Source organism: Marmoricola sp. URHB0036, assembly GCF_000426045.1.
Classification (GTDB): Bacteria; Actinomycetota; Actinomycetes; order Propionibacteriales; family Nocardioidaceae; genus Marmoricola.
In genome coordinates this window covers 112502-169215 of sequence record NZ_AUEP01000006.1, presented here as the reverse complement: position 1 = coordinate 169215, position 56714 = coordinate 112502, and the positions used below count along the sequence as shown (strand labels likewise).

The following is a 56714-nucleotide window of genomic DNA, read 5'->3' as shown; positions in this document are numbered from 1 at the left end:
GTGACGATCAGCCCCACGCCGCCGCGGGCTCGTTCGGCGAAGTACGCCGCCAGCTTGGGCACGTCCCACGCGTAGTCCTCCAGTCCGGTGTGCATGGAGCCCATCACCACCCGGTTGCGCAGCGTGAGGTCGCCGATCGTGATCGGCGCGAGCAGGTGGGGGTAGTTCACGGGGTCGCCTTCCGGTGGGCTGCGGTGTACTCGGTGAGCCACTCGATCCAGAACTGCTCCTGCTTGATGCCACCGCGCAGGACCAGCCAGGTGTCGAGGTCGTGGCCGCTGAGGCCGTCGGTGTGGGGGAACTGCTCGTGCTCGAGCTGCTCGAAGTGCGCCAGCCGGGTGCGGTGCTCCGCGACCAGGTCGTCGAGGTGGCCGAGCAGCTTGCTCCGGTCGCCGTACGACGCCCCACGGAGCTTCACCGCGAGGTCGGAGCGCATCGTCGCGGCCGGGGTGGGGGAGCCGATCCAGTCCGCGAGCACGCGTTCGCCGGCCTTCGTGGCGGCGTACCTCCGCTCGGTGCTGCGCGCGTCGCCGGCGCTCGCCGTGACCCAGCCCTCGCTCTCCATCCGGCGGAGCACCTTGTAGATCTGCTGGTGGGTGGCTCGCCAGAAGAACCCGATCGAGCGGTCGAAGCGCCGGGTCAGCTCGATGCCGGTGGCGGGTCGCTCCCGCAGCGAGACGAGGAGTGCGTGTTCGAGGGCCACGCCAGCAGTCTGCGGGTCGTCGTACGCCTTGTGCAACTAGTTGCACAAGTGAGCCGCCTCACTTGCTGCATACCCCTAGGGGGTATATGGTCCGAGCCATGAACAGCTCCTGGTCCACTGCCGTCAGCGCCACCGTGCACTGCCTCACCGGGTGCGCCATCGGCGAGGTGCTCGGCATGGTGCTCTCGACCTGGTGGGGCTGGGGAAACACGGGCAGCATCCTGCTCTCGGTCGCGCTGGCCTTCTTCTTCGGCTACCTGCTGACCTTCTCCTCCGTACGCCGCCACGGCGCCTCGCCCCGCGAAGGAGTGCGGCTCGCCCTGGCCTCCGACACCGTCTCGATCACCACGATGGAGATCGTCGACAACCTCTTCATCCTGGTCGTCCCCGGAGCCATGGCCGCGGGTCTCGCGACCGGCCTGTTCTGGTGGAGCCTGGCCGTCTCCCTGGTGATCGCCTTCGTGCTCACCGTCCCGGTCAACCGCTGGCTCATCTCGCGCGGCAAGGGTCACGCCGTCGTGCACGAGCTGCACCACCGCTAGCGGCCGCGGTTTGGCCGGGCGCCCGGCCAAACCTCCACTGGAGGGGTGAAACATCCCCCCTCCAGTGACAGTTTGGCCGGTCGCCCGGCCAAACCGGCACGGACAGACGCCCCGCCCCACCGTGACAGCAGTGCTGTCACAATCACCGGCATGACGTATGCACTGGGACAGGGCACCGGCCCCCTCGCGGGGATCAAGGTGGTCGAGATCGCCGGCATCGGCCCGGGCCCGCACGCCTGCATGATCCTGGCCGACCTCGGTGCCGACGTGATCCGCGTCGAGCGGCCCGGGGGACAGGCGCTGACCGGTGGGCCGACCGACGTGCTCAACCGTGGTCGTCCGAGCGTCGCGCTCGACCTGAAGAACCCGGAGGCGATCGCCACCGTGCTCGACCTCGTCGCCGAGGCCGACGTGCTCGTCGAGGGGATGCGACCGGGCACCACCGAACGGCTCGGCCTCGGGCCTGACGTCTGCCTCGAGCGCAACCCACGGCTGGTCTACGGCCGGATGACCGGCTGGGGGCAGCGCGGACCACTCGCCCGGGTGGCCGGGCACGACATGAACTACATCGCGATCACCGGCGCGCTGTTCGGGATGGGCCAGGACAAGTCGCGACCGCACTTCCCGGCCAACCTGGTCGGCGACTTCGGCGGCGGCTCGACGTACCTCGTCATCGGCGTCCTCGCCGCTCTGCTCGAGGCACGCATCTCCGGCCGGGGCCAGGTCGTCGACGCGGCGATCGTGGACGGCACCGCCCACCTGAACGCGATGAGTGCCGGCTTCCTGGCCGCCGGCAACCTGCTGGAGGAGCGGGCCGCCAACATGCTCGATGGCGGCATGCCCTTCTACGCCATCTACGAGACCTCCGACGGTCGGCACATGTCGGTGGGTCCGCTGGAGCCGCAGTTCTACGAGGCGTTCGTGCAGCTGCTCGGCATCGAGGACGCCCCGGACCGCTACGACTTCGAGCAGAGCGAGGAGCTGCGCGGCATCATCGCCGAGCGCTTCGCGAGCCGCACGCAGGCCGAGTGGACGGAGGTGTTCGAGGGCACCGACGCCTGCGTGGCGCCGATCATCCCGCTCACCGAGGCGATGGGGCACCCGCACATGGCGGCCCGGGAGGTGTTCGTCGAGCACGAGGGCATCCGGCAACCTGCACCCGCACCTCGCTTCTCCCGTACGCCGGCCGCCCTCGGCCTGCCTCCGCGTCCGAAGGCGGGCGCCGACACCCGCGAGGCGCTCGCTGCTTGGGGGATCGAGGACGTGGACGCACTGATCGAGAAGGGTGTCGCCGTCCAGGCGTGACGCCGGTGACCGACCGCTCAGCCCTGCGCGCCGACTGCGCGTCCTGCGCCGGCCTGTGCTGCGTCGTACCCGCCTTCTCGGTCTCCTCCGACTTCGCGATCGACAAGCCCAGCGGCGTCCCGTGCCCGAACCTCGCCACCGACGACTTCGGCTGCACCATCCACAGCGAGCTGCCCGAGCGCGGTTTCCCGGGGTGCACGGTCTACGACTGCTTCGGTGCCGGGCAGCGCGTCGTCCAGCAGCACTTCGGGGGCCGCAGCTGGCGCACCACTCCGGGCATCCGCGAGGAGCAGTTCGCGACCTTCGAGGTCGTCGAGCGCTTGCACGAGCTGCTCTGGTACCTCGAGGACGCCGCCGGTCGTCGACTGCCCCGCGACCTGCGCGACGAGCTCGAGGGGCTGCGCTCGGCGGTCGAGCGGGCAGCCTCGGACGCCAGCGAGCGCGACGTCGTACCCCTCCAGCTGCGGGCAGACGCCCTGTTCGGTGAGGTGAGCGGCGCCGTACGACGAGGCGGCCGCAGCTGGCGTGGCCGCGACCTCGCCGGCCGTGACCTGCGCGAGGAGCCCCTCGCCGATGCCGACCTGCGCGGAGCACTGCTCCTGGGAGCGGACCTGCGGGACGTCGACCTCGGCCGGGCCGACCTGCTCGGGGCCGACCCGCGCGGTGCCGACCTCCGTGGCGCGGACCTGAGCCGCGCCCTGTTCATGACGCGCCTGCAGCTGCGGGCGGGGCGCTCCGACGAGACCACCCTGTTGCCGGACTGGGCCGCTCGCTAGCGTCGAGGCCATGGCTGACTCTTCTGACCACCGACTCGACGGAACCGTGGCGCTGGTGACCGGCGCCTCGAGTGGCATCGGACAGGCAACGGCGGCGACACTCGCCGCCCGGGGCGCTGCGGTCGCACTCGTCGCCCGTCGTACCGACCGCCTCGAGGAGCTCGCCTCGTCGATCGAGAAGGACGGCGGGCGTGCCCTGACCATCACCGCCGACGTCACCGACCGGGCGCAGGCCGAGCAGGCGGTGGCGGAGACCGTCGAGCGGCTCGGGCGACTCGACACCGTGATCAACAACGCCGGCGTGATGCTGCTCGGACCGATCGTCGACGCGCCACTCGAGGAGTGGGAGCGGATGGTCGACCTCAACGTGAAGGGGCTGTTGTACGTCGCCCATGCCTCGATCCCGCACCTGCTCGAGGCAGCCGACAGCGAGCCGCGTCGGGTCGCGGACCTGGTGAACATCTCCTCGGTCGCCGGTCGCGTCGCCCGCAACGGGAGCGGTGTCTACAACGCCACCAAGCACGCCGTCGGAGCGTTCAGCGAGTCGCTGCGCCAGGAGGTCACCGGCCGGCACCTGCGGGTCTCGCTCGTCGAGCCCGGTGCCGTCGCCACCGAGCTCGGCTCGCACAACCGGCCGGAGGTGCAGGAGGCGATGAAGCAGCGCTTCGGCGGCATCGAGCGGATGCAGTCAGAGGACATCGCCGAGACCATCGAGTTCATCGTCACCCGGCCACGCCACGTCGCGGTCAACGAGGTGCTGATCCGCCCGACCGAGCAGGAGGGCTGAGGTCGCCCGCTGGTGACTTCTCCCACATCTCGTCCGGATTGACGATGACAGTATTACTGTCATCATGAACAGCGAGCCTCCGCGTGACGCTACGCCCGCGTGAGCCCGTCAGTGCCACCACAGACTCCAGAAGGAGCAGGGAAACCACATGGCAACAGAAGCGTTCGTGTACGACGCGATCCGCACGCCCCGGGGCAAGGGGAAGAAGAACGGCAGCCTCCACGAGGTCAAGCCGGTGGACCTGGTCGTCGGCCTGCTCGACGCCGTCAAGGACCGCAACCCCTCCCTCGACGTGAACCGGGTCGACGACGTCGTGCTCGGTGTCGTCTCGCCGGTCGGTGACCAGGGCGGCGACATCGCCAAGACGGCCGCTCTCGCCGCTGGCTATCCCGACACCGTGGCCGGCGTACAGCTCAACCGCTTCTGCGCCTCCGGCCTCGAGGCGGTCAACCAGGCCGCGTCCCGCGTCCGCGGCGGCTTCGAGGACCTGATCCTCGCCGGCGGTGTCGAGTCGATGAGCCGCGTCGCCATGGGCAGCGACGGTGGCGCCTGGGCCTCCGACCCGGCCACCGCGTTCGGCACCTCGTTCGTGCCGCAGGGCATCGGCGCCGACCTGATCGCCACCATCGAGGGCTGGTCGCGCGAGGACGTCGACACCTTCGCCGTCGAGTCCAACCACCGCGCTGCCAAGGCGTGGGCCGACGGCCGCTTCGCCGGTTCGATCGTGCCGGTCAAGGACATCAACGGCGTGACCGTGCTCGACACCGACGAGTTCATCAAGCCCGAGTCGAGCGTCGAGGGCCTCGCCAGGCTGAAGCCGTCCTTCGCAGGCATCGGTGACCAGGCGGGCTTCGACTCCGTGGCGCTGGAGAAGTACCACTGGATCGAGCGCATCGACCACGTCCACCACGCTGGCAACAGCTCCGGCATCGTCGACGGCGCCGCCATCACGGCCATCGGCAACGAGCAGGTCGGCAAGGACCTCGGCCTCACCCCGCGGGCCCGCATCATCGCGACCGCGGTCTCGGGGGCCGACCCGACGATCATGCTCACCGGCCCGGCGCCGGCCGCCCGCAAGGCACTGGCCAAGGCGGGACTGGAGGTCAAGGACATCGACCTGTTCGAGATCAACGAGGCCTTCGCTGCCGTGGCCATGCGGTTCATGCGCGACCTGGACATCGACCACGAGATCACCAACGTCAACGGCGGCGCCATCGCGATGGGGCACCCCCTCGGTGCGACCGGCGCGATGATCCTCGGCACCCTGATCGACGAGCTCGAGCGTCGTGAGCTCAAGCGCGGCCTGGCCACGCTCTGCGTCGGCGGAGGCATGGGCATCGCCACGATCGTCGAACTGGTCTGACCCTCCCCGATCTCTCACAAGGACTGACAATGACTGACTCTGCAGTGCAGTACGACCGGGGAGACGACGGGATCGTCGTACTCACCCTGGATGACCCGACCGCGGGCGCCAACACCATGAACGACCTCTACAAGGACTCGATGCACGCGGCCGTCGAGCGGCTGTACGCCGAGAAGGAGGACGTGGCCGGTGTGGTGATCACCTCGGCCAAGAAGACCTTCTTCGCCGGCGGCAACCTCAAGGGGATGCTGGCCGCCACGCCCGACGACGCCCAGGCCGTCTTCGAGATGTGCGAGGCCATCAAGGCCGACCTGCGGCGGCTCGAGACGTTCGGCAAGCCGGTCGTGGCCGCCGTCAACGGCGCCGCCCTCGGCGGCGGGCTCGAGATCACGCTCGCCTGTCATCACCGGATCGTCGTCGACGACGACAAGGTCGAGCTCGGCCTGCCCGAGGCGACGCTCGGCCTGCTGCCCGGCGGCGGTGGCGTCACCCGCACCGTGCGCATGTTCGGCATCCAGTCCGCGCTCATGGACATCCTGCTGCAGGGCACCCGGTTCAAGCCGAAGGCGGCCAAGGAGAAGGGCATCGTCGACGAGCTGGTCAAGGACCGCGACGACCTCGTGCCGGCCGCCAAGAAGTGGATCAAGGCCCACCAGGACGACCCGCAGGCCGCGTCCAACCCGTGGGACCGCGAGGGGTTCAAGATCCCCGGCGGCAGCCCGTCGACCCCGTCGCTCGCTGCGTTCCTGCCGGCCTTCCCGGCGATGCTGCGCAAGCAGACCAAGGGCGCCGTCTACCCGGCGCCGCGCGCGATCATGGCCGCGGCGATCGAGGGTGCGCAGGTCGACTTCGACACCGCCAGCCGCATCGAGTCGCGTTACCTCGCGCACCTCATCACCGGGTCGAACAGCAAGAACATGATCCAGGCGTTCTTCTTCGACCTCTCCGCGATCAACTCCGGACTGCTGCGCCCCAAGGACGTGCCGAAGTTCACGGCGACCAAGGTCGGCGTACTCGGTGCCGGGATGATGGGCGCCGGGATCGCGTACTCCTGTGCGCGGGCCGGCATGGAGGTCGTGCTCAAGGACGTCGAGCAGGCCTCGGCCGACAAGGGCAAGGCCTACAGCGACAAGATCCTGAGCAAGGCCGTCGAGCGCGGCAAGATGGACGAGAAGAAGAAGGCCGAGATCCTCGACCGGATCACCGCGACCACCGAGGCCAACGACTTCAAGGGCTGTGATCTCGTCATCGAGGCGGTCTTCGAGGACCCGACGCTCAAGGCGCAGGTCTTCGGCGAGATCCAGGACGTCGTCAACTCCGACGCCCTGCTGTGCTCGAACACCTCGACCCTGCCGATCACCGACCTCGCCGAGGGCGTCAACCGTCCCGACGACTTCATCGGGCTGCACTTCTTCAGTCCGGTGGACAAGATGCCGCTGGTCGAGATCATCCGCGGTGCGAAGACGAACGACGTGGCGGTCGCCAAGGCGCTCGACGTGGTGATGCAGATCCGCAAGACCCCGATCGTGGTCAACGACAGCCGCGGCTTCTACACCAGCCGCGTCATCGGCACGATGGTCATGGAGGGTCTCGCCATGCTCGGCGAGGGCGTCCACCCGATGTCGGTCGAGCGGGCCGCAACTCAGGCCGGCTACCCGGTCGGCACGCTGCAGCTCAGCGACGAGCTGAACATGGAGCTGATGGCCAAGATCCAGAAGGCGACCGCCGACGCGGCGCCGGCCGGCTACCAGCCGCACCCGGGCGAGGCCGTGGTCTCGAAGATGCTCGAGGAGGGCCGTCCCGGCCGACTGCGCGGCAAGGGCTTCTACGAGTACGACGAGAACGGCGGCCGCGGCTCCCTGTGGAGCGGCCTGGCCGAGCTGTTCCCGCCGAACCCCGAGCCGGCCGACATCGAGGACCTCAAGGACCGCTACCTGTTCATCGAGGCGATCGAGACCGCGAAGTGCTTCGAGGAGGGCGTCATCGAGTCCTCCGCCGCCGCCAACATCGGCTCGATCATGGGCATCGGCTACCCGGCGCTGACCGGCGGCACCGTCCAGTTCATGCAGGGCTACGACGGTCGCACCGGCCAGGGCCTGCCCGGCTTCGTCGCCCGGGCCCGTGAGCTGGCCTCGACGTACGGCGACCGCTTCGCCCCCACCGACCGCCTCGTCGAGATGGCCGAGAAGGGCGAGTCCTTCCCGGCCTGACCCTCGCCGTACGCCCCGTCGGACATTTCGGAATGGGCGGGCAGGTGATTCTGGGGGCTGGCGGGCAAAGTACGGCCTGCCATCCCCCGGTTTCCCCGGACGTCCGGGGAAACTCAACAACTTCGCAAATCGGACTCGCATACCCCCGATCGTCAGGAACAATGGCCGGGTGGAGGATGCGAGCGACGGCGCGATCCGGGTCGAGATCAAGGGGCTGTGGGTCAAGTTCGGGGCGGTCGCCGCGGTGCGGGGGATCGACCTGACGGCGTACGCCGGACGCGCGACTGCGTTGCTGGGCCGCAACGGCGCCGGCAAGTCCACCACCATGCGCGTGCTGGCGGGCGTGATCCCGCCGACCGAGGGCGTCGTCCGGGTCGACGGGCTCGACGTGTCCGAGGACCTGCTGGCCGTGAAGCGGCTGACCGGCTACTGCCCCGACGTCGGTGGACTGGTGCCCCGCGCCACCCCGTGGGAGCACCTCCAGCTCGCCGCGCGCCTGCGCCGGATGGAGGGATGGGAGGACCGCGCCCAGGACCTGCTCGAGCGCTTCGAGCTCGGCGACGCCGCCCACCGCGTCACGTCCGGCTTCAGCCACGGCATGGGCCGGCGCCTCTCGGTGATCCTCGCCTGTTTCCACGAGCCCGCGGTGCTGCTGCTCGACGAGCCGTTCGACGGGGTCGACCCGCTCGGCGTCGAGGCGACCCTCGAGGTCATCGCCGACGCGCGCGCTCGTGGTGCCGCCGTACTCGTCTCCACCCACCTGCGTGACCTCGCGATGCAGGCCTGCGAGAACGCCCTGGTGCTGCGCGGCGGCGCCAGCGTCGCCGAGCTGCGGGCCCACGAGCTCGTCGGGGAGGAAGGCGCCGGTGTCTACCGCGCACTCCTGGACTGAGCTCCGCTCCAGCGGCCGAGACCTCGCGTCGCTGCTGGCGTTCCGGCGTGCCGGACTGACCGCCAGCGGGCACCGTCGGCTGCGTCTGATGGGGCTGCTCGTGCTCGCCCTGACAGTGACGGCTGCCGTGGCACCGGCGTACCTCGGCGGCGACTTCCCGCGCAAGAACAGTGGCAACGTCCTCGCCCTGCTCCCCTCGGCGTCGTTGGCCTTCCTGCTGCTGGCGACCTTCACCGCTGTGGCTTCTGCCGGAGGTCGCGAGGTGGTGCCCCGTGACCAGGCCGTGGCGTTCCCGGTCTCGCCGACCACTGACCACCTGGGCGCCCTGCTGCTCGCGCCCCTCAACATCGCCTGGATCATGCAGGCCTGGCTGTTGCTCGGCGCGGCATCGTACGCCCTGGGTCCCTCGCGCGTGTGGGCCTACGAGATTCCCGTCCTGCTCTGGATCGTGGCCGCCACGGCGCTGGCCCAGGTGGCCGGCTGGCTGGCTGAGGGGGTACGCCGAGGCCGGCACGGCATCGGCATCTTCCGTGTGCTGGTCGTCGTGTTCGCCCTCGCTCTCGGATCCCTGATCGTGACCGGCAGGCTTGCTCCCGTCCTGGACCACAGCCCCACCTCGCGGCTCCTGGTGCTGCTCCTCGACACGCAGGCCGGCTACTGGTGGCGGTGGGCGCTCGGTCTCCTCGTGCTCGCAGCGATCGGCCTCGCGGCCGTCGTGGTCGGCGCCATCCCCGCGCGGTGGGCGCTGCAGCGGCCGATGCGCGAGGAGCTGCGGCTGGAGTCGGGTCACTTCCCGGCGCGCCCGACCGCTGCCTCGGACTTCGTGATGATGCTCCGCATCGACCGCGCGGCCGTCTGGCGCTCGGTGCCGCTGCGACGCGGCATGACGGTCCTGGCCGTGATGCCGGGAGCAGTCGCGCTGGCCGGTGACCTGGAGTGGCGGATGCTGACCGTCCTGCCCGGGCTGGTCGCGTCGGGTGGTGCGCTCCTGTTCGGGGTGAACACCTGGTGCCTCGACGGTCGCGGCGCCCTCTGGCGAGACTCCCTCCCGGTGGGACCGCGGACCGCGTTCCTCTCCCGGGTCGTGGTGCTGATGGAGGTGCTGCTCTGCTCGGCCGCCCTGACCCTGGTCCTGGCCGCGCTGCGAGCCGGGCGTCCGACCGTCCCCGAGGCGGTCGCGCTGCTGTGCTCGACGATCGTGGTGGTCGTCCAGGTGATCGCCGCCGGGATGCGCTGGAGCATCGCGCGCCCCTTCGCCGTCGACCTGCGCAGTGCGCGGGCGACCCCGGCCCCGCCGGTCGTGATGGCCGGCTACAGCGCACGGCTCGCAGTGTCCACCACCTTCACCGGCCTGGCCTTCTCCGGACTGGCCGAGCTCCATGACGCGAGATACGCCGTGTGCGCCGCCGTGGTGTTCCTCTGCTGGTCCGGGTGGCGTCTCCTGAGGGCCACTCGACGGTGGGAGGATCCGGCCGTCCGGGCCCGGGTCGTGGCCACCGTGGCCGGCTGAATTACCCCGTCGGAAATGGCAAATTGTGGTGTTCACGCCGTATAGACCAGTCGTCGCGGATATCTCGTTTCGGGCGTGATCGACGTGTACGCATGCTGAGACCTGTGCAACGATTCAGTCGTTTACAGCAATCCATCACAACGGGGGAATTTCCGCATGAACAAGCTAATTGCCGGACTGCTCGTGGCACTCGCTGTCGCGCTCGGGTCCTTGGGCCTGGCCACTCCGGCGCAGGCCTACCCGGACACCCCGCCGACCACCGTGCCGCACGTCAACAGCACCACTCCGGACACCCAGGCCGCGGCGGCCACGACCACCAGCTCGGAGCTGCCGGGCACCGGCGGGCCGAACTCGGTGCTTCTCGGTGGTGGCGTGGCGCTGGTCCTCGTGGGTGGCGCGGTCGTCGTCGTCGCCCGTCGCCGTCAGACCAACTGAGGTCCCCGGGGCAGCGCGCGACTCCGAGCGGAGACCGTAGGTGTCCCGAGTGACGTCCTGGAGACGTCTGCTCCTCGGCCTGGCCGCAGGGCTCATCGTGCTGGTCGTCCTGGTGTTCAGCTACCAGGCGGTCCGGACGGTGCTCGCCCTGCGCGAGGCCAAGAACGAAGCGCACCAGCTCAGCGGTGAGTTGCGTCGCGACGACGTGGCCGCAGTGAAGAAGTCGCTGCGCACGATCGAGGCGAGGAGTGCGACCGCGCGCTCGCACTCCGACAACACCTTGTGGAACGCGCTGGCTCGCGTGCCGGTCCTCGGCGACGACGTCGATGCGGTCCAGGTGATGGCCCGGGCCCTCAACGACGCGTCGTCGAAGGTCTACGAGCCCGCCACGACCCTGCTGGACGCGCTGCAGGCCGACAACCTCAGGAACCAGGACGGCACGGTGAACCTCACCGCCGTCGCGAGTCTCGAGGCGCCCCTCCAAGACGTCGCCACGGCACTCCAGGGTGCTGTCGACCAGGTCGACGGGCTGGAGTCCGACCACCTGCTCGGACCCCTCCGCGATGTCACCACCAACGTGCGCAGCCAGCTCGACGAGACCCTCTCGGTCGCCAAGGGCGGGGTCAGCGTGGCTCGACTGGTGCCGCCGATGATGGGTACCGACGGCCCCCGCCACTACCTGCTCGTCGTGCAGAACAACGCCGAGGTCCGCTCGACGGGCGGCCTGCCGGGCTCCTTCATCATGCTGGACGTCGACCACGGCAAGGTGAGCCTGGGCGCACAGCACGCCGTGGACGACTTCCCCGTGCTGACCCAGCCGGTGCTGCCGTTGACCGCCGAGGAGCGGGCGCTGTACGGCGACAACCTCGGCGAGAACATCCGCGACACCAACCTGACCCCGGACTTCCCGCGCGCTGCCGAGCTGATCAACGCCCTGCAGAAGCGGGCCTTCGGGACCACCATCGACGGTGTCATCTCGGTGGACCCCGTGGTGCTGTCCGCGGTCCTGAGGGCCACCGGTCCCGTCAAGGTCGGGGACGACACCTTCACGGCCCACAACGTGGTGCCGCGACTGCTCAACCAGGTCTACAAGGACCTCGGCACCCGGGCCGAGCAGGACGCGTACTTCGACCGCGCCGCCCGCGGGATCTTCGGCGGCCTGATCACCCGCAACGTCGACCCGCTCAAGCTGATGCGCCAGCTGGGCAAGTCCTCGACCCAACGCCGCTTCCTGGTGTGGAGCGCCCACCCGGAGGAGCAGCGCCTCCTCGCCGGCACGGTGGCGAGCGGCGAGCTGCCGCGCGACACCGGCGCGAGGCCCCATGTCGGGCTCTACCTCAACGACGGCACGGCCGCGAAGATCGAGTACTACCTCGACTACTCGGCCTCGATCCGGGCAGCGTCGTGCACCGTCAGCGGCGGCCAGACGCTCCAGGTGGGCATGGTGCTGGACTCCTCGGCGCCGCGCCGCGGATACCAGCTCAACCACTTCATCACCGGCAACGGGGCCTACGCCCCGCGAGGCATGATGCGGCTGAACCTGCGCGTCTACGCACCGACGGGTGGCGAGCTGACCAGCCTGTCCGCCAACGGCCGGCCGGTGCGGATCGCGACGGCTGACCACGACGGTCGTCAGGTGGCGATCGTGACGATGTTCATCCGAGCGCACCAGGAGGTGCGCCTGTCGGCGGAGTTCCGGACCCGCGACGGCCAGCGGGGCGACCCGGTGCTCGACTGGACGCCCGGCGTACGCACCACCACGAGTCGAGCGACGGCCCAGAGCTCCTGCTGAGCAAGGGGGTGGCTCTCAATCCCATGTCCTGCTACGCGTCGCCCCACGGGCACCTCGCTGCGTTGTCGTCAGTCGTCGATGCTGACGCATCGCCTCCCTCCTCCGCCTTGCGATGCACTCCGTGGGGCGACGCTCGCGACGGACGAGGATTGAGAGACACGCCCCTGCCCTGAGTAGGGTCGGCGGCATGGATTTCTCCCCCTCTCCCCGGGCCGCCGAGCTCCTGGAGCTGGTCACGGCTTTCGTGCGTGACGAGATCGAACCGGTGGCGGCCGAGTACCACCAGCAGGTGAGCCGACCGCTCGGCGAGTGGCAGGAGTCGCCGCTGCTCGACGAGCTGCGAGAGAAGGCGCGCGCCCAAGGACTGTGGAACCTCTTCCTGCCGGCCGAGCACTCCGAGCAGTACGCGAAGCAGTTCGGTACCCATGGTGGTGCCGGGCTCGCGAACGCCGACTACGCGCCGCTGGCCGAGCAGATGGGACGCGTGATCTCCCTGGCGCCGTACGTCTTCAACTGCCACGCGCCGGACACCGGCAACATGGAGGTGCTGCTCAAGTACGGCACCGACGCGCAGCGGGCCGAGTGGCTCGAGCCGCTGCTGGACGGACGCATCCGTTCGGCCTTCACGATGACCGAGCCGGGCGTGGCCTCCTCCGACGCCACCAACATGGGGGCCACCGCGGTGGTCGACGGCGACGAGGTGGTCGTCAACGGGCGCAAGTGGTGGTCGAGCGGCATCGGTCACCCCGACTGCCAGGTCCTGATCTTCATGGGCCTCTCGGACCCCGACGCCGACCGCCACCACCGCCACACCATGGTGCTGATCCCGCGTGACACCCCCGGCGTCAAGGTCGAGCGGCTGCTCTCCACCATGAACGACCACGACGCACCGATCGGCCACGGCGAGATCAGCTTCGACGACGTGCGCGTGCCCAGGGACAACATCCTGCTCGGCGAGGGACGCGCCTTCGAGATCGCGCAGGGACGGCTCGGGCCGGGCCGGGTGCACCACTGCATGCGCCTGATCGGCCAGGCCGAGGTCGCACTCGAGCTGGCGATCAAGCGCGGTCTCTCGCGTACGGCGTTCGGCAAGCCGATCGTCAACCTCGGCGGCAACCGCGAGCGGATCGCCGATGCCCGGATCGCCATCGACCAGGCGCGGTTGCTCGTGCTCAACGCGGCGTGGAAGCTCGATGTCGGCGGCCCGCTCAACGCCCTCAGCGAGGTCAGCCAGATCAAGGTGATCGTCCCCAACGTCGCCCAGCAGGTCATCGACATGGCGATGCAGCTGCACGGCGGCGGCGGGCTCTCCGATGACTTCCCGCTGGCCGGGATGTGGACCAACGCCCGGGCCCTGCGACTCGCGGACGGACCCGACGAGGTGCACCGCGGTGTGGTCGCCCGCCTCGAGATCGAGAAGCACCGATGAACCACCCCTTGAGAGTGCTCGTGACCGGCGGTGCAGGTGGCCTCGGCGGCGCGCTGGTTGCCGCGTTCCGTGCGCGGGGTGACGAGGTGCTCGCCGCCGACATCGTCGAGGGGGCCGACCTGACCCTCGACGTCCGGTCCGACGACGACTGGGCGGCCGCGCGTGACTGGGTCGCGGAGCACTGGGGCGGGCTCGACGTCCTCGTCAACAACGCCGGCGTTGCCGGAGGTGGTCGCGTCGACGTCGCCGGCATGGACGAGTGGCAGTGGATCACCGAGATCAACCTGTTCGGCGTGGTCCGCGGCACGCGCACCTTCGTACCGATGCTCAAGCAGCAACGCTCCGGCCACATCGTCAACATCGCCTCGCTCGCCGGGCTGGTGCACCCGGCCGGGATGGGCTCCTACAACGCGGTCAAGGCGGGTGTGGTCGCGTTCACCGAGACCTGCGCGCACGAGCTCGCGGAGTGGGACATCCGGTGCTCGGCGGTGTGCCCGTCCTACTTCCGCACCCGGCTGATCGAGAACATGCAGGGCGACGACACAGCCGTCGGCCAGGTGATCGGTGGGCTGGTCTCGCGGGCACCGCTCGGCCCGGAGGACATCGCAGCGGCCGTGATCGAGGGGATGGACCGTGGTGAGGAGCTGATCCTGCCCGACCCGGCGGCACGGGCGGCCTACGAGCTCAAGCTGACCGACCGGGCGGCGTACGACCAGGTGATGCGCAAGCAGGCGGCGCGACTGAACGCACTGGGAGAACAGTGAGCGAGATAGACGGCGCGTCCGCCGTACGCGAGGAGGACCGGTTCGACGTCGACGCGGTGCGGACGTGGCTGGCCGAGCGTGGCACCGAGCTGGCCGAGGACGTGGAGGTGGCGCAGTTCGGCGGCGGTGCCTCCAACCTGACGTACTCGCTGCGCGACGGCTTGCACGACCTGATCCTGCGGCGCCCGCCGAGCGGCCAGAAGGCCAGGGGCGCGCACGACATGGGTCGGGAGTTCCGCATCCAGGACGGGCTGCGCGACGTGTTCCCGTTGGTGCCGGAGATGGTGGCGCTGTGCGACGACGAGTCGGTCATCGGCTCGGAGTTCTACGTGATGAAGCGTGTCGAGGGCATCATCCCGCGGCGCGACTTCCCGCCTGGCGTACAGCTCGACGAGAAGCAGACCCGCGAGCTGTGCACCAACGCCCTCGACGTGCTGATCGACCTGCACGGGGTCGACGTCGACGCCACCCCGCTGGCGTCGATGAACAAGGGGACCGGGTACGTCGAGCGGCAGATCTCCGGCTGGTCGACCCGGTTCCGCAACGCGCACACCGAGGACATCGGCGACTACGAAACCGTGATGGCCTGGCTGGCCGAGCACCAGCCCGACGACGTCGCGAGCTGCATGATCCACAACGACTTCCGCTTCGACAACCTCGTGCTCGACGCTGACGATCCCACCCGGCCGGTGGGCGTGCTCGACTGGGAGATGGCCACCGTCGGCGACCCGCTGATGGACCTCGGCGGGACGATGGCCTACTGGGTGCAGGACGACGACGACGAGTTCTTCCGCCAGTTCCGCCGCCAGCCGACCAACCTGCCCGGGATGCTGTCGCGGCCCGAGGTCGTCGACTACTACTGCGAGCGCACCGGCTACACGGTGACGCCGGAGCAGTGGCGGTTCTACGAGGTCTACGGCCTGTTCCGGCTCGGCGTGATCGCCCAGCAGATCTACTACCGCTACTTCCACCGGCAGACCTCCAACGAGGCCTACGCCATCTTCGGTCCGGCTGCGCAGCACCTCGAGCAGCGCTGCAACGCGATCATCGGAGCGTCCTAGTGGGGCAGATCCTCCTGGTCCGCCACGGGCAGGCCTCGTTCGGCGCCGATGACTACGACGTGCTGTCACCAGTGGGTGAGCAACAGGCCGCGGTGCTGGGCGAGTTCCTCGTGGGACTGAAGCCTGACGTCGTCGTACACGGCACCCTGAAGCGGCAACAGCGCACCGCCGAGATCGCCGCGCAGTCGGCGGGGTGGCAGGCCGAGCTGCGCACCGACGAGCGCTGGAACGAGATCGACCACCTGGCGATCACGGCCACGCACCCCAAGCACTTCGACGGCGAACCGGACGCACGCCAGTTCCAGGAGTGGTTCGAGAGGGCGACGGCGCGGTGGGCCTCAGGGGAGTACGACGAGGACTACACCGAGTCGTTCGTGGAGTTCCGGGAACGGAGTGCGGCGGCACTCGACGACCTCCTGGACGCGGGTACGGCGGTGGTGTTCACCTCCGGAGGGCCGATCGCCGCCCTGACCACCCAGCTGCTGGAGGCCGGCACCCCGACGTACCACCGCCTCGCCGCCGTCGTCGTGAACGCCTCCATCACCAAGGTCGTCACGGGGCGGCGCGGCACCACGCTGGTCTCCTTCAACGCGCACGGCCACTTCGAGGGTCGGGACGGGCTGCTGACCTACCGCTGACCCGGATGGTTGGGACCGATCCGCAGGTGGTTGTCCGCGTGCTGGCTGCCGCATGGTCCGAACTACCCGGGTTGGCAGGATGGCTCCATGGCTGACCCGAAGCGCAAGACCGTCCTGATCACCGGTGCGAGCAGTGGGCTCGGGGCCGAGATGGCCCGGCAGCTCGCCGCCCTGGGGCACGACCTGGCGCTTTGCGCGCGCCGGATCGAGAAGCTCGACGCCCTCAAGGGCGAGATCGCGGCGGCCCACCCGGAGCGCAGGGTCGAGGTCCGCACCCTCGACGTGAACGACGACGAGGAGGTGTTCGAGGTGTTCCGCGGTTTCAAGAAGGACTTCGGCACCATCGACCGGGTGATCATCAACGCCGGCATCGGCAAGGGCGCGCCGCTCGGCACCGGCCGGTGGGACGCCAACAAGGAGACCGCGATGACCAACTTCGTCGCGGCGCTCGCCCAGTCCGAGGCGGCCATGGAGATCTTCCGTGAGCAGGACGCCGGTCACTTCGTGATGATCAGCTCGATGTCGGCGATGCGGGGGATGCCCAAGACGATGACGACGTACGCCGCCACCAAGGCCGGTGTCGCCCACATCGCGGAGGGACTGCGCAACGAGCTCTACGGCAAGCCGATCAAGGTGACCGTGCTCTACCCGGGCTACATCTCCTCGGAGATGAACGAGCGGGTCGACCCGAAGAAGGCCAAAGGCATGGTCTCCACCGAGAAGGGCGTGCGCTCGATGGTGGCAGCCATCGAGAAGGAGGTCGACTCGGCCTGCGTCCCGCCGCTCCCGTGGGCCCCGATGAGCCTGGTCATGAAGCACGCCCCGCTCGGCGTGCTCAAGAAGATCATCTAGCGCAGCGAGCGCGGCTCGCCCCACGACGTCGAGCCGGTGGGTACCTGAGGGCAGGATCTGAGTACGAGTGCTCTGTCGGTGCCCGTGGCCGACGGGCACGCTGGGCAGATGACTAGATCGAGCACGATCCCGACGACCGGTCGTTTGTGGCTCACCGCCCTTGCGCTGGCACTCTTCGCGGCAGCCATGTGGTTCGCGTGGTTGGGATGGGACCACGAGTACTACCTCGTCGACGGAGTGGCGCAAGGTCCCTACCGTGCCTGGCAGGTCATCGGGTGCGGGGTCGCGATCGTGGCCGCCACGGTGGCCGCCTACCTGTGGGTGCCACGTGCCGGAGCGGTCTTCGTGCTCGCTGGTGCGGCGGCCATCGGATTCGCGGTGCCGTGGGCGTACGACGCCTCCAGTGACGACACCGGCCTGTGGCTGGTGGGCCTGATCATGCTGGCAATCGGCGGAGGCCTGGGCCTGACCGTCGTGCTGCTGGTGACCGACGTGCTCGTCAAGTCCGAGCGCACACCCACCCGCGACCTCGTCGTGTGCGGTTCGCTGACCGTGCTGGCCCTGCTCGTGTACGCACCGGCGGCAGTCGTCCCGCTGGCAGTGACGGTCTGGGTGTTCTTCCGCAGGTGGCTCCCGGACCGTCGCCACGCGTAGCGCTGGATGCGCAAGTCCAAGGGGGAGCGCGCTACGCCCCCTTGGACTTGCCCCTCTAGTCCGCGATGTAGAACATCCGCTTGTTGACGAACTCGTCCATGCCCAGCGGGCCGAGCTCGCGACCGAAGCCGCTGCGCTTGACGCCACCGAAGGGGACCTCGGCGCCCTCTCCGGCCGGGGTGTTGACGTTGGACATGCCCACCTCGAGGCGTTCGGCCAGCTTGCGCGCACGCTCGGTGTCCTTGCTGAACACCGCACCGCCGAGGCCGTAGTCGCTGTCGTTGGCGAGGGCGAGCGCCTCCTCGTCGCTGGAGACCGGGTAGACGACGGCCACCGGGCCGAACAGCTCCTCGCGGTAGGCGCGCATCTCCTTGGTGATGCCGGTCAGCACGGCGGGGGAGTAGTACGCCGCCGGCCCCTCGCCCAGGACACCCCCGGCGTGCAAGGTGGCGCCCTTGCTGACGGCGTCCTCGACCTGCTCGGCCAACCGCTCGGCCGCGGCCCGCGACGACAACGGAGCGAACGTGCCGTCCGCGCCCTGGGCCGGATCACCCGGCCGCAGGTCCCTGGCCAGTTCGGTGAGCCGGTTGACGAAGCCGTCGTAGACGTCGTCCATCACGATCATCCGCTTGTTGGAGTTGCAGGCCTGACCGGTGTTGCTGATCCGGGTCTCCCAGGCCAGGTCAGCGGCCGCGGCCGCGTCGTCGGTGTCCAGGATGACGTAGGGGTCCGAGCCGCCGAGCTCGAGCACGCACTTCTTGAGGTTCTTGCCGGCGATGGCGGCGACGACGGAGCCTGCCCGCTCCGAGCCGGTCAGGGAGACACCGGCGATCCGGGGGTCGCCGATGATCTGCTCGACCTGGTCGTGGGTGGCGAACACGTTCACGTAGGCGCCCTCCGGCAGACCCGCGTTCTTCATGATCTGCTCGACCGCGAGCGCACACCTCGGCACCGACTCCGCGTGCTTGAGCACGATGGTGTTGCCCAGCATCAGGTTGGGCGCCGCGAAGCGGGCGATCTGGTAGAAGGGGTAGTTCCACGGCATGATCCCCAGCAACGGCCCGATGGGCAGCTTCTGCACCATCGCCTTGCCGCCCGAGAACGTCTTGATCGGCTGGTCGGCCGCGAGCTCCGGCCCCTCGGTCGCGAAGTAGTCGAAGATCTCGCCGCAGAACTCCGCCTCGCCCTTCGACTCCTCCAGCGGCTTGCCCATCTCCTCGGTCGCGATCGCCCCCAGCTCGGCCTGTCGCTCGTTGAACAGCTCGCCGATCCTCTTGACGACCTTCGCCCGCTCCGCGATCGGCACGTCGCGCCAGGCGGCGTACGCCGTGTGCACGGCCGCGAGCGCCGACTCGATCTCCTTGTCGGTCGCGTAGTCGAAGGTCTCGACCACCTGGCCGGTGGCCGGGTTGACCACCTGGTAGGCCGGTCCGGATGTCTGGGTGTCGCTCATGGGATGCCTCGCTTCGGGTGGCGGCTGTGCTCTGGGTCGAACCTAGCCCCGCCCCCCACGTGGCACGCAAGCGGTCAGACCGGCGTGATCGGCAACGACCTGCGCGGCTCGAAGGCGAAGTCAGTCCCCGAGCTGAACCTCGTCACCGCGACCTCTCCCAGCTCCTCGGCGGCGTCGGGACGGGAGACGACCGACACCGTCCACGGTGAGCCGGAGACGACCACGTCGAGGTGCGGGTCGACCGCCTGCACGATCGCCTGCAAGGGGCGGACCTCCGCGGGGCCGACCAGCGAGACCCAGGCGCCGTCGAGATGGGCCGGGGAGTCGGCCGTCGCGACGTAGGCGACCGGGTTGAACAAGGGGTGCAACGCCAGCACGCGCTCGGCGCCTTCGCGCGAGGAAGGGAGGGACAGGGCTGCCCGGAGCCGGGAGGCCGCGACTCCGGCGATCCCGGTCAGCTGCTTCACGCAGATCTCGGTGGCCTCGGCGTCGGGCAGCCGCGAACTCACCGCACGCCGGAAGCCGAGGAACAGCAGGTGCATCTGCAGGCAGACCTCGTCGGCGATCCGGACCAGGGCCGGGTGGGAGAACTCCGCGAAGTCCAGGTCCGAGAGAAGCGGCCCCGAGTAGTCAGCCCGACCGGGCGAGGAAGGGTCGATCGGATCGAGCGCCAGGGTGGCGGCGCGCGAGTCCTGGAGCGCCAGGCACCCCGCTGAGAAGTCGACTGGCGGGTGGTCGTCGGAGATGGTGACGGTCCACTCGCAGTGCGGGGTACGGCCGGCCGGCGTGCGCGGCGGACGATGCACCGGGCGCACCTGGGCCCGGGGGTTGGTAGCGACAGCGGTCGCATCGAAGGTCGGGTCCTCGATGTCGTGGCACATCGAGCGCACGTAGTCGGGTCCCATCGGCTCGACGTCCATCAGGGCGCCGCAGTGGGCCAGCTCGAAGCGGCCGTGCCACGGGTCCTCGACGCTGTAGCGGAAGTCCATGAACTGTGGCGGAGCCCCGATGTCGAGCTGGAGTCCCTTGAAGATCGTGACCACGTCGTCGCCCTCGAACCGCAGGGCTCGCTGCATCCGGCGGGTGTAGATCGGCGAGGCCGCCATCCACTCCTCGATCGCGATCTGCGCCATCTTCTCGCGGCCGAGCGCGCTGATGCACCACGCCATCCCCGACCGGTCGATCAGCTGGCCGATCAGCAGCAGCTCCGGTACGACGACCGCGAGCTCCTGCTGCGAGAGCGACGAGTACTCGCTCATGTCGCGAGGATCTTCTCCACCACGTTGTTGAGCCGGGCGGCCACCGGCCAGCCCGCGTAGTGGGCCAGGAACACCACGATCTCGCGCAGCCCCTCGTCGTCGAGCTCGCCATTACGGTGCGCGGCGCCGAGCTGGATCTCGAGCACGTCGGTGGCGCCCTGTGCCGCGAGCATGCCGACCAGGAGCAGCCGCCGCTCCTTGGTGTCCAGCCCCGGCCGGCTCCAGATGTCGGCGAACAGGTGGTCGGCGGTGTAGCCGAAGAAGTCACCCGGCCCGTCCTGGAACTCCCAGCCGTAGACCTCGGACATCTTCTCGAGGCCGCGCTGTCGTCGCTCGTCGATCATGTCTGCTCTCCTTGACTGAGCCCGAGCCCGAGCCCGAGTCCGAGCCCGAGTCCGGGGGCGAGGTGGGTCCTCGCGTGCTGGGCGAGGGGTACGTCGATCCCGAGCTGGTCGGCCAGCGCGATCGCGAAGCCGAGGTCCTTCTCGCCGAGGGCCGCGACATGGGTGAAGACGCCGTGCCAGAAGTCGTCGGTGTCCAGTGGCGCCGTGGTGTCGCGGTACATGATCGCGCCCGGCCCGCCGGTGATGGCGTCGGTGTGCCGCACCACCTCACCGAGCGCGGCGAGGTCGAGTCCGGACGCCTCGGCCAGCCGTTGCGCCTCGGTGACGGCGGTGAAGGAGACGAAGTGGATCAGGTTGCGGGCCAGCTTCATCCGGGTGCCGGCGCCGACCGGCCCGGCGTGCACGGTCTTCGACGCCATCAGTGACAGTGAGGTCTCGGCCTCGGCGTACGCATCCGTCGGTCCGCCGACCATCATCGCCAGCGTCCCGTCGGCCGCGCCCATCGGTCCGCCGCTGACCGGAGCGTCGAGGAGGCGTACGCCGTGACGGCCGGCCACGTCGGCCAGCTCCTCCGGCGTGGTCGGCCCGACGGTGGAGTGGATGGCCACGATCAACGACGGGGCATCGTCCGGCCGCACCACACCGACGACCCGGCCGAGCACCTCGCGGACCTGGTCGTCGTCGCGCACCATCACGCAGACCAGGTCGACGCTCTCGGCCAGCTGGCCCAGGTCGCTCGCCACGCGGGCACCAGCCTGCTCGAGCTCGGTCACCGGCTGCGGCGCGACGTCGTAGACCCACACCGGGAGGTCGCCGGTCAGCAGCCGCAGCGCCATCGGCTTGCCGATGTTGCCCAGTCCGACGAAACCGACCGCCCTCATCCGAAGCTCTGTCATCTGAAAACCTGGCCACCGTCGACGTTGACGACCTGCCCGGTGACCCAGGACGCCTCGTCGGAGAGCAGGAACAGGCAGGCGCCGACCATGTCCTGCGGCGTGCCCATCCGCTTCAGGGCCAGACCCTTGACCAGGTCCTTGGCGGCGTCACCGGCCTGCTTGCGGGTCGCCTCGGTGTCGGTCGGACCGGGAGCGATCGCGTTGACGCGGATGTTCATCCCGCCGAGCTCGTGGGCCAGCTGCTGGGTCAGCCCGTTGATGCCGACCTTGGCGAGGGCGTAGAACCCGGCGTACAGCCAGGCCGCCGTCGAGCTCTGGTTGACGATCGCGCCACCACCGCGCGCCTGCATGTGCGGGTAGCACGCACGCGTCATCACCAGCGCGCCGTCGAGGTTCACCGACATGAACAACTTGTAGTAGTCCCAGTCGACGGTGACCAGCAGGTCGAAGGCCATCTCGCCGTAGATGGCGGCGTTGTTGACCAGCAGGTCGATGCCACCGAGCTCCTCGACGGCGCGGTCGGCCATCGCCTTGGCGGACTCGTGGGAGGACACGTCGGTCTCCACGAAGATCGCGCGGCCACCGTCGGCGTTGATCGACTCCGCGACGTCCTGGCCCTTGGCGCTGAGGTCGGCGACCACGACAGCCGCACCCTCGTCCGCCAGCCCGCGCGCGTAGGCCTCGCCGATGCCCTGCGCCGCGCCGGTGACGACCGCGACCTTGCCTGGAAACCTCATGTCACGGCCTCTCTTTGTTCGTTGGTTGAGGAGCGAGCGCCAGCGAGCGTCTCGGAACCACGCGATGCCGTCCCTCCGGCTGCTTTGCGTCTCACCGGGTTTCGAGACGCGTCGCCCAGTCCCTCGCTGCGCTCGGCCCTGGGTCGACGCTCCTCAACCTGGGCCGTGCTCCGTGCCTTCGCGAGCTCAGTCACGGACGGCCTCAGCAATGGTCTTGGTCTCGAGGTACTCCTCGAATCCGGCCACGCCCATCTCCCGGCCGATGCCGGACTGCTTGTAGCCGCCGAACGGCGCGTCCGGCGCGAACCACACCCCGCCGTTGACGGCGAGGGTGCCGGTGCGGATCCGGTTGGCGACGGCTCGTGCCCGTTCCGGGGAGCCGCTGTCGACCGAACCGGACAGGCCGTAGTCGGAGTCGTTGGCGATGCGTATCGCGTCGTCGTCCCCGTCGTGGGGGAGTACGACGAGCACGGGTCCGAAGATCTCCTCCCGCGCCACCCGGGAGTCGTTCGAGAGCCCGGTGACCAGGGTCGGCTCGACCCAGAAACCGTCCTGTTCGATGATCGAACCGCCGGTGGCGAACGTCCCGCCCTCATCCTCGGCGAGCGCGAGGTAGCGGGCGATCCGGTCCCGCTGCGCCTGGTTGATCACCGGCCCGCAGATCGTGCCGGAGTCGGTCGGGTCCTTGGCCCCGATCGAGGACATCGTCGTGGCGGCCACCTCGACCGCCTCGTCGTACCGCTCGCGGGGCACCACCAGGCGCGTGGTCAGGGCGCAGCCCTGGCCGGCGTGCACACAGACCGAGAACGCGGCGGTCCCGACGGCGGCGCCGAGATCGGCGTCGTCGAGGACGATCGCGGCCGACTTGCCGCCGAGCTCGAGGAACACCTTCTTCAGCGTCGGTGCGGCGGCCGCCATGATGGCGCGGCCGGTCGCGGTGGAGCCGGTGAACGAGACCAGGTCGACGCGCGGGTCGGTCGCGAGCACGGCCGCGACGCCGTTGTCGCGCGGCGTCACCACGTTGAGCACGCCGGGTGGCAGGTCGGTCTGCTCCGCGGCGAGCCGACCGAGCTCGGCCGCCACCCACGGGGTGTCGGGAGCGGGCTTGAGCACCACGGTGTTGCCGGCCAGCAGCGCCGGCCCGACCTTGGCGAGGTTGATCTGGTTGGGGAAGTTCCACGGCGTGATCGCCGCGACCACCCCGATCGCCTCGCGCCGGACGGTCCGACGGGTCGGGATGCCCATCGGCTCGGCGACGCCGAGGTCGGTCTCCCACTCGTAGCGCTCGGCCAGGTCGGCCGTCCAGGCGAGCCCGGCCACCGGTACGTCGTACTGCGGGCCGGAGGTGAGGAACGCAGGAGCCCCTGCTTCGGCGGTGGTGAGCGCGCGCATGTCGTCGCCGTGGTCGACGAGCGCCTGGTGCAGCTGGCGCACGCAGCGCACGCGCAGCTCGAGGTCGGTCGACCAGTCGGTGCGGTCGAAGGCGCGACGTGCGGCCGCGATCGCCGCATCGACGTCGTCGGCGCTGGCATCGGGTGCGACGCCGATCTCCTCGCCCGTGGCCGGGTTGAGGATCGGGTACGTCGCTCCGGTGCTCGCCTCGACCAGCGCGCCGTCGATCAGGAGGCGCGCCCGCTCAGTCATCGCCCACCACCGGCGGCCAGATCGTCGAGGGCAGCTCGGCGCGGGTGTAGTGACCCGGCTGCGACGGACCGTGCAGCCCCATCCGGTCCAGCAGGGTCTGCGGTGCCTTGCCGGAGCCGGCCAGCGCCAGGAAGGTGTGGGCGGTCGAGCCGAGGTCGAACCAGTCGCGCTGCCAGCCGATCTCGACACGGTCAGCGCTCTCGACCAGCCCGAACCACGAGCCGCCGATGCCGAGGATCTCGTACTCCTTGCCGGTCGACTCGTCCTCGATGCCGGCCCGCTGCTTCCAGAAGCCGATCACCATGCCGTTGGAGTCGTCCAGCACGGTCGCGGCGTAGTCGTAGTGCCAGCCGTCGAGCCCGGCCATCTCGTTGCCGAGCGCGAGGGTGCGGATCTCCTCGCGGCCCATCGCCATGAAGTGCTCGTCGGGGGTGTACATCCACCCGTAGGTCGCGTCCTCGGCGTAGTGCTCGGCGAGGATCCCCCAGTCCCGGCGTCGCTCCGCCTCCCGGTTGTCCGCGAGCCACTGGCTCCAGAACGCCTCCATCTGCGCGCGGTCCATCAGTCCTCCTCCACTGAGAGCGCCATCGCCGGGCAGTAGCGCACGGCGGCCAGCACCTCGTCGCGCTGCGACTCCGCCGGCTGGTCGATGAGTACGACGACCTGGTCGGTCGCCTCGTCGAAGCCGAAGACGTCCGGCGCCTCGGTCTGGCACATCTGGTGTGCCTGGCACAGGTCCAGGTCGGCGACCGCCCTCATCGCGATCGCCGCCGATACTTCACCCGGCACGGCTGCTCGAGCTGGATCACCATCTTCGAGCAGTCGTCGCGGTAGCTCTCGCTGGGCTGGGCGAGCTCGAACTCGTAGTCGCGCAGGATTACGGAGAAGATCGCCTTGAGCTGCATCATCGCGAAGGCGTTGCCGACGCAGCGGTGTCGTCCGGCGCCGAACGGGATCCAGGTCCAGCGGTTCTGGAGGTCCTCCTGGCGCGGGTCGACGTACCGGCCGGGATCGAAGAGCCCGGGCTCGGGGAAGTCCTCGGCGATGCGGTTGGAGACCCGTGGCGACGCGGCCACCATCGTGCCCGCCGCGATGGTGTGGCCGGCGAGCTCGACCTCCTCCTGCACGAGGCGCAGCAGGATGATCAGTGGCGGGTGCAGCCGCAGCGTCTCCTTGAGCGCGGACTCCAGGCGCGGGATCGAGCGCAGCGCCTGGAAGGAGACCTCGCTGCCGTCGGAGTAGAGATCGTCGAGCTCGGTGACCACGTCCTCGAGCACCTCGGGGTGGCGCAGCAGCTCGATCAGTGCCCACGCAGCCGTGCCCGAGGAGGTGTGGTGGCCGGCGAACATCATCGAGATGAAGATGCCGGTGATGTAGTCGGCCGACAGGTCGATGGAGATGAGGACGTCGAGCAGGTCGCGCTCGTCGCGAGGGACAGTGCCCCTGATCTTGCGCCTGTCGATGATCGCCTGGACCAGCTCGACCAGCTTCTCGCGCGCTGAGTCGCGCCGGCGGAAGGACTCGATGTCAGCGTACGGGTCGACGTAGGCCAGCGCGTCGGTCCCGCGCTCGAGGTCGTGGTAGTGCTGCGCGAAGGAGGCGTCGAGCTCCTCACGGAACGGCGTGCCGACCAGGCAGGCCGAGGTGGTGTAGATGGTCAGCTCGGCGAACCAGTCGAGCAGGTCGATCTCGCCCTCCTCGCCCCAGCTGCCGACCATGCGGCGGATCTCGTTCTCGATGGTGGTCGCGTGCCCGCGCATCATGTCGCCGCGCAGCGCCTGGTTCTTCAGCATCTGCTGGCGTTCCTCCGGGGTGGCGTCGAAGACCACGCCCTTGCCGAAGATCGGCGTCATGAACGGGTACGCCGCGGCCTGGTCGAGCGTGCTGTCGGGCGCCCGGAAGAACTGCTCGTTGGCCTCGGCACCCGAGACCAGTACGACGTCGCGGTCGGCCAGTCGGAAGCTGCCGATGTCGCCGCACTCCTCGCGCACGCGGTGCAGCAGCCCGATCGGGTCGGTCCGCAGCTCCTGCAGGTGGCCGTGCGGGTCGTCGGGGTTGAGGCGCGAGACCTCGGTGATCGTCACTGGTCCTCCACGGGGGCCTCGGGGGTCACTTCGACCAGGTTCAGGTGCACGCCGCGCGGTGCCGACACGATGGCGGCGATGGCGTTCGCGATCGCGGACGGCTTCAGGAAGTGCGGGTGCCGGGCGAGCCCGAAGCGCACCCACTGGTTGAGCACGTCGGCAGCGTCCTGGTCGTCCCAGGTGCTGCCCATCTCGCTCCAGGTCGGGCCCGGTCGCACGATGCTGGCGCGCACGCCCGTGCCCTCGAGCTCCATCTGCATCGACTGGGCCAGCCCTTCGAGTCCCCACTTGCTCGCGGCGTACGCCGCCATGAACGGCCGTGGCCGCACCGCCACGTCGGAGGACACGAACACCAGGTCACCGCGTCGCCGCTCGACCATCTCGGGTACGAACGCCCGCACCAGCCGGTGGGCGCCGAGCAGGTTGACGTCGAGCTCGCTGCGCATCCGCTCGGTGTCGACCTCGTGGATCACACCCGGGCCGACCGACCCGGCGTTGGAGACCACCACCTCGACGTCACCGAGGTCGGCGGCCACGGACGTCGCGAAGTCGGCGACCGAGCCGTCGTCGGTCAGGTCGAGCGGGTGTACGACGGCCTCGCCGCCGTTCTCACGGATCTGCGCTGCCACTTCCGCGCACTTCTCGGTGCGACGAGCGCCCAGCGCGACGGGGAACCCCTGCGCGCCGAGCACGAGCGCGGTGGCAGCGCCGATCCCGGACGAGGCGCCGGTGACGACGGCGGGCCGACGAGGGGGCTGGTCGTACTTGCTCATCGGGACTCCACCTGCACGGGCAGGCTCGCGAAGCCGCGCACGTTGGCCGAGTAGAACCGCACCGCTGAGGCGTGGTCGGCGTCGGCGGAGACGGCGCGGGACACGAGCGAGCGAAGCGCGACCCGCGACTCGAGCCGGGCCAGGTTGGCGCCCAGGCAGAAGTGGCGACCGCCGCCGAAGCTGAGGATCTGGCGCAGCTCGTCCTCGTCGCGGTGCACGTCGAACCGGTCGGGATCACTGAAGACCCGGTCGTCGCGGTTGGCGGCGCCCAGGCAGAACAGCAGCTTCGAACCCTGGGGGGCGGTCACGCCGTGCAGGGTCAGGTCGTCGCGCAGGTGGCGCGCGAGCAGCTGGGTCGAGGTGTCGTGGCGCAGCGTCTCCTCGATCCAGCGGTCGACGAGGTCCTCCTCGCCGGCGAAGACCTGGTCGCGCTGCTCGGGGCTGGCGGTCAGGTGGAACATCGCGTTGCCCAACAGCTTGGTGGTGGTCTCGTTGCCGGCCACGACCATCAGGAACAGGAACGCGATGATCTCCTGGTCGCTCATCCGGTCGTCGCCATCCTCGGCCGCGAGCAAGGCAGAGGTGAGGTCGTCGGCCGGCCGCCGCTTACGCTCGGCGAGGAGATCGGCGTAATAGCCGAACAGCGTCATCGCGGCCTCGATGCCTTCGGGGGGTACGTCGCGCAGTCCCGGCTCGCGATGGACGAGGAGATCCGCGAGCCGGCGTACCTCGTCACGGTCGGCCTCCGGCACCCCGAGCATCTCCGAGATCACGTCCATCGGCAGCTTGCCGGCGAAGGCGCCGATCCAGTCGAAGGAGCCCGACTCCATCACCTGGTCGAGGTAGTGGTCGGTGATCCGCTGGATCGACGGCTCCAGCTCGGCCACCCGCTTGGGGGTGAAGCCCTTGGAGACCAGCTTGCGCAGCCGGGTCTGTCGCGGCGGGTCCATCGCGAGGAACGACATCGTCTGGTGCGCGTACGGCGTCCAGGCGCTCGGGTCCAGCGAGACCCCCATCTCGTTGGAGTAGATGCCGTCGGTGCGCACGGCCCTGTGCAGGTCGGCGTGCCGGGACAGCACCCAGAAGTCGTGCTCCTCGTTGTGGAACAGCGGCGCCTCGTCGCGCAGCCGCTTGTAGACCGGGTAGGGGTCGTCCTGCAGGGCGTAGTCGTAGGGATCGAAGACGAGCGTCACGGGTTCCCCCTCATCACGACCGCGACGACGTCGTCGAGCCGGTCGGCGAGCTCGGGATAGGTGAACAGCCCCATGCCCGTCTGCAGGAGCGCCCCGGAGAAGGCGAAGAGCAGCGCCTCGAGGACCTGGGGCTGCACCGGGTCCCCGATCGCGGTCCGGAACCGATCGGCGAAGACGGCGCCGACCCGCAGTCGCAGGTCGCCCACCGCAGGGTCGGTCCCCAGGAGGGCCTTCGTCGCGGCGGCGGCGAGCGCCGGGGCGCTGGCGATGGTCTCGGCGAGGTGTCGCGTCGTCTGCTGCAGCCGACGAGTACTGCTCCGCCCGGTCAGCCGCGGCAGCTCGGAGTCGGTGAGATGACGCCAGAACAGCTCCGCGAACAGATGGTCGCGCGAGGCGAAGTAGTTGTACGCCGTGGCCGACGACACCCCAGCCCTGGACGCGACGGTGCGGATCGTCAGGACTTCGTGCCCGACCTCGTCGAGCTCGCTGCGTGCCGCTTCGAGCAGCCGGTCGAGGGTGTCGCCCTGACGAGGATGAAGCTCACGCCGGGGCATGCTAGACACCTGACTGGACACCTGTCCAATCTAGAACGAGTTCTCGTTCGCTGGCAAGCCCTGTTCAGCTGGACCGTTGCTCGAGGACACCCGGGTCCCCGGCCGGGAGCCACAGCGGCGTCCCTCCGACGGACGGCTGGAGCCAGCCGTTCCTCTCGGAGAGCTCCTGCGCGCTGGTCACGAAGGCGGCGGTCGCCTCAGACGCGTTGTCCTCACGCCACGCCACCCACCACGGGTACGCCGGCTGGAGCTCCATCGGCCGATGGGCGGGGATACCCGCCTCGGCGTACCGCTTGGCATAGCTCTCGAACTCCATCGTGAACGCCGAGTCGCGCGCGCGCCGTACCGCGGCGAGGCAGTGCTGGAACGTCCCCGGGTTGCCGAGCCACCGGAGCGCGACGCGGGTCTCCCGCTCGAAGGCGGCGAGGTATTCGCCGTGCACGTTGTAGAGACCCGACTCCGCGGTGTCGGCGAAGACCTCGACCGGTCGCTCGTGCAGCGAGACCGAGTCGCGTGGCTCGTCACCGGGCCGACCCACCAGCCACATCGGCTCGAGGCGCAGCAGCCGTCGCTGCCAGCCGGTCGGGCGCTCGGCCAGCATCTTCGGGGTGACGCGCAGGACGGCCACGTCGAGCTGCTCGGACAGGAGCGCGTCGAGCTGCCTGGCGCTGTCCATCGAGCGCTCGATGAGCTGTACGTCGGCGTACTCACGGGAGAAGGCGTCGGCGACCTGCCGGCTCGTGTCGAGCTCGAAGATGTGCGCGAAGCGCACGGTGTTGGTCTCTGGAGGTCGTCGCATCCGGTCGGCGAGGGCGAGCAGCTGACGCGCATCCACGAGGAAGTGCTCGCCCCGGGCGGTGAGCTCGACGTGCCGACTGTCGCGGACGAGCAGCTGGGTGCCGACCTCGCTCTCGAGCTTGCGGATCTGCTTGGAGAGTGCGGGCTGGCTGATGTAGAGCTTGGCGGCGGCGCGGCCGAAGTGCAGCTCGTCGGCGACCGCGACGAAGTACCTCACCAGCCGAATGTCGAGGTCCATCCAGACCGCCCTTCCCCGCCGTCACGGTAGTGCGATCCATCCGGTCCCGACCAGCGTGGTTATCGATCACGACCGGATGGGTCTTGGACGCCGGTGCCGACCCAGGTGTTGTCTCGACGTAGGAGCACTCGGGCCAACCCCCACGTCAGCACCATCGAGGAGTCGTCATGACCGCACCCGGCACACCCGTCGTCTTCATCCACGGCCTGTGGCTGCACGCCACGAGCTGGGCCCCGTGGGTCGAGCTGTTCCGCGAGGCCGGCTACGAGCCGACCGCGCCCGGCTGGCCCCACGAGCCGGACACCGTGGCCGCGGCCCGCGAGCACCCCGATCTGGTGGCGAACACCAGCATCGACGACGCCGTCGCCCACTACACCGAGCTGATCGCCGGGCTCGGGCGTCCGCCAGTGGTCATCGGACACTCCTTCGGCGGCCTGATCACCGAGAAGCTGCTCGGCCAGGGAATTGGCGCCGCTGGTGTGGCCATCGACCCAGCCCAGATCAAGGGTGTCCTGCCGCTGCCCCTCTCCCAGCTGCGTTCCGGACTGCCCGCCCTCGGCAATCCGGCCAACCTGCACAAGTCGGTGTCGCTCACCAAGGAGGAGTTCCGCTACGGCTTCGGCAACGCCCTGTCCGAGGAGGAGTCCGACGCCCTCTACGACCAGTGGACGATCCCCTCGCCGGCCCGACCCCTGTTCCAGGCCGCGGCCGCGAACTTCGCCCTGCACTCGGAGGCCAAGGTCGACACCAAGAACTCCGCACGCGGCCCGCTCCTGCTGATCTCCGGGACCAAGGACCACACGGTGCCCGACGTGGTGACCCGCTCGACCTTCAAGCAGTACCGCGACTCCACCGCAGTCACCGAGCTGCGCCAGTTCGAGGGCCGCGGTCACTCGCTCACCGTGGACAGCGGGTGGAAGGACGTCGCCGACGCCGTCCTCGACTGGCTGAAGGTGCAGGACCTCTGAGGGGCTGGGACAGACCATGGACCTGGGACTCGACGGCCGCGTCGCCGTCGTCACCGGCGCCAGCAAGGGCATCGGCCTGGCCATCACCCGGGCGCTGGTGGCCGAGGGTGTCCGGGTGTTCGCCGGGGCTCGCGAGTCGAGCGAGCAGCTGGACGAGCTGGCCGAGCAGGGAAGCGTGCAGCCGGTGCTGGTGGACCTCAGCACTGCTGCGGGCCCGGCCGAGCTGGTCGCGGTCGCGCTGAAGGGCGGTGGCGTGGACATCCTGGTCAACAACGTCGGCCAGGTCTCCCCGAGGCTCAACGGCTTCCTGATGGTCACCGACGACCAGTGGCTGCACTCGATCAACCTCAACCTGATGGCCGCCGTACGGACCACTCGAGCCGCTCTGCCGGCGATGCTCGCCGCCGGCCGCGGCGTGATCGTGACGACCAGCTCGGTGAACGCCTTCCTGCCCGACCCCGGCGTGATCGACTACAGCGCAGCCAAGGGAGCGCTCACCAACTTCTGCAAGGCGTTGTCCAAGGAGGTCGGTCCCAGCGGGATCCGCGTGAACACGGTGAGCCCGGGCCCGGTCGCGACCGACCTGTGGCTGGGCACGTCCGGCGTGGCCGAGGAGGTCGGCCGGGCCAGTGGCCGCACCCCCGAGACGGTCGCCCAGGAGGCCGCGGACATGTCCGTCACCGGGCGCTTCACCCGTCCCGACGAGGTCGCCGCGCTCGTGGTGATGCTCGCCAGTGATCGCGCCACCGGCAACGTCACCGGGTCGGACTTCGTCGTGGACGGCGGGCTCACCACCGAGACCTGACGCCGCCCGCCAGACCTGCCGATCGCCGGTCTCAACCCGTCAGGCCGAGTGCGGCCACGAACACGCCGACCATGATCATGATCGTGGCGCTGATGACCCTCGAGTGCGTACTCATCCAGGCGTTCACCGAGACGAGGCGTGGCTCCATCCGGCGCGCGGAGAGGGTCGTCCCCACCACGAGAAATCCCACTGTGGAGGTGGCGACCACGGTGTAGAGGAGCAGCAGCGCGAGATTCTTGTCGACGGCGAGGTTCGCGTCGCTGACGACCAGACCGGCGGCGGCAGCCAGGAGCACGGCCTTCGGACGTAGATTCAGCGCCAGACCTATACCGAACACGGGCACCGGCCCGACGTCGCTGATGCCGTGCAGCCAGCCCGGCCTCCGCGCGCTGTTCACCACCCGGTGTCGACGCGCGAGGCTCACCAGCCCCAGCACCACCATCGCGATGCCCAACACCACCTCGAGCTTCCCGACCGCGTCATGGTGATGGCGGGGTCGTCCCGGCAGTGCCTGCCCGGCGACGGCTGCCAAGGTGACGGCGGCGAACGTACCGATCACCGTGCCGGTCAGGAAGGCCAGTCCGGAGCGGGTGCGGGTCTTCGAGAGCAGGAAGAAGATCGTCGCGCTGATGGTGACCGTGCTCAGGGCAGACGCGAGGGCCAGCGGTAGCAGCTGAAGCAGCGCCTTGCCCATCGGCTCCCCAATCGCCCGCAACGAGTGCCCGGGCTAGCGGCACGTCCATCATGATGGCGCCTCGCGACACCAGAAGAACATCCCCCCATCGTGCTCACCGTGGCGGTCAGCCGGCGGAGCGCACCGCGTCGGGTCGGCGCCGGAGGTGGGCGTGCTGGACCCGGCTGAGGGACGTTCTTCGCCCCGGGCGACGGTTGACCCGGTCCGCCAAGGCTCGCGATGTCACCCCGCAAGAAGGGTCGGCTCACCAGGGGACAGGAAGCCGCGGGCGACCTCGGTGGCACGCAGGTGCGCGGCACGGCGTCCAGGCTCCGGATCGGCGGTGGCCAGGTTGGGGCGGAACTCGATGCTGCGGATGTCGTCGACGCCGGCCCAGCGGAGCCAGTCCTCGAAGTACGGCTGCTGGAAGTCGTTGCCGAAGCCCGGGCCGCGGTCGGGACCGTAGACGGCGCCGGTGTAGATGACGGCTGCCCGCTTGTTCTGCAGCAGGCCGGTGTAACCGGTGCTGGGGTCGAAGCCGAAGATCATGCCGGGCTGGCTGATGACGTCGATGAGCTGCTTGAGGATGTAGGGCACCGACGCGTTCCACATCGGCACGGTGAACAGGTAGTGGTCGGCAAAGTCGAAACGCTCGAAGGTGTCGCGAGCGGCGCGCCAGGCGGTGGCCTCGTCCCCCTCGGGGTCGGCGCCGCCGAAGATCGCCATCTTGGCCGCGGCGGCGGGCGGGCCGAACTCGGGGAGGGTGCCGTCCCAGAGGTCCCAGTGCTCGACCGTGACGTCGGGACGGATCGCGCGCAGCTCGTCGAGGAAGGTCGCCGCGATGGCGAGGGACTCGGAGCGCGGCCCGCGGGGGGAGGCGGAGATGTGCAGCAACTTGTTCATGGTTCGGCCTTCCGGAGTATTTACGTGCGTACGCACATAGTTATAGCAAAGTGTGTGCGCACGCACAAGACCTGCTAGTTTCGAGACATGCCCGAAGACGTTGCCGACACGTGGGGTGCCCTGCTCAAGGTGCACGCGGCACTGGTGCCGCTGCTCGACCGTGAGCTGCAGGAGGCCCATGGGCTGCCGCTGACGTGGTACGACGTCCTGCTCGAGCTCAATGCCGCGCCTGAGCGGCGACTCACCATGGGTCAGCTCGGCTCGGTCGCAGCCGTGAGCCGCACCCGCGTGAGCCGGGTCGTCGACGAGCTGGTGCGGGCCGGGCTGGTGGCGCGGGACCCCAACCCGGACGACGGACGGTCCGCCTTCGCGGCCCTCACCCCGGCCGGTCGGACGGCGCTGCGCAAGGCGGCACCGACCTACCTCGCCGCGGTACGTCGCGAGTTCGCCGACCATCTCACCGTGCGCGAGGCCGACGTCCTGGCGAGCGCGTTGCGCAAGGTGCTCGCCGCCAGTGGTCGCGAGAGGTGACGTCGCCTGCCGCTCAGGCGCTCGCCCTTCCCCGCGAGCGAATCACGGGAGCAGCGCTGCCAGCATGCTGTCGGTGACGAACCGTCCGTAGCGTCGGATCGACCAGCCGCGACGCTCGACCAACAGGTCGTAGAGGTCCGGCGAGCTGAAGGTCCACATGACCTCGGCCGCCTGGGCCGCTGTGACTCCCGGTCGGAGATGGCCTTGCAGGACGCGGGCGTTGCGTCGCATCCGTTGGAGCCGTTGCTGGTCGGTCTGGGCGAGCAACCGCGTCATGTCCGGATCGTTGGCCGCAGCGGACCGGATCAGCAGCAGGATCGGAGCGACCTCGGGCGCCACCTCGGTGGTCAGCCGTCCCCAGTTGCGAATGATCTCGCGAGGGTCGCTCACGGTCGCTTGCATCCGGTCCGACCTCTCGGGTGCGGGCACCTCGCCCCGTCCCGCCAGCCCCCGTTCCCAGATGGCGGCCACCAGACCCGACTTGCTGCCGAAGCTCTTGTACACGGTCTCGACCGAGACCCCGGCCTCGGCCGCCACCGAGGCGATCGTCGTCGCGGCGTACCCGTCGGCCAGGAACCGGCGCTTCCCCGACTCGAGCACCGCCTCGTAGGTGCGCTGTGCCTGCCTGCGCCGGCTGCTGGAGTCATAGCTGCGCTTGGTCGCTGCCATCCCTGTCCTGTCTCGCTCAGTTGGATACATGCTACTGTAATAAAAAGCGGGGATCTCCAGAGGAGGCGTCATGTCGGCGAACCCGAGGGACCTGGTCGAGCGGCTGACGGACGCGACGAACGCCCACGACCTCGACGCGATCGTGGCCTGCTTCGCTCCGGACTACGTCAACGAGACGCCGGCCCACCCGGAGCGCGGTTTTCACGGTCCCGAGCAGGTACGCCGCAACTGGGCCCAGATCCTGGGCGGCGTGCCGGACATCTCTGCACGAGTCCTCGCACTCGTCGTCGACGGCAACACCGCCTGGTCGGAGTGGGAGATGGCCGGCACCCGACGTGATGGCGCGCCGCACCGCATGCGCGGAGTGATCATCTTCGTGGTCGACGACGCGCTCATCCAGGCAGCGCGGTTCTACCTCGAACCGGTCGACCCGGATTCCGGCTCGGTCGGGGAGTTCGTGGCCCGGACCGTGGCCGGCGTAGCTCCGGACCCGACATGATCCTGGTGGCCGGTGGCACCGGAACCCTCGGGCGAAGGGTCGTGACGAGGCTCGTCGACCGTGGCGACGAGCCGGTCCGGGTCCTGACTCGCGCTCCCGGCCGGGCCGAACACCTTCCCGACTCGGTGGAGGTGGTGGTGGGCGACCTGCGTACGGACCCCCTGGAGCCGCTCGTCGAGGGTTGCCACACGGTCATCTCGGCAGTCCACGGCTTCGCCGGGCCGGCACGCACGAGCCCCGCGGCGGTCGATCGCGACGGGAACGCTCGACTCGTCACCGCCGCCGAGGGGAGCGGGGTGGCTCACTTCGTGCTGGTCTCGGTCGTGGGAGCGGCGCCCGACCATCCCATGTCGCTGCACCGGATGAAGTACGCCGCCGAACAGAACCTACGCGCCTCTGGACTCCACGCCACAACGGTGCGGGCCACGAGCTTTCTCGAGACCTGGATGGAGATCATCGGCGGCAACCTGGCTCACGGGGGACCGGCGCTCGTCCTCGGGCCTGGGCGCAACCCGATCAACTTCGTCTCCGCCGACGATGTCGCCGCCTTCATCTGCCTCGCGGTCGAGGGCGATCGCCGGATCGGGGATCAGCTCTCGGTCGGTGGTCCCGAAGACCTGAGCTTCGTCGAGATCGCGGAGCACCTGCTCGCGCGCGCACCTGGCAACGCAGGCGCGAAGCATGTCCCGCTGCCCGTGCTGCGTGCCATGTCGGTGCTGGCGAGACGGGTGCGTCCTGCGTTCGCCCGGCAGGCGGGGGCGGCCGTGGTGATGAACACCAGCGACATGACCTTCGACGCCACTCCGTTGCGCGAACGCTTCCCGGAGATCGAGGCCACGACCCTCGCCAGGCTTCTGGAGCGTCGGAACCCCGCCGCCCGCTGACGTGGACTCAGGCGAGGAACGGCTCGACCAGCCCGGGCACGGCGTCGTGGGCGAGAGCGATCGCGAGGGGCTCGGGCACGTCGATGGCGGCGTACGCCTGGGTGCCGGCGGCGGTCGTGGCGACCAGCGTGACCAGCCCGGCACGGCGCTGGAACCAGGACTGCTGGAGGTTCCAGCCGATGATGCCGGTGCGCTGGACGATGTCGCGGCGGCCGGCCAGCGAGCCGGAGCGTACGACGAGGTGCTGGTCGGTGAGGCCATGGCCCAGACGTCGGTAGCGGTCGACCGCCAGCGCGGCACCGACCGGGAGCGCCACCAGGGCCGGCAGCACCACCCAGCCGGGCACCGGCGTGGTCAGCACCAGCACGACGGCGACCACCGGCAGCACGACTGCTCCGAGCAGGGCCCGGGTCCATCGACGCCGTCGGGCTGCGGGTCCGTGCTGGACCAGCGGGAGGGTCAGCGGCTCGGGCTGCTCGAGCACCCGGATGCCGGTCTCGTCGATGACGGCGCGCGGAGCGGGGGGCACCAGCTGGGTCCGGCCGGCCTCCTTCTTCGAGACCCCGGTGACGATCGCGTAGAGCCGTCCGGCGTGCGCGAGCCGGAGCCCGATCGGCTCGTCGACCGACAGGCCACGCACCCGCTCACGCTCGAGGCTGGTCTCGGTGCTGGTGAGCAGGCCGCGGCGTACGTGGAAGGTGCGGCCGCGGGAGTCGCGGGCCAGGCTGAACCCCCAGTTGGTGACGAGGTAGCCGAGCACCGAGAACACCGCGCCCAGGACCAGGAACGCGGCCAGGGCCAACGGGATGGCAGCCGCGAGGGACAGGTGCTCGACCGTGTGCCGGACCTCCGGATCGTTGAACAGCCGGGACCCGATCTGGTCGCTGAACTGGCCGAGGGCGGCGATCACACCGGCCGCGATCACGCTGCCCGAGGAGGTCAGCGGCGCGTAGCGGACCCAACCCGGGTCGAACGTCAGCAGCTGTTCGTCCTCGACCGGGGCCACCGGCGATGCGTCATACGAATCGTGGCCTCGAGGCAACGACTCGGATGACGCATCGGGACCGGCAGCGACATCGACCCGGTGCAGCAGGGCCACCCGCAGGTGCCGGGCCTCGTCGAGGGGGAGTCCGTCGAGGGCGAACTTGTCGTCGTCCTGCTTGGCCCCGCTCGCCGTCCCGACCTCGACCTTGGCCAGCCCGAGGATGCGGTGCATCGGGGTCGAGGTGAGCTCGACGGCGCGCACCCGGTCGAGCCGCGCGGTCAGCACCTTGCGGCCGATCAGCCCGCGCTGGAGCTCGATCTGGGTGGGCGTGATCCGGAACGTCGTGGTGAGGAACCGCATGATGCCGAGACCGATCGGGATGGCCACGCCGAAGAGCTGCCACCAGCCCTGGTTGCCGTTGCTGCCCAGCACGAAGATGCCGACCAGCACGGGCAGGAACTTCACCAGCTCGACCACCGGGTGGACGAGCAGCATCCGCGGGTCGAGCCGGCGCCAGGGCACGTCGGGGACGTATCCCGTGGGCGGCTCGGGTGGTGGTGGATGGGCAGGCGGATAGGCCTGGGTCATGTTGCGTCCCCCGCCTCTGCTTCCGTACGACGGGTGAGGTCGTCGACCAACCGGTCGGCCACTGGCTTGTCGATGGCGCTGATCTGCAGGGGGCCGGCCGCCGACGCCGTGGTGACCGTGACGTTGGCCAACCCCAGCAGCCGATCGATCCAGCCCTGCTCGAAGTCGACGGTCTGCACGCGCGACATCGGGGCGATGCGGCGCTCCCGGCTGAGCCAGCCGGTCTGGGTGTAGACGGCGGTGTCGGTGCTCTCCCAGCGGTGGATCCGGTAGCGCACCCGCGGCATCGCCACGACGTACGCGATCAGCACGACCACCAACAGGGGGTAGACCCACCAGGGCACGTCGATCCAGAACAGGTCAGCGACCACGACGGCGACGAGCAGGAGCAGCGACCGGATCCCGGCACCGGCCGCCCACAGCAGCGGGGCCTTGGGCGAGACCTGGTGGGCTGGATCCCGGAGGGCGGCGTTGCCCGGGACGGGGCTGGTGTCCGAACTCACGCCCCCACCCTCCCACCTCGCGTGTCAGGATCACGGCCATGGACGCTGACGTCATCGTCGTGGGAGCCGGCCTCGCCGGTCTCGTCGCCACCGCCGAGCTGGCCGACGCCGGCAAGAAGGTGTTGCTCCTCGACCAGGAGCCCGAGCAGAGCCTCGGCGGCCAGGCCTTCTGGTCGCTCGGTGGGCTGTTCCTGGTGGACACCCCGGAGCAGCGCCGGATGGGCGTCAAGGACTCCTACGAGCTGGCGCTCCAGGACTGGATGGGCAGCGCCCAGTTCGACCGGGAGAGCGACTACTGGCCGCGCCGCTGGGCCGAGGCGTACGTCGCCTTCGCTGCCGGCGAGAAGCGGCAGTGGCTCTACGACCAGGGACTGCGTGTCTTCCCGGTGGTCGGCTGGGCCGAACGCGGCGACGGCCGCGCCGGTGGCCACGGCAACTCGGTGCCGCGTTTCCATCTCACCTGGGGGACCGGGCCCGGTGTGGTCGCGCCGTTCGAGCGTCGCGTGCGTGAGGCGGCCGCCCAAGGACTGGTGACCTTCAAGTTCCGCCACCGGGTCGACGACCTGGTCAAGGACGGCGGCACCGTGACCGGCGTACGCGGCAAGACGCTGGCGCCCGACGACATGGTGCGCGGAGCGGAGTCGAACCGTGACGAGGCCGGCGACTTCGAGTACGCCGCCCAGGCCGTGATCATCACCTCCGGCGGCATCGGCGCCAACCTCGACCTGGTGCGCCAGAACTGGCCGGTCGACCGCCTCGGCAACCCGCCGAAGTTCATGGTCTCGGGCGTCCCGGCCCACGTGGACGGCCGGATGATCCAGATCACCCAGGACTCCGGCGGCGAGGTGATCAACCCCGACCGGATGTGGCACTACACCGAAGGTATCCGCAACTGGGACCCGATCTGGAAGAACCACGGCATCCGCATCCTCCCGGGTCCGTCCTCGCTGTGGCTCTCGGCGACCGGCGAGCGGTTCCCGGCGCCGTACCTGCCCGGCTTCGACTCCCTCGGCACGCTCGGGGCGATCATGCGCACCGGTTACGACTACTCGTGGTTCGTGCTGACCCAGAAGGTGATCGAGAAGGAGTTCGCGCTCTCGGGTTCGGAGCAGAACCCCGACCTGACCGGCAAGGACATCAAGCTGCTGCTCTCGCGGGTGAAGAAGGGCGCGCCGGGGCCGGTCGAGGCGTTCAAGCAGCACGGCGAGGACTTCGTCGTGGCCGACAACCTCACCGACCTCGTCGCCGGGATGAACCGGGTGGCGGGCGACTCCCTGATCACCGAGGAGTCGCTGCGGCGCACCATCACCGAGCGCGACCGCCAGCTCGACAACGCCTACTCCAAGGACACCCAGATCACCTTCATACGCGGCCATCGCAACTACCGCGGCGACAAGCTGATCCGGGTCGCGTCACCGCACAAGTTCCTCGACCCGGCGAACGGCCCGCTCATCGCCGTACGGCTGAACATCCTGTCGCGCAAGACCCTCGGCGGTCTGCACACCGACCTCGACGCCCGCGTCCTCCAGGCATCGGGCGAACCATTGCCGGGCGTGTACGCCGCGGGCGAGGTCGCCGGCTTCGGCGGCGGTGGCGTGCACGGCTACAACGCGCTCGAGGGCACCTTCCTCGGCGGCTGCATCTTCTCCGGCCGTACGGCCGGCCGGGCCGCTGCCGCCGCCCTGGGGTGAGAGTCACCCGCCCGTGTCACCTGGGAGTCGTCCCGAGGGCTGTCTCGCGACCCTGGTGTGACACGAGGATGGTTTCCCCGGGCGGCTGGGGAAACCGCGGCCGCTCCTCCCGCATGCCCACCGAACCCACCCCGGTCTAGCATCGGCCGCATGAGCGGAAAAGTCGTGCACTTCGAGATCCCCTTCGACGACGGGGACCGAGCCCGCAAGTTCTACTCCGAGGCGTTCGGGTGGACCATCAACGAGATCCCTGAGCTGCACTACTCGATCGTCCAGACCGGTCCGACCGAGGAGAGCGGGTTCCCCTCCGACGTCGGCTACATCGGTGGCGGGATGCTCAAGCGGGAGAGTCCCACCGACCGGCCGGTGATCACCATCGACGTCGACGACATCGACGAGGCGCTGAAGAAGATCGAGGAGCTCGGCGGCATGGCCGTGCTCGGGCGCCAGGACGTCGGCGACATGGGCTGGGCGGCGTACTTCAAGGACGTCGAGGGCAACCTGATGGGCCTGTGGCAGGCCCGCCAGTCCTGAGCGCCCTCGGCTGAGGCTCAGGCCAACAGCGAGGTCATCAGCTCCCGCAGTCGCGGGAGCTCGTCGGCCAGCCCGAGCGGGACCGCCTGGTCCTCGAGCATGGCCCGGAACAGCAGCGCCTTCTCCACGATGCGCGGGTCGATGTGCCCGAACACCTCGAGGGTGACGGTGCCGTAGAGGCCCGCCCACGCGCGCTCCAGCAGCCAGATCAGCGGCCGCAGCTCATCGGGTACGGCGGACAGGTCGGCCGGCACCACCGGGTCGCGCAGGATCTCGACGAGGTCGGGATCGAGGTCGTCGATCTGCGGGACGGGGAACCGGTAGCGCTCCCACACCTCGAAGAGCAGCTCGGAGAACAACAGCCCGGTCCGCGACTCCGCGTTGAGCTCCGCGATGCAGCTCACGTCGAGGTTGGTGAACACCAGCGAGAACTCCTCGCGGTTCCTCAGCGCCCACTGGCGGAACGCGATCGCAGAGGCCACCATCCGGGCCGCCGGGTCGTCCCCGGGCTGGCTGTCGCGCACCTCGGCGATCTCGGCGGCGGCGCTCGCGTCGATGTCCATCGCCACCACCCGCACCAGGTCCTCGTGGCTGTCGACATAGCGGTAGAGCGCCGGCGCGGTCATCCCCACCTCGGTGGCCACCGACCGCAGGGTCATCTCACCGGTACCGGTCACCAGCTTGCGGGACGCCTCGACGATGCGCCGCAGGGTGTCGACACGGTTCTGCTCGCGGGTGGTGGTCACGTGGTGGGACACCTTTCCTGGCTGTACCGGGGTTGACAGATTCAGAGTTTACACCGTTAACTGTTAACGCTGTTCACCAGTCGCCCCGTAGGAGTCCCCATGCTGCACCGTTGGTCAGAGGTCCTCATCCGCAGGACCCGTGTGGTCCTGGCTCTCGGCCTGCTCGCGACCGTCCTGGCCGGCGTGTTCGGCCTCGGGGTGTTCGACAGCCTGGGCCAGGGCGGCTTCAACGACCCGAAGTCCGAGGCGTCCCGCGAGCTGACCCAGGAGCAGGACGTCTTCGGGAACAAGTCGGTGGACCTCGTCGCGATCTACACCAGCAAGGACCTCACCGTCAGCGACCCCGAGTTCAAGACCCAGGTCCACCAGACGCTTGCGCGCATCCCGGCCGGCTCGACCACCTCGGTGGCGACGTACTGGGACACCAAGGACTCCTCCATGGTGAGCAAGGACAAGCACACCACCACGGTGCTGATCTCCCTGGTCGGCAAGGACCAGTCCGCGCTCGCGGACAGCAGCGAGCGCGTCACCCCGACCCTCGCCTCGAAGGACCTGCAGACGGACATCGCCGGCACCTGGGCGGTCTACAAGGACGTGAACGAGACCGTCAGCAAGGACCTCGCCCGCGCCGAGACGGTGTCGATGCCGCTGGTGATCATCTTGTCCCTGCTGATCTTCGGCTCGGTCGTCGCATCGCTGATGCCGGCCGTCGTCGGCGCCATCGCGGTGCTCGGCGCGCTGGCCGTCGTACGCCTGATCACCGGTTTCACCGAGGTCTCGGTGTTCTCGATCAACGTCATCACGCTGCTCGGCACCGGTCTGGCCATCGACTACGCGCTGTTCGTGATCAGCCGCTTCCGCGAAGAGCTGGCCCGCCTGCCCGAGGACGACCCGACGGCCGCCGCGCAGGCGATCCGGGTGACCATGTCGACCGCTGGGCGCACGGTGCTCTTCTCGGGGCTGACCGTCGCCGCCGCGATGGCCTCGCTGCTGATCTTCCCGCAGAACTTCCTGCGGTCCCTGGGGTACGGCGGGATGGCGGCCGTCCTGGTCGCGGTGGCCGCCGCCCTCACCGTGCTGCCCGCCATCCTGCTGCTCCTGGGCCGTCGCATCGACGCCGGCCGACTGCCCTGGCGTCGGCACCGTCCGGTCCAGGTCGACAACGACAACGGGGCGTGGGCCCGACTCGCTCGCTCGGTGATGCGTCACCCGGTCGTGGTGATGGTGGTCGTGGTGGGAGCCCTGCTCTTCGTCGCCTCGCCCTTCCTCGGCGTGAGGTGGGGCTCGGTCGACTACCGGGTGCTGCCCGCGGACAGCCCGTCACACGTGGCCTCGGCCAAGCTGAACACCGAGTTCGGTCCGGAGACGTCCTCGGCCAACATGATGCTGACCACGACCGACCGGACCGAGGTGACGGCGTACACCCAGCGGGTCGAGCAGGTGCCCGGCGTCGTCGACGTGCGTCCGGTCTCCCAGAAGAGTGACCAGGCCGACGGCCACACCCTGCTGCGCGCGACCTGGACCGGCAACAGCCAGGCCCAGACCTCCCAGGACGCCGTCCGGGCGATCCGGGCGATCCCGGGTCCCGGCGGCGACCAGGTCCTGGTCGGCGGGCTGGCGGCGGACACCGTCGACCTGCTCTCGTCGTTGCAGTCGCACCTGCCCTACATGGCGCTGATCATCGCGGTGGTGATGCTGGTGCTGCTGTTCCTGGCCTTCGGCTCGGTGGTGCTGCCGGTGAAGGCGTTCGTGATGAACCTGCTCTCCATCAGCGCGTCCTTCGGCGTGATCACCTGGATCTTCGCCAACGGTCATCTGCAAGGGCCGCTCGGGTTCACCTCCACCGGCTTCCTCGACGCGACCCAGCCGATCTTCATGCTCGCGATCCTGGTCGGCCTGTCGATGGACTACGAAGTCTTCCTGCTCTCCCGCATTCGCGAGCAGTGGGACCTGACCCACGACAACACCCTCGCGGTCGCGACCGGCGTCCAGCGCACCGGGCGCATCATCACCAGCGCCGCCCTGCTGCTCGCCGTCGTCATCGGGGCGTTCTCGACGAGCGGCATCGTGTTCATGAAGATGATCGGCATCGGCATGCTCGTCGCGCTGCTCGTCGACGCCACCATCGTCCGGTCGATCCTGGTGCCGGCCACCATGAAGCTGCTCGGCACCTGGAACTGGTACGCACCCGCCGGCCTGCGACGGTGGTGGGAGGCCCACGGCCTGCGCGAGGGCGACGCCGCCCCGGCGCCGGACCCGCAACGGGTCCGCACGCCGGTGGGATGACGCCGGTTGCCTGTCGGCCCGCTGCGTTAGGTTGACCGGGACCTGGAGGTACGGCGCGGGGGAGGCACGAGCGGTGAGCTTGATCGTGCACCGTGCGCCACGCTCCGACCAACTGGTCGCCGGGCTGGCCGAGCTCCTGGCCGCTCCGCTCGACGACCCGTTCGCCCAGGAGCTGGTGCTCGTCCCGGCGCGTGGTGTCGAACGCTGGTTGAGCCAGCAGCTCTCCCACCGACTGGGGCACGCGGAGGGTCGCGAGGACGGCGTCTGTGCGGGAGTGCAGTTCCGCTCGCCGGCCAGCCTCGTCTCCGAGCTGGTCATCGGTGGGACCGGGTCTCGCGAGGAGGATCCGTGGTCGCCCGACGCGCTGGTCTGGCCGCTGCTGGCGGTCGTGGACGCCCATGCCGGCGAGGACTGGTGTCGCGTGCTCAGCCAGCACCTCGGCCACGGCGAGTCGGGTGAGGAGGGCGAGCTGCGGCGCGGGCGTCGCTATGCCGTGGCCCGGCGGCTGGCCCGCCTGTTCGCGTCGTACGCCGTGCAGCGACCGAGCCTGCTGGCCGACTGGGAGTCGGGCCCGACCGGTGTCGCGGAGGGCGACGGCACCGGTGAGCCGCTCGACGCCGACCTGGCCTGGCAGCCCGAGCTGTGGCGACTGCTGGTCGCGCAGGTCGGCGCCCCTCCGCCCGGAGCGCGTCACCGGGAGGTGCTCGAGGCGCTGCAGTCGCGGCCCGACGAGGTCGACCTGCCCTCGAGGTTCTCGTTGTTCGGGCACACCCGCATCCCGGTCACCGAGGTCGAGCTGTTGTCGGCGCTCGGCCGCCACCGCGACGTGCACCTGTGGCTGCCACACCCCTCGGCAACGCTCTGGGACGCCCTGGGCTCCCTGGCCGGTCCGGTGCCGCGGAGCGAGGACGCCTCGCACGAGCTGGTGGGTCATCCGCTGCTCGCGTCGTTGGGCCGTGACCTGCGCGAGCTGCAGCGCACCCTGGTGTCGGTGGTGGAGGAGGGAGCGCCAGCGACCGTCTCGAAACCACCTGACCGACCAAGCCTCCTCTCCTGGCTGCAGCACGACATCGCCGCCAACGCGACGGTCGACCCGACCAGCCGCGTGCTCGACCCCGACGACGACTCGCTGCAGGTGCACGCCTGCCACGGACCGGCCCGCCAGGTCGAGGTCCTGCGCGAGGTCGTGCTCGGCCTGCTCTCGGACGACCCGACGCTCGAGCCGCGCGACATCCTGGTGATGTGCCCCGACATCGAGGCCTACGCGCCGCTGGTGGCGGCCGCGTTCGGGATGGGCGACATCGGCAGCCATCCCGGCCACCAGCTGCGGGTGCGGCTCGCCGACCGGTCGCTGACCCAGACCAACCCGCTGCTCGCGGTCGTCGGCCAGCTGCTCGACCTCGCCGGTGGTCGGGCCGAGGCCAGCCGGGTGCTCGACCTGCTGGCGGCCGGCCCGGTGCGCCGACGCTTCGGGTTCTCCGACTCCGACCTCGAGACGATCACCGACTGGGTCGAGGAGGCCGGCATCCGGTGGGCGTTCGACGCCGGCCACCGCGAGCCGTTCGGGCTGCAGCGCTACGTGCAGAACACCTGGCGCTTCGGCCTCGACCGCGTGCTGGCCGGGGTGGCGGTCAGCGACGACGCCGACCGGTTCTTCGGTACGACGCTCCCGCTCGACGACGTCGGCAGCACCAGCATCGACCTCGCCGGCCGTCTCGCCGAGTGCCTCGATCGCCTGCGCGAGGTGACCGACCGGCTCGACGGCAGCCACCCGGTCGACCACTGGCTCGCGGCAGTCGGCGACGGGGTCGACCAGCTCACCGCGGTCGCGCGCGGTGACGAGTGGCAGTCCGCTCAGGTGCACCGCGAGCTGACCGCCATGGTCGAGGCGGCGTCCGGCTCTGCCCTCGAGCTGCGGCTTCCCGACGTACGCGCCCTGATGCGCGAGCGCCTCGCCGGGCGCCCGACCCGCGCCAACTTCCGCACCGGCACCCTGACGGTCGCGACGCTCGTCCCGATGAGGTCGGTGCCGCACCGGGTCGTCTGCCTGCTGGGTCTCGACGACGGCGTCTTCCCGCGTGCGGGTGCGGTCGACGGCGACGACGTGCTCGCGCGTCGCCCGGTGACCGGAGAGCGCGACGTCCGGAGCGAGGACCGCCAGCTGATGCTCGACGCCATCGTCGCGGCGACCGAGCACCTCGTGGTCACCTACACCGGCGCCAACGAGACGACCGGCCAGCCACGGCCGCCGGCCGTACCCCTCGGTGAGCTGCTCGACACCCTCGACACCACCGCCACCGGCGGCAAGGCGCACGCACTGCGGCGGCACCCGCTGCAGGCGTTCGACCGGCGCAACCTCGACTCGCAACGACCGTTCTCCTTCGACACCGCTGCGCTCGACGGTGCCCTCGCGGCGGCGCGGCCCCGGACGACGCCACCCGAGCTGGCCGACGTCGAGCTGCCGTCCCAGCCCGGAGATGTCGAGCTCGCAGCGCTGGTGTCCTTCCTCAAGCACCCGGTCAAGGAGTTCCTGCGCCGCCGACTCGAGATCGTGCTGGCCGACGAGGGTGAGGAGGTCACCGACGGGTTGCCGGTCGAGCTCGACGGGCTGATGCAGTGGCAGGTGGGCGACCGCATGCTGCGAGACCTCCAGGGCGGGCGCACCCGCCAGGCCACGCTCGACAAGGAGTGGCGCCGGGGCGTGCTCCCGCCGGGGACGCTCGGTTGGCGACTGGCGCAGAAGATCGTCGACCAGGCCGCGCCGGTGGCGGACGTGGCTGCCTCCGTGACCCAGGGCATCACACCGACCGCACGCGACATCGACGTGGACCTCGGTGGTGGCCGTCGGCTGCGCGGCACCGTGACCGACCTCTACGGCGACCGCGTGGTGAAGGTCAGCTTCTCCAAGCTGGGTCCACGTCACCTGCTCGAGGCCTGGGTGCCGCTGCTCGCGCTCTGCGCGGACGCCCCGGGTCGGTCGTGGTCGGCGGGGGCGATCGGTCGTGGCGAGTTCGGTCGGGCGACCGACCGCAGTGCCTTCGCCTCGGTCGCGGACGCCGGTGACCTGCTGCGCGACCTGGTGGCGATCTACGACGCCGGCATGCGCGAGCCGCTGCCGCTGCCGCTCAAGACCGCCCACGCCTGGGCCAGCGCCAACCCGCGCAACGCCCGTCACAAGGCGGAGAGCTGCTGGTCGCGCGGCCGCTTCGGCAACGAGAACGAGGACGAGGCCCACGTCCGGGTCTGGGGCCCCGACGCGCCGCTGTCCACCTTGCTGAAGCAGCGACCGCTGCCCGGCGAGGCGGTCGCCGACCAGGACACCCGGCTCGGTGCCCTCGCCGTCCGACTGTGGGCGCCGGTCCTGGAGCGGCGGCGTTGATGGGCGAGGACCTACGTCACGACATGGAACCGTTCGACCTGCTCGGCGAGCTGCCGAGCGGCACCACGCTGCTGGAGGCCAGCGCCGGCACCGGCAAGACCTTCGCCGTCGGCGCGCTGGTGGCACGCTACGTCGCCGAAGGGGTGGCCCGGCTCGACGAGATGCTGGTGATCACCTTCGGCCGCGCGGCCAGCCAGGAGCTCCGCGAGCGGGTCCGCGACCAGCTCGTCGAGGCCGAGCGTGCCCTGGTCCATCCCGAGGCGGCTCGTGAGCTGGGCGGGCTGGTCGGCCTGCTCGCCCAGGGCGACGAGGCCACGATCGCCGCCCGTCGCAAGCGGCTGCGCGACGCCCTCGCCGACTTCGACGCCGCCACCATCGCGACCACCCACCAGTTCTGCCAGTCGGTGCTGCGCTCGCTCGGCGTGGCCGGCGACACCGACTCGGGAGCCGAGCTGGTCGACAGCCTCGACGACCTCGTGGTGGAGGTGGTCGACGACGTCTACCTCCAGCGCTTCGGGCACCTGCCCACGGACCCGCCGTTCAAGCGGCCGGTGGCGTTGCAGGTCGCACGAGCCGCGATCAACGACCCGCAGGCGGCCCTGGCACCGCAGGACGCGGAGGCGGGTACGCCGGCCCACGAGCGCCATGCCTTCGCCGAGACCGTCCGCCACGAGATCGAACGACGCAAGCGGCGCCTCGGCATCCTGTCCTACGACGACCTGCTGACCCGGCTCGCCGATGCCCTCGAGGACGACGACTCCCCAGCCAGGCAACGGATGCGTCAGCGCTGGCGCATCGTGCTGGTCGACGAGTTCCAGGACACCGACCCGGTGCAGTGGAAGGTGCTCGACCGGGCCTTCTCGGGCGAGGCGACGATGGTGCTGATCGGTGATCCGAAGCAGGCGATCTACGCCTTCCGCGGCGGCGACATCTTCACCTACCTCGAGGCCTCCGAGACCGCGGCCACGCGACGGACGCTGGCGATCAACTGGCGCAGCGACGAGGTGCTCGTCGACGCGCTGCAGTCGCTGCTCGGCGGTGCGGCGCTGGGCGATCCCCGGATCGCCGTACACCCCGTCGAGGCGCACCACCGCGGCAGCCGACTCGTCGGAGCGCCCGTCGCCGACGCGCTGCGCGTGCGCGTGCTGCGCACCTCCGACGGCGGCGCCATGCCGATCGACGCCGCGCGCACCCACATCGCCCAGGACCTCGCCGACGACGTCGCGCGGCTGCTCTCCTCGGGCGCCACCTTCGAGCGCGAGCAGGTGGGTGCCGCCGACGTGGCGGTGCTGATCTACAGCCTCAAGCACGTCGGCCTGTTCCAGCGCGCGCTGGCCGACCGCGGCATCCCGTCGGTGGTCAGCGGCGGCAGCAGCGTGCTGCTCACCGAGGCCGGTGCCGACTGGCTGGTGCTGCTCGAGGCACTCGAGCAGCCCCACCGCGCGGCCCGGGTGCGCTCAGTCGCGCTGACGCCGTTCGTCGGGCTCACCGCCGAGGAGCTGGACGCCGGTGGTGACGACCTGACCGACGACGTCGCCGAGCGCGTCCGCCGCTGGCTGGACATGCTCCGCGCGCGCGGCATCGCCGCCGTCCACGAGGCGATCACCGCCGACGGTCTCGCTGCCCGGGTGCTCGCGATGCCCGAGGGTGAGCGCCTGCTGACCGATCTCGACCACCTCGGCCAGGTGCTCCACGACGTGCAGCACCGCGAGGGTCTCGGCCTCCCGGGGCTGCTCGACTGGCTGCGCGAGGAGCGTCGTGCTGCCCAGACCAGCAACGAACGCACCCGGCGTCTCGACACCGACGCCCGCGCGGTGCAGTTCGTGACCATCCACGCCAGCAAGGGCCTGCAGTACCCCGTCGTCTACCTCCCCCTCCTCTTCAACAAGTGGACGCCGGACGAGCCGACTCCGTTGTTCCACGACGTCGCTGGGCGACGGACCCTCGACGTCGGTGGTGCCGTCGACGAAGCGACGGCCGCGCAGGCGCGACGCGAGGCGGCCGGCGAGGAGCTGCGGCTCACCTACGTCGCCCTCACCCGCGCGCAGAGCCAGGTGGTCACCTGGTGGGCACCGACCCGCGACTCGTGCCACGCCGGGCTCACCCGGTTGCTGTTCGGCCGTGAGCGCGGCGAGAGCGCCGTACCCACCGCCCTGCCGCAGACCCCCTCCAGCTTCGAGGTGACGGCCGCGTTGACCGAGTGGCAGTCCGGCGGTGCCTTGGCGATGGAGCTCTCGGAGCTGAGCGCCGCCTCGGCGACCGTGCCCGGTGACCCCATCACCTCCCTCGACGTACGCCGCTTCGACCGTGGCGTGGACACCGAGTGGCGGCGCACGTCGTACTCCGGGCTGATCCGTGCCGACGAACAGGCCGTCCGGGGAGTCGACAGCGAGCCCGAGGTCGAGGGCACGGTCGACGAGGACGCCACCGACGAGCTCCTCGAGCAGGGGACGCCCTCGCCGGCCTCGGTCGCCGTCGACGACCTGCCGTCCCCGATGGACACGCTGCCCGCCGGTGCCACCTTCGGCTCCCTGGTCCACGGCGTTCTCGAGCACGCCGACCCGGCTGCCCCCGATCTCGCTGCCGAGCTCGCGACCCGGGTGGAGGAGCAGCGTCGCTGGTGGTCGGTGGAGACTCCGACCGCCGAGCTGGCCGCCGCGCTGCTGCCGATGCAGCACACCTCGCTCGGTCCGCTCGCCGGTGGCCGCACCCTGGCCGAGATCGGTCTGCGTGACCGGCTGCGCGAGCTCGACTTCGAGATCCCACTCGCCGGCGGCGACGACCCGACCGCCGACGTACCCCTCTCCGCGATGGCCGACGTCCTCCGGCGCCACCTGCCGGCCGACGATCCCATGCGTGCCTACGCCGAACGACTCGAGTCCCCGTCCCTCGGCGAGCAGAGCCTCCGCGGCTACCTCAGCGGCTCCATCGATGTCGCGCTGCGCGTGGGCGAGGGGGCCGACCAGCGGTTCCTGGTCGTCGACTACAAGACCAACCGGCTGGGTGAGATCGATGAGCCGCTGACGGCGCTGGACTACACCCAGGAGCTGATGACGGCGGCGATGCTGCACTCCCACTACCCGTTGCAGTCCCTGCTCTACTCCGTCGTGCTGCACCGCTACCTGCGGTGGCGGCTGCCCGGCTACGACCCCGAGCAGCACCTCGGCGGCATCCTCTACCTCTACGTCCGGGGCATGTGCGGACCGGAGACCCCGGTGGTCGACGGCATCCCGTGCGGCGTCTTCAGCTGGCGTCCGCCGGCCGCGATGGTGGTCGAGCTCTCCGACCTGCTCGACGGTCGCCTCGCCGACCAGCCAGCGAGGAGGGCGTCGTGACCGTGACCGACGAGCCGGTCTGGGCCGACGCCCACGACCGTCGGCGTGCGCTCGCCGCCCCCGGGCTGCTCGCACGCTTCAACCTGCCCGAGCTGTTGCACGCGGCCGACGTCCACGTCGCGCTGCGGCTCGGCGACCTGCTCGAGGAGACCGACGAGGAGGTGCTGCTGGCCACGGCGCTCGCCGTCCGTGCCGTGCGCACCGGGTCGGTGTGCCTCGACCTGGCGACGATCGCCGACGTGCCTCTCGAGGCCGAGGTCGCGCTGCCCTGGCCGGAGCCGTCGGCCTGGGTCGAGCGCGTCGGCCGCAGCCCGCTGGTCCGCGAGGAGATGGTGCGGCTGGTCGGGACCCGGCTCTACCTCGACCGCTACTGGCGCGAGGAGGGCCAGGTCTGCGACGACCTGGTCGCCCGCATCCGTCGTACGCCGCCCGAGGTGGATGCCGCCGCCCTCGACGCCGGGGTGCTGCGGGTCTTCCCGAAGGACGGGTACGACGAGCAGCGTGCCGCCGCCCGTGCCGCTGCCTCTGGCTGGACGGCCGTGCTCACCGGCGGACCCGGCACCGGCAAGACCACCACGGTCGCGGGTGTGCTCGCCCTCGTCGCCGAGCAGCACGAGCTGGACACCGGCCGCTCCCCGCGGATCGCCCTCGCTGCGCCCACCGGCAAGGCGGCAGCGCGGTTGCAGGAGGCCGTGCAGGAGGCGACCGACAAGCTCGAGGACGCCACCGACCGCCAGCGCCTGGCCGGGCTCCAGGCCTCGACGCTGCACCGCCTCCTCGGCTGGCGGCCCGACAGCCGCGTGCGCTTCCGGCACGACCGCACCAACCGGCTGCCCTACGACGTGGTGGTGGTCGACGAGACCTCCATGGTCTCGCTGACGATGATGGCCCGGCTGCTGGAGGCCGTTCGTGGCGATGCCCGACTGGTGCTGGTCGGCGACCCCGACCAGCTCGCCTCGGTCGAGGCCGGCGCCGTGCTCGCCGACCTGGTCGCCGGCTTCGAGGGGTCCCCCGACTCGCCGGTCTCGGCCCTGCTCACCACCCACCGCTTCGGCGAGCACATCGGCGCCCTCGCCCAGGCGCTCCGTGACGGCGACGCCGACGCGGCGATGGCCGCCCTGCACGCCGGCTCCGACGAGGTGGAGCTGGTCGACCCCGAGGACGACGCCGCGATGGCCGGCTTCCGGTCGCGGGTGGTCGACGTGGCGATGGACCTGCGCCGGGCCGCGGAGGCCGGCGACGCCGACGGCGCGCTCGAGGCGCTGTCGCGGCACCGGCTGCTCTGCGCCCACCGCGAGGGTCCCTACGGCGTCGGCGGGTGGAACCGGATGGTCGAGCGCCTCGTGGCCGAGCGCACCGGGATCACCCACTACGAGGAGTGGTACGCCGGACGCCCGATCCTGGTCACCGCCAACGACTACGACCAGCTGCTCAACAACGGCGACATGGGAGCCACCATCCGGCGCGACGACGGACGGTTGCGGGTCGTCGTACAGGTGGGGGAGGCGGTGCGCGAGTTCGCCACCACTCGACTGTCCGGTGTCGAGACGGTGCACGCGATGACGGTGCACAAGTCCCAGGGCTCGCAGGCCCACACCGTGAGCGTCGTACTCCCCGGTGAGGAGTCGCGGCTGCTGACCCGCGAGCTCTTCTACACCGCGGTCACCCGCGCCCAGGAGCAGGTGCGCGTGGTCGGCACCGAGGCAGCGATCCGCTCCGCCATCGGTCGCGAGGTGCAGCGCGCGAGTGGTCTGCGCGAACGGCTGCGGGCAGCGCTCGGCGATTGAACCCCTGGCCATCTCTGACTAAGGTCAGAGAATGTCCACGCTCCTGGGCGACGTACGCCGGTTCAACCGCACGGTCACCGAGCACATCGGGGTGCTCTCCGACCACTTCCTCGGCCGCGGACTGAACCCCAACGAGGCCCGCCTGCTCTGGGAGATCGGCCCCTCCGGCAGCGAGCTGCGTGCGCTGCGCGCCCGGCTCGACCTCGATTCCGGCTACCTGACCCGGCTGGTGCGGAGCCTCGTCGACTCCGGCCTGGTGAGTGTGGTGCCGAGCCCGGCCGATGGCCGCATCCGGCTGGCTCGACTGACCACGAAGGGGATGACCGAGCGGGCGCGGCTGGACGAACGGTCCGAGGAGTTCGCCCGCGGGCTGCTCGACCCGCTGACCGAGGACCAGCAGCACGAGCTGGTCGACGCCATGCGCACCGTCCAGCGCCTGCTGGCCGCCGCGACGGTCGAGATCCGTCGGGTCGACCCCGAGCACCCCGACGCGCAGCGCTGCCTCGCGGCCTACTACGCCGAGCTGGACGCCCGGTCGGGGACGCGCTTCGACCCGACGACGGGATCAACGGCCGAGCCGGCCGAGGTGCGGCCCCCGCACGGCGTCTTCGTGGTGGCCTATCTGCGCGGCACCGCGATGGGCTGCGGCGCGCTCAAGCACCACGAGGGCGGGATCAGCGACGTCAAGCGGATGTGGGTGCACGACGGCGCCCGGGGTCGTGGCGTGGGGCGACGGCTGCTGGAGGACCTGGAGCGACAGGCGGTCGAGCACGGCGACGCCGTCGTACGGCTGGAGACGAGTGCGTTGCTCAGTGAGGCGATCTCCCTCTACACGTCGGCCGGCTACGTCGAGGTGGCCCCGTTCAACGACGAGCCCTTCGCGGACCACTGGTTCTCCAAGACGCTGTGAGCCTCGTCGTGGAATAGTGGGGAGCGAGTTGTCGTTGAACCGGCAACTACTTCTAGCGGAGGCAATCTGATGGAGTTCGGCATCTTCACCGTGGGCGACGTCACCACCGACCCCACCAACGGACGTACGCCGACCGAGCACGAGCGCATCAAGAACACCGTGGCGATCGCCTTGAAGGCGGAGGAGATCGGTCTCGACGTGTTCGCCACCGGCGAGCACCACAACCCGCCGTTCGCCGCGCCGGCCAGCCCGCCGGTGCTGCTCGCACACATCGCCGCCAAGACCGAGCGGATCAAGCTCTCCACCTCCACGACGCTGATCACCACCAACGACCCGGTGCGCATCGCGCAGGACTACGCCTACCTCCAGCACCTCGCCGACGGCCGCATGGACCTGATGCTCGGGCGCGGCAACACCGGCCCGGTCTACCCGTGGTTCGGCAAGGACATCCGCGAGGGCATCCCGCTGGCGATCGAGAACTACGCACTGCTGCGTCGCCTGTGGCGCGAGGAGAACGTCGACTGGGAGGGCAAGTTCCGTACGCCGCTCCAGGGCTTCACCTCGACGCCGCGTCCGCTCGACGACGTACCGCCCTTCGTCTGGCACGGCTCGATCCGCAGCCCCGAGATCGCCGAGCAGGCGGCGTACTACGGCGACGGCTTCTTCTCCAACCACATCTTCTGGCCGGCCTCGCACACCGCCCGCATGGTCGACTTCTACCGCCAGCGCTTCGAGCACTACGGCCACGGCAAGGCGGAGGACGCGATCGTCGGCCTCGGCGGCCAGGTCTACATGGCTAAGACGCACGAGCAGGCCGTCCAGGAGTTCCGTCCCTACTTCGACAACGCACCGGTCTACGGCCACGGGCCCTCGCTCGAGGAGTTCACCCGCGAGACGCCGCTGACGGTCGGCACGCCGGAGGAGGTCGTGGAGCGCACGCTCTCCTTCCGGGAGTACGCCGGCAACTACCAGCGCCAGCTGTTCCTCGTCGACCACGCCGGCCTGCCGCTGACGGCCGTGCTCAAGCAGCTCGACCTGCTGGGCGAGGTCGTCGCCGAGCTGCGCAAGCACACCGAGGAGGCCGCGGCATGACATCACCCCACGACGTTCTTCTCCTCCGCAACGCTTCACCCCACGTGATTGCGGCTTCCTCCGCTTCGCTCCCCCAGCACACAATCCCGCGGGGGCCCCAAGCGGCTCCTACGAACAACGCCGCAGGGACCCCGAAATGACGCTCCACGTGGCTGGCCGCGAGCCGTCGCACCGGATCGCCGTCGTGTCGGCGGGTCTCTCCGACCCGTCCTCGACCAGGCTGCTGGCCGACCTGCTCGGATCGGCGACGGCTGCTGCACTCGGCAACACCGAGGTCGAGGTCGTGGAGCTCCGCCCGCTGGCGCACGCGATCACCGATGCGCTGCTCACCGGCTTCCCCAACAGCGAGCTGACTCAGGCGATCGGGACCGTCACCGGCGCCGATGCCGTCATCGCGGTGACGCCGGTGTTCAGCGCCTCGTACTCGGGGCTGTTCAAGTCGTTCTTCGACATCCTCGAGAACGGCGCCCTCGACGGCACCCCGGTGCTGGTCGGCGCGACGGCCGGCACGGCGCGGCACTCGCTCGTCCTCGAGCACGCCCTTCGTCCGCTGTTCGGCTACCTGCACGCGGTCGTCGTACCCACCGCTGTCTTCGCCGCCAGCGAGGACTGGGGTGCCTCGGGGGGCTCCGACGCCCTGCGCCGCCGCATCGACCGCGCCGCCGGAGAGCTGGCAGCTCTCGTCGAGTCGCGCCCGGCCGCCGGCCGAGGCGACCAGTTCGACCGCGACATCGCCGCCATGGGCTCCTTCGAGGACCTGCTCGGCAGCTGAAGGCATCGAGTTGGCCCAGAAGGGCACGTGGGGGAGGTGCCCTTCCAACGAGTAGCTGAATGAGCAGGCCGTCCGGCGGCTCGCGCGACGTCAAGGCCCCCAAGGGCTCCCGCGAGGAGCCGGAGATCGAGGAGACCTTCGACCGGCTGGTCGACGAGGGCCACACCCGTCTCGACCGTCCGCTCCTGCCGCTGGTGGCGACCGGCTTCCTGGGAGGGGTCGACGTCGCGATCGGGGTCCTGATGTACCTCGTGGTCGACACCAAGACCGGCAACCCACTGCTGGCCTCCCTCGCGTTCACGGTCGGTTTCGTGGCCCTGCTGCTGGCCAACAGCGAGCTGTTCACCGAGAACTTCCTGGTCCCGGTGATCTCGGTGGTGGCCAAGGTGGGCACCGTGGCCCAGCTCGTGCGGCTCTGGGGAGTCACGCTGGTGGCCAACCTGGTGGCCGGGTTCGTGATGGCCGGGATGATCGTGGTCGCCCTCCCCGACGTACACGACGCCGCGGTCGAGGCGGGGTCGCACTACGCCCACCTCGGCGTGTCCTGGCGCTCGTTCTTCCTCGCGGTGCTGGCGGGGGCCGTGATCACGCTGCTGACCCGCATGCAGCACGCCACCGAGGCGCTGGGGCCTCGACTGGTCGCGGCCGTGATGATGTCGTTCGTCCTCGTCGGCGCCCAGCTGTTCCACTCCGTGCTCGACTCGATCCTGATGTTCTGCGGACTGCTGACCGGCAAGGCCGACTACGGCTGGCTCGACTGGCTGGGCGCCCTCGGCTGGTCAGCCTTCGGCAACCTCCTCGGCGGCCTCGTCCTGGTCACCTCCGCCCGCCTCCTCCGTGTCCCCCACCGGGTCGAGGAGAGCCGCGAGGAGGGCCAGACCGGCTGATCTGGTGGTCTCTCCAAGGGCCGGAGGCAAGGGTCAGTCCGCGCGGATGATCATCCGCTTCACGCGGTCTCCGGCGACCTCGAAGTAGAAGTCGCTCACCCCGTTGAAGCCGCCGCCGCTGACCTGGAGGGTCACCACCAGGCCCGAACCCTCGGTCCGCACACGCATGACCTCGAAGTGTGCCTGCCGGCCGATGTTGTCCGACTCGTTCCAGGACCCCACACCTTCGTGTCCCGTGAAGCCGCGGCCCCAGTCCTCGAGGTAGGCATCGTCGGTGAACGCATCGACGAAGGCCTGCCCATCGCCGGCGTTCGTCGCCTCGATCACCCGCGTCACCGCAGCTGGAACGTCCACCACTAGCCCCGCCCCTCCACCCTCCGCGCCAGCTCATCCGGCATCGGCTCGTAGTGGGCGAAGGTACGGGTGAAGGTGCCGGCGCCGTGGGTGGTGGCGCGCAGGTCGATGGCGTAGCGGACCAGCTCGGTCTGGGGGACGTGGGCGCGGACCAGGGTGCGCTCGTCGCTGCCCTCCTCGGTGCCGAGCAGGCGGCCGCGGCGCGCCGAGAGGTCGCTCATCACCGAGCCGACGTGCTCGCTCGGGATGAGCACCTCCACCTCGTCGTACGGCTCGAGCAGCGCCAGCTCCGCGGCGTCGGCGGCCTCGCGCAGCGCGAGCGCGCCGGCGCTCTGGAAGGCCGCGTCGGAGGAGTCGACGCTGTGCGCCTTGCCGTCGGTGAGCGTGACCCGGAGGTCGACCACGGGGTAGCCCTTGGTGACGCCGCGCTCCATCTGTGCGCGGACGCCCTTCTCCACCGAGCCGATGAACTGACGGGGTACGGCGCCCCCGACCACCTTGTCGACGAACTCGAACCCACCGCCCTGGGGAAGTGGCTCGACCTCGATGTCGCAGATGGCGTACTGGCCGTGGCCGCCGGACTGCTTCACGTGCCGGCCGTGTCCCTTGGCTGGTGAGGTGAAGGTCTCGCGCAACGGGACGACGACCTCGCGCGGCTCGACCGCGACGCCGTAGCGGCTGCGCAACCGGTCGAGGGCCTGGTCGGCGTGGGCCTCGCCCATCACCCAGAGCACGACCTGGCCGGTCTCGGCGTTCTGCTCGATCCGCAGGCTCGGGTCCTCGGCCCGTAGCCGACCCAGGGCCGTGGAGAGCTTGTCCTCGTCGGAGCGCGAGGCGGCCTCGATCGCGACCGGCAGCAGGGCGGTCGGCATCGTCCAGGGCTTGAGCACCCGCGGCTGCTCCGGGCTGGACAGCGTGTCACCGGTCTCGGCCCGGCTCAGTCGGCCGATGGCCGCGATGTCGCCCGCGACCACGCGCGCGGCCGGCACCTGGTGGGCGCCGAAGGGGTGGGCCAGGGCACCGATCCGCTCGTCCTCGTCGTGGTCCTCGTGGCCGGAGTCGCCGGCGAAGAAGGCCGAGAAGTGGCCGGAGACGTGCACCGACGCGTCAGGGACCAGGGTGCCGGAGAAGACCCGCACGATGCTGACCCGGCCGACGTACTGGTCGCTGCTCGTGCGCACCACCTCCGCCACCAGTGGCCCGTCGGGGTCGCAGGTCACGGCGCCCGCACCGGCGCCGCTCGGGGT

The 56714-nt window shown here is 70.3% G+C and carries 54 protein-coding genes (2 of these 54 running past the window's edge); 31 read left to right on the top strand and 23 right to left on the bottom strand.

Annotated features, from left to right (window positions below):
* A protein-coding gene (locus H976_RS0107670; protein ID WP_027861065.1) for an NADPH-dependent 2,4-dienoyl-CoA reductase crosses the window boundary here: on the bottom strand, positions 1-170 show its 5' end (the start). 1849 nt of this gene lie to the left of the window's left edge; the window shows 170 of its 2019 coding nt (coding positions 1-170); it begins with the start codon at positions 168-170; its stop codon lies off the left edge, out of view.
* On the bottom strand, positions 167-703 hold the full coding sequence (locus tag H976_RS0107665) for a PadR family transcriptional regulator (protein ID WP_027861064.1): 537 nt from the start codon (positions 701-703) through the stop codon (positions 167-169). Before H976_RS0107665 ends, H976_RS0107670 begins: the two co-directional genes overlap by 4 nt.
* A 98-nt stretch (positions 704-801) precedes the next feature.
* Between H976_RS0107665 and H976_RS0107660 the strand changes: the two genes are divergently transcribed.
* From H976_RS0107660 to H976_RS28605, 16 genes are all read left to right on the top strand, one after another.
* Positions 802-1245 (top strand): DUF4396 domain-containing protein, encoded by a 444-nt coding sequence (locus H976_RS0107660; protein WP_027861063.1) that lies wholly within the window; start codon positions 802-804, stop codon positions 1243-1245.
* Positions 1246-1395: 150 nt separating this feature from the next.
* Positions 1396-2550 (top strand): CaiB/BaiF CoA-transferase family protein, encoded by a 1155-nt coding sequence (locus H976_RS0107655; RefSeq protein WP_027861062.1) that lies wholly within the window; start codon positions 1396-1398, stop codon positions 2548-2550.
* Positions 2551-2555: 5 nt separating this feature from the next.
* Entirely contained in the window at positions 2556-3326 is a 771-nt protein-coding gene (locus H976_RS0107650; RefSeq protein ID WP_036225341.1) for a pentapeptide repeat-containing protein, read from the top strand.
* A 10-nt stretch (positions 3327-3336) separates the two neighbouring features.
* Entirely contained in the window at positions 3337-4113 is a 777-nt protein-coding gene (locus H976_RS0107645; RefSeq protein WP_027861060.1) for an SDR family NAD(P)-dependent oxidoreductase, read from the top strand.
* Between the two features lie 148 nt (positions 4114-4261).
* Positions 4262-5476: an acetyl-CoA C-acetyltransferase gene (locus H976_RS0107640; RefSeq protein ID WP_027861059.1), complete on the top strand. Its 1215-nt coding sequence runs from the start codon at positions 4262-4264 to the stop codon at positions 5474-5476.
* 29 nt (positions 5477-5505) lie between these two features.
* Positions 5506-7686, top strand: coding sequence for a 3-hydroxyacyl-CoA dehydrogenase NAD-binding domain-containing protein (locus H976_RS0107635; protein ID WP_027861058.1), 2181 nt, complete (start codon positions 5506-5508; stop codon positions 7684-7686).
* 169 nt (positions 7687-7855) lie between these two features.
* A complete protein-coding gene (locus H976_RS0107630; protein WP_027861057.1) occupies positions 7856-8578 on the top strand; it encodes an ABC transporter ATP-binding protein in 723 nt (240 codons plus the stop codon).
* Positions 8553-10088, top strand: a complete 1536-nt coding sequence (locus H976_RS0107625) for a hypothetical protein (RefSeq protein ID WP_027861056.1) — start codon at positions 8553-8555, stop codon at positions 10086-10088. Before H976_RS0107630 ends, H976_RS0107625 begins: the two co-directional genes overlap by 26 nt.
* A 156-nt stretch (positions 10089-10244) precedes the next feature.
* A complete protein-coding gene (locus H976_RS0107620; RefSeq protein WP_155918058.1) occupies positions 10245-10523 on the top strand; it encodes an LPXTG cell wall anchor domain-containing protein in 279 nt (92 codons plus the stop codon).
* A gap of 49 nt (positions 10524-10572) precedes the next feature.
* Entirely contained in the window at positions 10573-12315 is a 1743-nt protein-coding gene (locus H976_RS28610) for a DUF4012 domain-containing protein (RefSeq protein WP_051276420.1), read from the top strand.
* A gap of 187 nt (positions 12316-12502) precedes the next feature.
* Complete coding sequence (locus H976_RS0107610; RefSeq protein WP_027861054.1) at positions 12503-13744, top strand: acyl-CoA dehydrogenase family protein; 1242 nt, start codon at positions 12503-12505, stop codon at positions 13742-13744.
* Positions 13741-14508 (top strand): SDR family NAD(P)-dependent oxidoreductase, encoded by a 768-nt coding sequence (locus tag H976_RS0107605; protein WP_036225212.1) that lies wholly within the window; start codon positions 13741-13743, stop codon positions 14506-14508. The genes H976_RS0107610 and H976_RS0107605 overlap by 4 nt, the downstream gene beginning before the upstream one ends.
* Entirely contained in the window at positions 14505-15569 is a 1065-nt protein-coding gene (locus H976_RS0107600) for a phosphotransferase family protein (protein WP_027861052.1), read from the top strand. The genes H976_RS0107605 and H976_RS0107600 overlap by 4 nt, the downstream gene beginning before the upstream one ends.
* Positions 15569-16207, top strand: a complete 639-nt coding sequence (locus H976_RS0107595) for a histidine phosphatase family protein (protein ID WP_027861051.1) — start codon at positions 15569-15571, stop codon at positions 16205-16207. Before H976_RS0107600 ends, H976_RS0107595 begins: the two co-directional genes overlap by 1 nt.
* Positions 16208-16294: 87 nt before the next feature.
* Entirely contained in the window at positions 16295-17059 is a 765-nt protein-coding gene (locus H976_RS0107590) for an SDR family oxidoreductase (RefSeq protein WP_027861050.1), read from the top strand.
* Between the two features lie 108 nt (positions 17060-17167).
* A complete protein-coding gene (locus tag H976_RS28605; protein ID WP_155918056.1) occupies positions 17168-17713 on the top strand; it encodes a hypothetical protein in 546 nt (181 codons plus the stop codon).
* A 55-nt stretch (positions 17714-17768) separates the two neighbouring features.
* Here H976_RS28605 and H976_RS0107580 read toward each other — a convergent pair whose 3' ends face one another.
* From H976_RS0107580 to H976_RS25120, 13 genes are all read right to left on the bottom strand, one after another.
* Complete coding sequence (locus H976_RS0107580; protein WP_027861049.1) at positions 17769-19166, bottom strand: NAD-dependent succinate-semialdehyde dehydrogenase; 1398 nt, start codon at positions 19164-19166, stop codon at positions 17769-17771.
* A 74-nt stretch (positions 19167-19240) separates the two neighbouring features.
* The gene (locus H976_RS0107575; RefSeq protein WP_027861048.1) at positions 19241-20425 is read right to left on the bottom strand and encodes a hypothetical protein; all 1185 of its coding nucleotides are present in this window, start codon (positions 20423-20425) and stop codon (positions 19241-19243) included.
* Positions 20422-20769: a carboxymuconolactone decarboxylase family protein gene (locus H976_RS0107570; RefSeq protein WP_027861047.1), complete on the bottom strand. Its 348-nt coding sequence runs from the start codon at positions 20767-20769 to the stop codon at positions 20422-20424. The genes H976_RS0107575 and H976_RS0107570 overlap by 4 nt, the downstream gene beginning before the upstream one ends.
* Positions 20766-21665 (bottom strand): NAD(P)-dependent oxidoreductase, encoded by a 900-nt coding sequence (locus H976_RS0107565; protein WP_027861046.1) that lies wholly within the window; start codon positions 21663-21665, stop codon positions 20766-20768. The genes H976_RS0107570 and H976_RS0107565 overlap by 4 nt, the downstream gene beginning before the upstream one ends.
* Complete coding sequence (locus tag H976_RS0107560; protein ID WP_027861045.1) at positions 21662-22402, bottom strand: SDR family oxidoreductase; 741 nt, start codon at positions 22400-22402, stop codon at positions 21662-21664. Before H976_RS0107560 ends, H976_RS0107565 begins: the two co-directional genes overlap by 4 nt.
* Positions 22403-22588: 186 nt before the next feature.
* Positions 22589-24046, bottom strand: coding sequence for an aldehyde dehydrogenase (locus H976_RS0107555; protein ID WP_027861044.1), 1458 nt, complete (start codon positions 24044-24046; stop codon positions 22589-22591).
* Positions 24039-24608 carry a hypothetical protein gene (locus H976_RS0107550; protein WP_036225209.1) on the bottom strand — a complete coding sequence of 190 codons (570 nt, stop codon included), beginning with the start codon at positions 24606-24608 and terminating at the stop codon, positions 24039-24041. Before H976_RS0107550 ends, H976_RS0107555 begins: the two co-directional genes overlap by 8 nt.
* The gene (locus H976_RS0107545) at positions 24608-24805 is read right to left on the bottom strand and encodes a ferredoxin (RefSeq protein WP_027861042.1); all 198 of its coding nucleotides are present in this window, start codon (positions 24803-24805) and stop codon (positions 24608-24610) included. The genes H976_RS0107550 and H976_RS0107545 overlap by 1 nt, the downstream gene beginning before the upstream one ends.
* Positions 24802-26130: a cytochrome P450 gene (locus tag H976_RS0107540; protein WP_027861041.1), complete on the bottom strand. Its 1329-nt coding sequence runs from the start codon at positions 26128-26130 to the stop codon at positions 24802-24804. The genes H976_RS0107545 and H976_RS0107540 overlap by 4 nt, the downstream gene beginning before the upstream one ends.
* Complete coding sequence (locus H976_RS0107535) at positions 26127-26903, bottom strand: SDR family oxidoreductase (RefSeq protein ID WP_027861040.1); 777 nt, start codon at positions 26901-26903, stop codon at positions 26127-26129. Before H976_RS0107535 ends, H976_RS0107540 begins: the two co-directional genes overlap by 4 nt.
* Positions 26900-28096 (bottom strand): cytochrome P450, encoded by a 1197-nt coding sequence (locus H976_RS0107530; RefSeq protein ID WP_027861039.1) that lies wholly within the window; start codon positions 28094-28096, stop codon positions 26900-26902. The genes H976_RS0107535 and H976_RS0107530 overlap by 4 nt, the downstream gene beginning before the upstream one ends.
* Positions 28093-28650, bottom strand: coding sequence for a TetR/AcrR family transcriptional regulator (locus H976_RS0107525; protein ID WP_036225205.1), 558 nt, complete (start codon positions 28648-28650; stop codon positions 28093-28095). Before H976_RS0107525 ends, H976_RS0107530 begins: the two co-directional genes overlap by 4 nt.
* Positions 28651-28714: 64 nt before the next feature.
* On the bottom strand, positions 28715-29686 hold the full coding sequence (locus H976_RS25120; protein WP_051276416.1) for a LysR family transcriptional regulator: 972 nt from the start codon (positions 29684-29686) through the stop codon (positions 28715-28717).
* Between the two features lie 167 nt (positions 29687-29853).
* On the opposite strand from H976_RS25120, the gene H976_RS0107515 reads away from it, so the two are divergent.
* Entirely contained in the window at positions 29854-30654 is an 801-nt protein-coding gene (locus H976_RS0107515) for an alpha/beta hydrolase (RefSeq protein WP_027861037.1), read from the top strand.
* Positions 30655-30670: 16 nt separating this feature from the next.
* Positions 30671-31459 (top strand): SDR family NAD(P)-dependent oxidoreductase, encoded by a 789-nt coding sequence (locus tag H976_RS0107510; protein ID WP_027861036.1) that lies wholly within the window; start codon positions 30671-30673, stop codon positions 31457-31459.
* Positions 31460-31490: 31 nt separating this feature from the next.
* Here H976_RS0107510 and H976_RS0107505 read toward each other — a convergent pair whose 3' ends face one another.
* Complete coding sequence (locus H976_RS0107505; RefSeq protein WP_027861035.1) at positions 31491-32153, bottom strand: GAP family protein; 663 nt, start codon at positions 32151-32153, stop codon at positions 31491-31493.
* A gap of 222 nt (positions 32154-32375) precedes the next feature.
* On the bottom strand, positions 32376-33035 hold the full coding sequence (locus H976_RS0107500; protein WP_027861034.1) for an FMN-dependent NADH-azoreductase: 660 nt from the start codon (positions 33033-33035) through the stop codon (positions 32376-32378).
* 87 nt (positions 33036-33122) lie between these two features.
* On the opposite strand from H976_RS0107500, the gene H976_RS0107495 reads away from it, so the two are divergent.
* The gene (locus H976_RS0107495) at positions 33123-33566 is read left to right on the top strand and encodes a MarR family winged helix-turn-helix transcriptional regulator (protein ID WP_027861033.1); all 444 of its coding nucleotides are present in this window, start codon (positions 33123-33125) and stop codon (positions 33564-33566) included.
* Positions 33567-33608: 42 nt separating this feature from the next.
* Here H976_RS0107495 and H976_RS0107490 read toward each other — a convergent pair whose 3' ends face one another.
* A complete protein-coding gene (locus H976_RS0107490) occupies positions 33609-34235 on the bottom strand; it encodes a TetR/AcrR family transcriptional regulator (protein ID WP_027861032.1) in 627 nt (208 codons plus the stop codon).
* Positions 34236-34305: 70 nt separating this feature from the next.
* On the opposite strand from H976_RS0107490, the gene H976_RS25115 reads away from it, so the two are divergent.
* Positions 34306-34734, top strand: a complete 429-nt coding sequence (locus tag H976_RS25115) for a nuclear transport factor 2 family protein (protein WP_051276414.1) — start codon at positions 34306-34308, stop codon at positions 34732-34734.
* A complete protein-coding gene (locus H976_RS25110; protein ID WP_051276412.1) occupies positions 34731-35618 on the top strand; it encodes an SDR family oxidoreductase in 888 nt (295 codons plus the stop codon). The genes H976_RS25115 and H976_RS25110 overlap by 4 nt, the downstream gene beginning before the upstream one ends.
* A 7-nt stretch (positions 35619-35625) precedes the next feature.
* Here the strand turns inward: H976_RS25110 and H976_RS0107475 are convergent, their stop codons facing one another.
* Together H976_RS0107475 and H976_RS30610 are read right to left on the bottom strand one after the other, a co-directional pair.
* A complete protein-coding gene (locus tag H976_RS0107475; protein WP_081682739.1) occupies positions 35626-37191 on the bottom strand; it encodes a PH domain-containing protein in 1566 nt (521 codons plus the stop codon).
* Complete coding sequence (locus H976_RS30610; protein ID WP_027861030.1) at positions 37188-37694, bottom strand: PH domain-containing protein; 507 nt, start codon at positions 37692-37694, stop codon at positions 37188-37190. The genes H976_RS0107475 and H976_RS30610 overlap by 4 nt, the downstream gene beginning before the upstream one ends.
* A 38-nt stretch (positions 37695-37732) precedes the next feature.
* Between H976_RS30610 and H976_RS0107465 the strand changes: the two genes are divergently transcribed.
* Together H976_RS0107465 and H976_RS0107460 are read left to right on the top strand one after the other, a co-directional pair.
* Positions 37733-39385 (top strand): FAD-binding dehydrogenase, encoded by a 1653-nt coding sequence (locus tag H976_RS0107465; protein ID WP_027861029.1) that lies wholly within the window; start codon positions 37733-37735, stop codon positions 39383-39385.
* Positions 39386-39535: 150 nt separating this feature from the next.
* The gene (locus H976_RS0107460) at positions 39536-39919 is read left to right on the top strand and encodes a VOC family protein (RefSeq protein ID WP_027861028.1); all 384 of its coding nucleotides are present in this window, start codon (positions 39536-39538) and stop codon (positions 39917-39919) included.
* Positions 39920-39936: 17 nt separating this feature from the next.
* Here the strand turns inward: H976_RS0107460 and H976_RS28600 are convergent, their stop codons facing one another.
* Entirely contained in the window at positions 39937-40665 is a 729-nt protein-coding gene (locus tag H976_RS28600; protein WP_051276407.1) for a TetR/AcrR family transcriptional regulator, read from the bottom strand.
* A 99-nt stretch (positions 40666-40764) separates the two neighbouring features.
* Between H976_RS28600 and H976_RS0107450 the strand changes: the two genes are divergently transcribed.
* From H976_RS0107450 to H976_RS25095, 8 genes are all read left to right on the top strand, one after another.
* Entirely contained in the window at positions 40765-42951 is a 2187-nt protein-coding gene (locus H976_RS0107450) for an MMPL family transporter (protein ID WP_027861027.1), read from the top strand.
* A 73-nt stretch (positions 42952-43024) separates the two neighbouring features.
* Positions 43025-46330, top strand: coding sequence for an exodeoxyribonuclease V subunit gamma (gene recC / locus H976_RS0107445; protein WP_027861026.1), 3306 nt, complete (start codon positions 43025-43027; stop codon positions 46328-46330).
* Between the two features lie 23 nt (positions 46331-46353).
* Entirely contained in the window at positions 46354-49665 is a 3312-nt protein-coding gene (locus H976_RS0107440; protein ID WP_027861025.1) for a UvrD-helicase domain-containing protein, read from the top strand.
* Positions 49662-51452: an exodeoxyribonuclease V subunit alpha gene (recD, locus tag H976_RS0107435; protein WP_196803996.1), complete on the top strand. Its 1791-nt coding sequence runs from the start codon at positions 49662-49664 to the stop codon at positions 51450-51452. The genes H976_RS0107440 and recD overlap by 4 nt, the downstream gene beginning before the upstream one ends.
* Positions 51453-51483: 31 nt before the next feature.
* The gene (locus tag H976_RS0107430; RefSeq protein ID WP_027861023.1) at positions 51484-52362 is read left to right on the top strand and encodes a MarR family winged helix-turn-helix transcriptional regulator; all 879 of its coding nucleotides are present in this window, start codon (positions 51484-51486) and stop codon (positions 52360-52362) included.
* A gap of 69 nt (positions 52363-52431) precedes the next feature.
* A complete protein-coding gene (locus H976_RS25100) occupies positions 52432-53454 on the top strand; it encodes a CE1758 family FMN-dependent luciferase-like monooxygenase (protein ID WP_051276405.1) in 1023 nt (340 codons plus the stop codon).
* 136 nt (positions 53455-53590) lie between these two features.
* On the top strand, positions 53591-54226 hold the full coding sequence (locus H976_RS0107420) for an FMN reductase (RefSeq protein WP_051276403.1): 636 nt from the start codon (positions 53591-53593) through the stop codon (positions 54224-54226).
* Between the two features lie 59 nt (positions 54227-54285).
* Positions 54286-55113: a formate/nitrite transporter family protein gene (locus H976_RS25095; protein WP_081682738.1), complete on the top strand. Its 828-nt coding sequence runs from the start codon at positions 54286-54288 to the stop codon at positions 55111-55113.
* Positions 55114-55146: 33 nt separating this feature from the next.
* Here the strand turns inward: H976_RS25095 and H976_RS0107410 are convergent, their stop codons facing one another.
* Both H976_RS0107410 and H976_RS0107405 read right to left on the bottom strand, forming a co-directional pair.
* On the bottom strand, positions 55147-55470 hold the full coding sequence (locus H976_RS0107410) for a nuclear transport factor 2 family protein (protein WP_027861021.1): 324 nt from the start codon (positions 55468-55470) through the stop codon (positions 55147-55149).
* A protein-coding gene (locus tag H976_RS0107405) for an elongation factor G-like protein EF-G2 (RefSeq protein ID WP_027861020.1) crosses the window boundary here: on the bottom strand, positions 55470-56714 show its 3' portion. The gene runs 828 nt beyond the window's last position; only the last 1245 of its 2073 coding nucleotides appear in the window; its start codon lies beyond the right edge, outside the window; it ends in the stop codon at positions 55470-55472. Before H976_RS0107405 ends, H976_RS0107410 begins: the two co-directional genes overlap by 1 nt.

Excerpts from the sequence above, each read along its gene's own strand:
- H976_RS0107420 (WP_051276403.1), top strand. The coding sequence starts at position 53,591 with ATGACGCTCCACGTGGCTGGCCGCGAGCCGTCGCACCGGATCGCCGTC.
- H976_RS0107440 (WP_027861025.1), top strand. The coding sequence starts at position 46,354 with ATGGAACCGTTCGACCTGCTCGGCGAGCTGCCGAGCGGCACCACGCTG.
- H976_RS0107460 (WP_027861028.1), top strand. The coding sequence starts at position 39,536 with ATGAGCGGAAAAGTCGTGCACTTCGAGATCCCCTTCGACGACGGGGAC.
- H976_RS0107535 (WP_027861040.1), bottom strand. The coding sequence starts at position 26,903 with ATGAGCAAGTACGACCAGCCCCCTCGTCGGCCCGCCGTCGTCACCGGC.
- H976_RS0107590 (WP_027861050.1), top strand. The coding sequence starts at position 16,295 with ATGGCTGACCCGAAGCGCAAGACCGTCCTGATCACCGGTGCGAGCAGT.
- H976_RS0107550 (WP_036225209.1), bottom strand. The coding sequence starts at position 24,608 with ATGGACCGCGCGCAGATGGAGGCGTTCTGGAGCCAGTGGCTCGCGGAC.
- H976_RS0107500 (WP_027861034.1), bottom strand. The coding sequence starts at position 33,035 with ATGAACAAGTTGCTGCACATCTCCGCCTCCCCCCGCGGGCCGCGCTCC.
- H976_RS0107515 (WP_027861037.1), top strand. The coding sequence starts at position 29,854 with ATGACCGCACCCGGCACACCCGTCGTCTTCATCCACGGCCTGTGGCTG.
- H976_RS0107560 (WP_027861045.1), bottom strand. The coding sequence starts at position 22,402 with ATGAGGTTTCCAGGCAAGGTCGCGGTCGTCACCGGCGCGGCGCAGGGC.
- H976_RS0107505 (WP_027861035.1), bottom strand. The coding sequence starts at position 32,153 with ATGGGCAAGGCGCTGCTTCAGCTGCTACCGCTGGCCCTCGCGTCTGCC.
- H976_RS0107660 (WP_027861063.1), top strand. The coding sequence starts at position 802 with ATGAACAGCTCCTGGTCCACTGCCGTCAGCGCCACCGTGCACTGCCTC.
- H976_RS0107545 (WP_027861042.1), bottom strand. The coding sequence starts at position 24,805 with ATGAGGGCGGTCGCCGACCTGGACCTGTGCCAGGCACACCAGATGTGC.
- H976_RS0107475 (WP_081682739.1), bottom strand. The coding sequence starts at position 37,191 with ATGACCCAGGCCTATCCGCCTGCCCATCCACCACCACCCGAGCCGCCC.
- H976_RS0107640 (WP_027861059.1), top strand. The coding sequence starts at position 4,262 with ATGGCAACAGAAGCGTTCGTGTACGACGCGATCCGCACGCCCCGGGGC.
- H976_RS0107510 (WP_027861036.1), top strand. The coding sequence starts at position 30,671 with ATGGACCTGGGACTCGACGGCCGCGTCGCCGTCGTCACCGGCGCCAGC.
- H976_RS0107610 (WP_027861054.1), top strand. The coding sequence starts at position 12,503 with ATGGATTTCTCCCCCTCTCCCCGGGCCGCCGAGCTCCTGGAGCTGGTC.
- H976_RS0107635 (WP_027861058.1), top strand. The coding sequence starts at position 5,506 with ATGACTGACTCTGCAGTGCAGTACGACCGGGGAGACGACGGGATCGTC.
- H976_RS25095 (WP_081682738.1), top strand. The coding sequence starts at position 54,286 with ATGAGCAGGCCGTCCGGCGGCTCGCGCGACGTCAAGGCCCCCAAGGGC.
- H976_RS25110 (WP_051276412.1), top strand. The coding sequence starts at position 34,731 with ATGATCCTGGTGGCCGGTGGCACCGGAACCCTCGGGCGAAGGGTCGTG.
- H976_RS0107570 (WP_027861047.1), bottom strand. The coding sequence starts at position 20,769 with ATGATCGACGAGCGACGACAGCGCGGCCTCGAGAAGATGTCCGAGGTC.
- H976_RS0107565 (WP_027861046.1), bottom strand. The coding sequence starts at position 21,665 with ATGACAGAGCTTCGGATGAGGGCGGTCGGTTTCGTCGGACTGGGCAAC.
- H976_RS0107655 (WP_027861062.1), top strand. The coding sequence starts at position 1,396 with ATGACGTATGCACTGGGACAGGGCACCGGCCCCCTCGCGGGGATCAAG.
- H976_RS0107555 (WP_027861044.1), bottom strand. The coding sequence starts at position 24,046 with ATGACTGAGCGGGCGCGCCTCCTGATCGACGGCGCGCTGGTCGAGGCG.
- H976_RS0107495 (WP_027861033.1), top strand. The coding sequence starts at position 33,123 with ATGCCCGAAGACGTTGCCGACACGTGGGGTGCCCTGCTCAAGGTGCAC.
- H976_RS0107605 (WP_036225212.1), top strand. The coding sequence starts at position 13,741 with ATGAACCACCCCTTGAGAGTGCTCGTGACCGGCGGTGCAGGTGGCCTC.
- H976_RS0107490 (WP_027861032.1), bottom strand. The coding sequence starts at position 34,235 with ATGGCAGCGACCAAGCGCAGCTATGACTCCAGCAGCCGGCGCAGGCAG.
- H976_RS25120 (WP_051276416.1), bottom strand. The coding sequence starts at position 29,686 with ATGGACCTCGACATTCGGCTGGTGAGGTACTTCGTCGCGGTCGCCGAC.
- H976_RS0107430 (WP_027861023.1), top strand. The coding sequence starts at position 51,484 with ATGTCCACGCTCCTGGGCGACGTACGCCGGTTCAACCGCACGGTCACC.
- H976_RS28605 (WP_155918056.1), top strand. The coding sequence starts at position 17,168 with ATGACTAGATCGAGCACGATCCCGACGACCGGTCGTTTGTGGCTCACC.
- H976_RS25100 (WP_051276405.1), top strand. The coding sequence starts at position 52,432 with ATGGAGTTCGGCATCTTCACCGTGGGCGACGTCACCACCGACCCCACC.
- H976_RS0107450 (WP_027861027.1), top strand. The coding sequence starts at position 40,765 with ATGCTGCACCGTTGGTCAGAGGTCCTCATCCGCAGGACCCGTGTGGTC.
- H976_RS25115 (WP_051276414.1), top strand. The coding sequence starts at position 34,306 with ATGTCGGCGAACCCGAGGGACCTGGTCGAGCGGCTGACGGACGCGACG.
- H976_RS0107575 (WP_027861048.1), bottom strand. The coding sequence starts at position 20,425 with ATGAGCGAGTACTCGTCGCTCTCGCAGCAGGAGCTCGCGGTCGTCGTA.
- H976_RS0107645 (WP_027861060.1), top strand. The coding sequence starts at position 3,337 with ATGGCTGACTCTTCTGACCACCGACTCGACGGAACCGTGGCGCTGGTG.
- H976_RS0107465 (WP_027861029.1), top strand. The coding sequence starts at position 37,733 with ATGGACGCTGACGTCATCGTCGTGGGAGCCGGCCTCGCCGGTCTCGTC.
- H976_RS0107525 (WP_036225205.1), bottom strand. The coding sequence starts at position 28,650 with ATGCCCCGGCGTGAGCTTCATCCTCGTCAGGGCGACACCCTCGACCGG.
- H976_RS0107580 (WP_027861049.1), bottom strand. The coding sequence starts at position 19,166 with ATGAGCGACACCCAGACATCCGGACCGGCCTACCAGGTGGTCAACCCG.
- H976_RS0107620 (WP_155918058.1), top strand. The coding sequence starts at position 10,245 with ATGAACAAGCTAATTGCCGGACTGCTCGTGGCACTCGCTGTCGCGCTC.